The organism is Subsaximicrobium wynnwilliamsii (genome assembly GCF_007997225.1).
GTDB lineage: Bacteria > Bacteroidota > Bacteroidia > Flavobacteriales > Flavobacteriaceae > Psychroserpens > Psychroserpens wynnwilliamsii.
Genome location: NZ_VORM01000033.1, coordinates 1 through 48,897, shown reverse-complemented (window position 1 = coordinate 48,897; position 48,897 = coordinate 1). Strand labels below are relative to the sequence as shown.

Annotated in this window: 28 protein-coding genes and 3 pseudogenes; 10 read left to right on the top strand and 21 right to left on the bottom strand. The window is 40.7% G+C overall.

Annotation, left to right across the window (positions count from 1 at the left end; all coding sequences use genetic code 11):
* A partial coding sequence (locus ESY88_RS18780; protein ID WP_147089840.1) for a transposase occupies positions 1-160 on the top strand: 160 nt, incomplete at its 5' end.
* 234 nt (positions 161-394) lie between these two features.
* Here ESY88_RS18780 and ESY88_RS18775 read toward each other — a convergent pair.
* The 8 genes from ESY88_RS18775 to ESY88_RS18740 all read right to left on the bottom strand — a co-directional run bounded on the left by ESY88_RS18775 (position 395) and on the right by ESY88_RS18740 (position 25,168).
* The gene (locus tag ESY88_RS18775) at positions 395-3,094 is read right to left on the bottom strand and encodes a helix-turn-helix and ligand-binding sensor domain-containing protein (protein WP_223270893.1); all 2,700 of its coding nucleotides are present in this window, start codon (positions 3,092-3,094) and stop codon (positions 395-397) included.
* A gap of 259 nt (positions 3,095-3,353) precedes the next feature.
* Entirely contained in the window at positions 3,354-4,328 is a 975-nt protein-coding gene (locus ESY88_RS18770) for a PorP/SprF family type IX secretion system membrane protein (protein ID WP_147088137.1), read from the bottom strand.
* Between the two features lie 36 nt (positions 4,329-4,364).
* Positions 4,365-14,282: a T9SS type B sorting domain-containing protein gene (locus tag ESY88_RS18765; protein ID WP_147088136.1), complete on the bottom strand. Its 9,918-nt coding sequence runs from the start codon at positions 14,280-14,282 to the stop codon at positions 4,365-4,367.
* An 87-nt stretch (positions 14,283-14,369) separates the two neighbouring features.
* Positions 14,370-17,678 carry a PorP/SprF family type IX secretion system membrane protein gene (locus ESY88_RS18760; RefSeq protein ID WP_147129054.1) on the bottom strand — a complete coding sequence of 1,103 codons (3,309 nt, stop codon included), beginning with the start codon at positions 17,676-17,678 and terminating at the stop codon, positions 14,370-14,372.
* Between the two features lies 1 nt (position 17,679).
* Positions 17,680-19,143 (bottom strand): T9SS type B sorting domain-containing protein, encoded by a 1,464-nt coding sequence (locus ESY88_RS18755; RefSeq protein ID WP_147088134.1) that lies wholly within the window; start codon positions 19,141-19,143, stop codon positions 17,680-17,682.
* A gap of 147 nt (positions 19,144-19,290) precedes the next feature.
* On the bottom strand, positions 19,291-20,601 hold the full coding sequence (locus ESY88_RS18750) for a hypothetical protein (protein WP_147088133.1): 1,311 nt from the start codon (positions 20,599-20,601) through the stop codon (positions 19,291-19,293).
* Positions 20,602-20,971: 370 nt separating this feature from the next.
* The gene (locus ESY88_RS18745) at positions 20,972-21,424 is read right to left on the bottom strand and encodes a hypothetical protein (protein ID WP_147088132.1); all 453 of its coding nucleotides are present in this window, start codon (positions 21,422-21,424) and stop codon (positions 20,972-20,974) included.
* A gap of 555 nt (positions 21,425-21,979) precedes the next feature.
* Positions 21,980-25,168, bottom strand: coding sequence for a T9SS type A sorting domain-containing protein (locus tag ESY88_RS18740; protein ID WP_189702655.1), 3,189 nt, complete (start codon positions 25,166-25,168; stop codon positions 21,980-21,982).
* Positions 25,169-25,378: 210 nt separating this feature from the next.
* On the opposite strand from ESY88_RS18740, the gene ESY88_RS21200 reads away from it, so the two are divergent.
* Positions 25,379-25,612: a hypothetical protein gene (locus ESY88_RS21200; RefSeq protein WP_189702654.1), complete on the top strand. Its 234-nt coding sequence runs from the start codon at positions 25,379-25,381 to the stop codon at positions 25,610-25,612.
* Between the two features lie 56 nt (positions 25,613-25,668).
* Here ESY88_RS21200 and ESY88_RS18730 read toward each other — a convergent pair whose 3' ends face one another.
* Positions 25,669-26,520: a fructosamine kinase family protein gene (locus tag ESY88_RS18730; RefSeq protein WP_147088130.1), complete on the bottom strand. Its 852-nt coding sequence runs from the start codon at positions 26,518-26,520 to the stop codon at positions 25,669-25,671.
* A gap of 373 nt (positions 26,521-26,893) precedes the next feature.
* Here ESY88_RS18730 and ESY88_RS18725 point away from each other — a divergent pair, with 373 nt between their 5' ends.
* On the top strand, positions 26,894-28,150 hold the full coding sequence (locus ESY88_RS18725; protein WP_223270892.1) for an MFS transporter: 1,257 nt from the start codon (positions 26,894-26,896) through the stop codon (positions 28,148-28,150).
* 658 nt (positions 28,151-28,808) lie between these two features.
* Here ESY88_RS18725 and ESY88_RS18720 read toward each other — a convergent pair.
* The 3 genes from ESY88_RS18720 to ESY88_RS18710 all read right to left on the bottom strand — a co-directional run bounded on the left by ESY88_RS18720 (position 28,809) and on the right by ESY88_RS18710 (position 34,036).
* Entirely contained in the window at positions 28,809-30,272 is a 1,464-nt protein-coding gene (locus tag ESY88_RS18720; RefSeq protein WP_147088129.1) for a sodium:solute symporter family protein, read from the bottom strand.
* A 417-nt stretch (positions 30,273-30,689) separates the two neighbouring features.
* Positions 30,690-31,673 (bottom strand): NAD(P)H-quinone oxidoreductase, encoded by a 984-nt coding sequence (locus tag ESY88_RS18715; RefSeq protein WP_147088128.1) that lies wholly within the window; start codon positions 31,671-31,673, stop codon positions 30,690-30,692.
* 290 nt (positions 31,674-31,963) lie between these two features.
* On the bottom strand, positions 31,964-34,036 hold the full coding sequence (locus ESY88_RS18710; RefSeq protein WP_147088127.1) for a lipocalin-like domain-containing protein: 2,073 nt from the start codon (positions 34,034-34,036) through the stop codon (positions 31,964-31,966).
* Positions 34,037-34,923: 887 nt separating this feature from the next.
* Here ESY88_RS18710 and ESY88_RS18705 point away from each other — a divergent pair.
* Positions 34,924-36,513 carry a hypothetical protein gene (locus tag ESY88_RS18705; RefSeq protein WP_147088126.1) on the top strand — a complete coding sequence of 530 codons (1,590 nt, stop codon included), beginning with the start codon at positions 34,924-34,926 and terminating at the stop codon, positions 36,511-36,513.
* 28 nt (positions 36,514-36,541) lie between these two features.
* Here the strand turns inward: ESY88_RS18705 and ESY88_RS18700 are convergent, their stop codons facing one another.
* From ESY88_RS18700 to ESY88_RS18690, 3 genes are all read right to left on the bottom strand, one after another.
* On the bottom strand, positions 36,542-38,512 hold the full coding sequence (locus tag ESY88_RS18700; protein WP_147088125.1) for an ATP-binding protein: 1,971 nt from the start codon (positions 38,510-38,512) through the stop codon (positions 36,542-36,544).
* Positions 38,513-38,538: 26 nt separating this feature from the next.
* Positions 38,539-40,245 (bottom strand): DUF4062 domain-containing protein, encoded by a 1,707-nt coding sequence (locus ESY88_RS18695; RefSeq protein WP_147088124.1) that lies wholly within the window; start codon positions 40,243-40,245, stop codon positions 38,539-38,541.
* A 943-nt stretch (positions 40,246-41,188) separates the two neighbouring features.
* Entirely contained in the window at positions 41,189-41,533 is a 345-nt protein-coding gene (locus ESY88_RS18690; RefSeq protein WP_147088123.1) for a VacJ, read from the bottom strand.
* Positions 41,534-42,259: 726 nt separating this feature from the next.
* Between ESY88_RS18690 and ESY88_RS18685 the strand changes: the two genes are divergently transcribed.
* From ESY88_RS18685 to ESY88_RS18675, 3 genes are read left to right on the top strand one after another with little or no spacing between them, the layout of a single operon-like run.
* On the top strand, positions 42,260-42,469 hold the full coding sequence (locus ESY88_RS18685; RefSeq protein WP_147088122.1) for a helix-turn-helix transcriptional regulator: 210 nt from the start codon (positions 42,260-42,262) through the stop codon (positions 42,467-42,469).
* Positions 42,470-42,471: 2 nt separating this feature from the next.
* On the top strand, positions 42,472-42,786 hold the full coding sequence (locus ESY88_RS18680; protein ID WP_147088121.1) for a HipA N-terminal domain-containing protein: 315 nt from the start codon (positions 42,472-42,474) through the stop codon (positions 42,784-42,786).
* Positions 42,787-42,844: 58 nt separating this feature from the next.
* Entirely contained in the window at positions 42,845-43,720 is an 876-nt protein-coding gene (locus ESY88_RS18675; RefSeq protein WP_223270891.1) for a HipA domain-containing protein, read from the top strand.
* Between the two features lie 259 nt (positions 43,721-43,979).
* Here the strand turns inward: ESY88_RS18675 and ESY88_RS18670 are convergent, their stop codons facing one another.
* The gene (locus tag ESY88_RS18670) at positions 43,980-44,369 is read right to left on the bottom strand and encodes a hypothetical protein (protein WP_147088119.1); all 390 of its coding nucleotides are present in this window, start codon (positions 44,367-44,369) and stop codon (positions 43,980-43,982) included.
* Positions 44,370-44,573: 204 nt separating this feature from the next.
* Between ESY88_RS18670 and ESY88_RS21935 the strand changes: the two are divergent.
* Both ESY88_RS21935 and ESY88_RS21760 read left to right on the top strand, forming a co-directional pair.
* Positions 44,574-44,717 (top strand): annotated as a pseudogene (locus ESY88_RS21935) (HRDC domain-containing protein); the annotation flags it as partial.
* A gap of 54 nt (positions 44,718-44,771) precedes the next feature.
* Positions 44,772-44,846: pseudogene (locus tag ESY88_RS21760) on the top strand (transposase); the annotation flags it as partial.
* Here the strand turns inward: ESY88_RS21760 and ESY88_RS18655 are convergent.
* From ESY88_RS18655 to ESY88_RS18640, 4 genes are all read right to left on the bottom strand, one after another.
* The gene (locus ESY88_RS18655; RefSeq protein ID WP_262713133.1) at positions 44,823-45,806 is read right to left on the bottom strand and encodes a type I restriction endonuclease; all 984 of its coding nucleotides are present in this window, start codon (positions 45,804-45,806) and stop codon (positions 44,823-44,825) included. The pseudogene ESY88_RS21760 and the gene ESY88_RS18655 sit on opposite strands and share 24 nt — an antisense overlap.
* 65 nt (positions 45,807-45,871) lie before the next feature.
* Positions 45,872-46,072, bottom strand: a complete 201-nt coding sequence (locus ESY88_RS21560) for a hypothetical protein (RefSeq protein ID WP_147088116.1) — start codon at positions 46,070-46,072, stop codon at positions 45,872-45,874.
* A 7-nt stretch (positions 46,073-46,079) separates the two neighbouring features.
* Entirely contained in the window at positions 46,080-46,802 is a 723-nt protein-coding gene (locus tag ESY88_RS18645) for a PDDEXK nuclease domain-containing protein (RefSeq protein ID WP_223270894.1), read from the bottom strand.
* 161 nt (positions 46,803-46,963) lie between these two features.
* The gene (locus tag ESY88_RS18640; protein WP_147088114.1) at positions 46,964-47,353 is read right to left on the bottom strand and encodes a hypothetical protein; all 390 of its coding nucleotides are present in this window, start codon (positions 47,351-47,353) and stop codon (positions 46,964-46,966) included.
* A 204-nt stretch (positions 47,354-47,557) separates the two neighbouring features.
* Between ESY88_RS18640 and ESY88_RS21930 the strand changes: the two are divergent.
* Positions 47,558-47,746, top strand: a pseudogene (locus ESY88_RS21930) (HRDC domain-containing protein); the annotation flags it as partial.
* A gap of 191 nt (positions 47,747-47,937) precedes the next feature.
* Here the strand turns inward: ESY88_RS21930 and ESY88_RS18630 are convergent.
* Positions 47,938-48,693 carry a hypothetical protein gene (locus ESY88_RS18630; protein WP_147088112.1) on the bottom strand — a complete coding sequence of 252 codons (756 nt, stop codon included), beginning with the start codon at positions 48,691-48,693 and terminating at the stop codon, positions 47,938-47,940.
* Positions 48,694-48,897 lie beyond the last annotated feature (204 nt).

Below are 48,897 nucleotides of genomic sequence, written 5' to 3'. Positions count from 1 at the left end.
TAATGCTAAACGGAATTTTACAGGAACGTACCATAAAATCAAGAAAAAATATCTGCAACTTTATCTAAACGAGTTTGTTTACAAGTTAAATCGAAGATATTTTGGTGAGCGAATCTTTGATAGACTAGTAATAGCAAGCATTACAGCTAATGGACACTAAACGGATATACAAGATTTTATTTATCATGATTAGTTGACAGCAAGATAAAATGAAAATTAAGCTTAATTAACAGTCTATTCACATTTTAATTACGTCACTGTAACAAAAAACTTAAAAAGTCACGAATGACGTAGCTTGAAGTTAGAAAAAAACGAACGAAATCGATAGCGTAAACTGGGTTTGGCGTAGTATTGGCGTATAAAAAAGCGCAAAATATGTATTTTAGCGTAGTCTTTATTTAAAATTCAACAGGTAATCGGTCAAAGAAATCTCAGATTCCAATTGTAATTTCTGTTTCAAACGGTAACGTTGTGTTTCTACGCCTCTTACAGAGATATTTAAAAGTGGTGCAATTTCCTTAGTGCTCAAATCCATTTTGATGTAGGCACAAACCTTTAAATCTTTGGGCGTTAAATCTGGATGTTTTTCTACTAACTGCTTAAAAAAGGCTTCGTGTACCTGATTGGAATTGTGTTCGAAAATGGCCCATTCATCTTCATGACCAATAGAGGTATCGATTTTTTTAATCAATTTTTTGTAGGCGTAATAATTATCGAATGCACTTTTGTGATCCAATAATTCATCTTTCAATTCCAATAAGGTTTCATTCTTTTTAACAATCGCCATGGCGGTATTTGCCAATTGCTTGGATTTGAGCTCCAATTCATTTTCAAGCGATTCATTTTTCAACTCTACGATTCGCTTGTCGTTTTCAATGGTCTTGTCCTTCAAGAGTATTTCTTGGTCTTTTTCGAATTGGTGTTTTAGGATCAATTGTTCTTTTAAAATTTTTCTTTTATGAAGTACGTAGAATAACAAAATCAGCAGGAAGGCCAATAGTGTAAATCCCAAGAGCCCCAAATTGGAGCGGTACCAAGCTGGCAGGATGGTAATATACAAACGTGTGGATTCTGAAGTAGTTCCAGATTCATTGACGGTACGAAAGGCCAATGCATACTCCCCCTGCCCCAAGTTTGAAAGTTCGAGAGCGCCATTTTCTATTTTATACCAGTGGTTTGGATCTACATTGGTCAGGGCATATTGAAACGCATGTGCGTGCGACTTTGGGGAGGAGAGTTCAATTAAGAGACTTTGGTTCTTATTAGGTATTTCTATCGGGGTATCGTTAGGAATGGCAATAGGCGCACCGTTAACACTAATACCATCAATTGAAGGTTTATACACCTGATAGACTGATCGTGGCAGGTTTTTATCAATACGCATAAAACCATCGTTCAAATTTAAGCCAAAATGGGTATTGTCAAGCTGGGAGACATTTTCATAGCCCACTATGAGCCTGTCCTTGATATGGCTGCTTTCCAGAGTAGTACTGGAATTTTCAGTATCAAAAGGCTTTAGATGGATTAAGTCACCACGTTTTAAGGCCAACACATTGACCTCATCATCTGAAATGATGTAAGAATTCTTTCCGAAGTTTTTATTTAAAAGATCATGTGGCACAATACTATCCAAGATAGGCTCGTAGCGTTGCCAGCCAGTATTGGTCTTGATGCAAATCGTGTTCTTGATTTTATGGACTCTTACATTATAGGTCGAAGACAAGCCTTTATTTTCATAATTCTGAATACTTGTAATCGTATCATAGGTATTGGAGAATTTCACTTTAAAGAGTCCTTTATAGGCGTGGGCAGCCCAAGCTGTTGAGGCATCTTCAAACACCAAAAACCGAATGGGGATGGTAGTTTTACCCAAATGTTTAGCTTCCCATTCGCCCTTAACTTTCTTAAGCCTTACCAAGCCCGAATAGGTGCCTTGAATGTAAGTGTCGTTGATCTCAGGCACTTTTTTAATGACCCAACCTCCAGTAAAAGCAGAGATCAATTCTATTTGGTCACCCTCCACCAGATAGGTGCCATTATTATGACCACATAACAAGTCGCCATCAACGATTTTCAAGCTCCACACCTGCCCTTGGGAATTTTCAATAAAGATCAATTTCCCATCTGAGCTCAAATAATATAGCCCTGTATTACTCCCAATGTAAATGCGACCCTTATAATCAATAACATCGTAAACCGCACCCAATTTCCCCGTGACATCATTAAAGAAGGCCGATTTACTCTTGAGGTCTACATGTGCCAAACCATTGTCCAATCCCACCCAGAGTTGATTGTCTTCGTCTATGTATTGGGATAAGATGGTGTTGTTGATCAAGCCATTCTCGTGGTTGATATGAAATACAATGCTACCGTCACTATTGGTGATATAGATGCCGTTTTGTATGGTCCCGAAGACTAGGTTTCCCGATTTTTGGGTGCTTAAGGCATTCAATTGGTATTTTTTAAGGATTGCATTAATAGGAGCATTCCATGCCTTTAGGCTGCTACCGTTATAAAGGAAATTTCCGCTAAGATCGGTCGCAATAAGCAAGCCCTCAGCATACTTTATAATAGAAACCACTTTTGCCCCATCTAAAACTGCATTGTCAAGAAAGGGTACCAATGCTGAGCCCTCTAATTTATAAATACCATCCTTGAGCGTGGCAACATACACTTCTCCATCTACAACCTCACAGGAAATAACGGTCGAGCTTGGCCTGATTTTAGTGATTTTGCCAGCTTTATATACATAGATATTCCGAAAGGATCTAAAGATAATCGTGTCCTCAAAGGCAAGGATTTGCCAGAATTCCTCATTTAAAAATTGCTCGCCATCCAGCATTTGGCTTAGTGAGGTATAGTTCAATTTTCCTTTGGCATCGGTTTCAAAATAACCGAACTCTTCATAAGAGCCTATATAGATTTTGTTGTCTTTTGCCAGTACAGATCGCAATGTGGTTTTATTCGGAATGGTAAACAACTTCCAATTGAGGCCATCGTATTCTAACAGGCCCTTATTATTGGCCACATATAATTTGCCGTCTTTTGCTTTGGAAACACCCCAATTCTGATTTCCTGCATTGTATTCTGACAAATCGAAATTCTGGAAATATGGCGTGTATTGTGCGTATGCTTTAGTTGAAAGCAATAAGGCGCATAAACAAAAAATTAAAGCGGAAAGATACCGAATGGATTTAGGTTTCGAACTAATTAAAATGTGAGTGGACTTAATATACAAAGCAAAAAATCTTTCTCTAAATATAGAAAAAGATCTTATGCTTTAAACAATTGTAGCTTTATTTCTTTACTTCCGAAGCCATTCTCATTTGCTCCAATCGGTAAATTATAAGTACCTAGCGACGTAGCGTCGTAGTGCAAGGGCAGTTGCTCATGCCCTGGAGAAAATCCAAGCCAATGGTTATCATGTGGGTTCCTGAGTTATAGCCCATCAAGTCGTTTGTGGTGAGCTGGTAGGAATAGGCAAAATAGAATTTTGACTTCATGATGCCTGCCATTGGACCAATATTCAAAGGTTTCATGAACTGATCGTTCAAAAAACGGTACGAGACACCTGCCCAATAATAATCGCCCTGGGTATTGTATTTCTTGTATTTGAAGTTCACATCGGTGCTCGACCTCCCGTCACTGGAAAACAGCTGATAAAACACAGAGGGCTCAAACTCCACCAGGTTGTTGGACGCGCTCTTGATCTTGATGCCCGAGTAGATTTGGAAATTCAGCAGCAAGTTGGGCTCGATGCCCGTGAAATTATCAATGTCCTTTTCCAAGAGGTTATTGGCATTGGCACTCAAAAAGAAGCCTTTGTTGCGGTACAGCATCCCGAAATCAAAGTTGTTGTTCGAGGTTGACCTATCGTCGGTGATGCTGGGGTCCACGATGGGCTGCTCAAATGTGCCCTCAAAATTGTTGATGTCGATCCTAAAGCTGTTCAGGTTGTAGGATATCCCAAAACTCAGGTATTGCCTGGACCGGTAATCCAGGATCAAGTGATGGGCATAGGATAGTTTCACTCCCTTTTGCAAGGTGTTCCCGTTTTTGTCATTGTAAAGTGATATCCCAACACCAGAGCGATCGGCGATCCTGAAATCCACGTACAGCGATTGGTTGTCTGGAGCATCCTTAATGCCCACCCATTGGGTCAAGCCGTTGGCCCTGATCCTAAAGTTATCGCCAATCCCCGCATAAGTAGGGGATATCACAAAATCATTATCGGCTAAATACTGTGTGAATACGGGCAGATTCAATTCTTGACTGTAACCGTTCATCACGACAAAAAGAAAGACGATATAGCGTGTTATATTTTTCATTCGAATACGTTTTTATATTATGGTCTTCTCTATCTGTTATCTGTATAGCGTGAAATGCCCGACAAAGTCGCGATCCATATCTGGGCTGTTGAGTCTCACGACGTACCAGTAATCACCGGTTGGCAGTTCCGCGCCTTTATATTTGCCATCCCAAAGCTGACCCTGTCTGAGTGTGGCCACTTTACGGCCGTATCTGTCAAAGATGTCGAACTCCAGGTTCGTGTACTGACTGCTGCACCCAGGTGCCCAACCGTCACTCACACCGTCACTGTTGGGTGTGAAGTAATTGGGGATGCAGATGTCCACGAATTCCATCTGTATGCTGGCCACGAGTTCGCAACCGCTTCCATCGGAAACCACCATGGTGTATGTGCCGGATTCTGAAACCGTAAAGGTGTTGACGTTGCCAAGCGACTCCCCGTTGAGCGTGAACTCATATTGACCAGTGCCGCCAGTGACCACTGCCACGATCTGGTTGAGCTCGCCTTCTTCCAAGATCATCGTCATGGCATCAAAGGCCTCGATCACAAAAAGTTCGGTAATTTGAATGCAACCATTGGTGTGTCTCACTTCAATGTAGTGATCGGTTCCCGGCACCAAGTTGGTAAATACATTGCTCGCTTGGTAAGGACCGCCGTTCAAGGCGTAATCCAGATCCTCCAGGTTGTCAATGCTTTCATCGACACTGACCGTGACCACGTTGCCCGTGACATTGTCAAAGCACTCGTAAGTCACTGCCACCGTTGATTCAATGCGCACGGCCTCAGGGAAGGTGATGTTCCACTCCGACTCACAGCCCTGGGCATCGCGCACAAATACAGAATGGTCGCCACCACTTAAATCTGTGAAATCAAATTGGGCCTGTGTGGCTGCTCCTGTGGCATAAGTCCCATCGTAATCATCGAGACTCACACTGTAAGGCAAGGTGCCACCAGAGATCTCAACACTGAATTCACCGTTGGCGTCTCCCTCACAGACTTCTGGGTATATAGAATTGCCAACGATACTCAAAATGACCGGTACTGGCTCTGTGATCTCAAAACTGAAATTCACATAGCAGCCCAACACATCCTGAACGATCACATCATAAGTGCCCGCCGCAAGGTTACTGAACACATTGGTGTCAAAAAACTGGTTCAATTGCGGCGAGATCGCATATTTGATTTGGCCTGTACCTCCAGTGGCATTGATCTCAATGGCCCCGTCATCACTTCCCGCACAGGAGATGTTTGAGATGTCAAAGGTCACTTCCAATGGCGCAGTAGGCTCAGTGATGCTCACTGGTGTTGATGTGGCGGCACAATCGCCACTTTCAACCATCACGATGTAATTACCAGCAAGCAATCCAGTGAACGTGCCAGGGGTGTTTTGGGTGGCAGGAATGGTGGTTCCTCCAGCATCCTGCAAGGTATAGACGTAATTGCCCAAACCGCCTTGGGCACTGGCCACGATGAAACCGCTGTTATCACCTGCACAGTTGATGGTGGCGTTGGTAAGCTCCAGGTTCAAGATCAATGTTGGTAAAACTTCAATGGTTATTTCGTTTGAAACCGTTGCCAAACAGCCATTCGCATCTTTGACATAGTACATGTAAGTCCCTGGCGCCACATCAAATGTTGTGGAGGTCGTAAATGTGCCTAAAGTGGTTGCAAATCCTTCCGTGGCACTATAGGTGTAGGGCGGCGTACCACCGGTAGCACTTAAAGTGAGCGAAGGGTCTATCAAACAGCTCTGTGTTGTCGCAGTGACCAGGCTTGCCTCAACTTCTGTGGGTTCAGTAATAACGATATCTGCGGAAGTGTCCACACAATTTAAACCATCGGTAATGCTGACCGAGTAGGTACCAGCAGCCAAATTGCTGAAGGTATTTGAGCCTTGTGGCCCGGAAACACTTGCCGTTGGCAGAATGGTGTTTAAGGTATAGGTGAAGTTTTCGCCCTGTCCTCCTGTGACATTCGTGACCGTGATGGAAGCGTCTTGGTCTCCGAAACAACTCAACAAGGTAGTGCTTGGCGTAAAGGTCGCATCGATAGGTGTAGGAAGGGTTAGCGTGACAGGAACTGAGGCCTCACAGCCTTCCGCATCCCTTACGGTTACGGTATAGGCACCGGCCGAGAGTCCGCTAAAGCTTCCGTTGGAAGAATAAGCGACGCTTGCCGCACCACTGAGTTCGTATTCCAAAGTTCCCCAACCCCCTGTGGCTTCCGCAGTGATCGTTCCTTGGTCATCGGTACAGGTCACGTTAGAGGTTTCTGAGGCATCGAGTGTTAAAGCTGCCGATGGAGAAGTTATTGTTACCACATTGGAAGTTGCTGAACAAAATGGACTCGCAGTTTCTGTAATTACAGTGGTATAGTTACCTGCTGTCAATCCTGAAACAGTTTGTGGATCGGTCGAAGTATTTGCTGTCACCGTACCAATTATCGATGTACCCGCAGCATCCAAGACTTCATAGCTGTACTCACCCGTGTATCCAGTTAAATTAATTTCAAATCCACCATTAGCATCACCAAAACAAGTCACATCCGATATGGCAACTGCATTCACATCAACCTCATCATAAGGAGCGACAGTGATAGCTGCTGTGGCTACGTTACAACCAGTATCAATATCATTCACTTGGAAATAGTAATCTCCAGGAACAATTATACTGAACGTATTCGAAGCTTGAGGAGTTCCACTTGGTAACATTTGATAGGTCACATTACCTGAACCGCCTGTCACTGCTATTGAAACAGTACCTGTATTATTACAATCAATTGGTGTGGCAATAGCAACTGCAGCCAAGGTCAATGTTGGCAATGGGTTGAGCGTAACCGTATTTGAAGCTAAACATCCATTTGCATCTTTGACAAAAAATGTGATGGTTTGGATACTTCCTGTATCGATAATATCAAATGTATTTGATGTGAAATAATTTGTTCCATTGATGCTATAGGTATATGGGGCCATACCTCCTACTTCAGTAATAGCAAGTGTTGAAGTATTGACTGAATTATCAATGGCACATGCAAAATCGGTTGCTGTTCCCGAAACCTGTAAAAGTTCTGGTTCTCCTACAACAACATCTTGTGTTGCAGCACATCCTCTACCTGAGGTTACTTGAACCGTGTACGTTCCTGCCGACAATCCTGAAAATACATTGGAGTTTTGAGCAGGCACTACCATTGGGGCAATAATTTCATAGGTGTAAACAGGGTTATCATTGCTTGAAGGCAAATTAACGCTTATGACACCATTTGTGCCAGCATTACAGCTTACATCGTTTACCGTTGTTGTAAAAGTCACTGGAGTTGCAGCGTCTAAAGTCACCGAGACATCTTCAGTACAAGAAGTAACCGTATCTGTTATGGTCACTGTGTAGGTTCCTGATGGTACGCCAGAGAACACATTCCCTGTCAATGTTATTGAGGCTGGATTTGGACTTATACCATAGGTGTAAGTGCCTGTTCCGCCGGTTCCTGTGACCGTTAGGATGCCATCGTTGTTGGTACAGCTCGGTAAAGCAGTCACTGCCGGTGTCAACCCTATTGGTGCTTCGATGTTGACAGTCACTAAATTACCACAACCATTAGCGTCCTGCAGTTCTACAGTGTGGCTTCCAGATGATAAATTTGATAGGGTGAATGGTGCTGTTTGTGTTTGGAATGCACCACCATCAATACTAAAGCTGTACGGTGCTATTCCTGGTGTATCTAAGTTTACCTCAATTTCATAAGCACCTTCTACGGTATCACATTGGTTGGTGATCACTGCGGAAATTGCTGGGGTGGGATCCATAGGTAACACTACAACCGGACTAGATACGATGCACCCATATTTATCTTTGGCGTGCACATAATAATCACCGGCATCTAAGTTGAAGGTGCTTGCTGAAGCCCAAGCTGGATCAGTAGCCAATGGTATTGGCGTTGCAGTTGTTGTAACTTGATAGGTATAGGGTGGCGTACCGTTTTGAGCGACTGCACTGATAACTCCAGAGCTCGCATTACAATTTGCATTTTGATCAACTGAAGTCGATAGTGATAAAAGAAGGGGCGACTCGGTGATTTCAAAAATAACTGAAGACGATTCGCATCCGCTATAAGCTCCTGTTCCATTTTCAGTAAATAGAATATAATACTGTCCCACTTCTAAAGAAGTAGGTGTTGTCACAGTTTCAGGAACCCCAAAAGTAACTGGTAAATTTGTTGGGCCATCTACTAATATATTGGTATATGCTCTATAAATACTATACTCAATAGAAGATGTTGTGTTATCAAAATTATCAACAGTAAACGTTACACTACCATTATCATTTCCTGTACAGCTCACATTGTTTGGAGTAACAGTTGATGTTAAAGGCGAAAATGCTGGAATAGCTATATCTGCAGATTTGACAAAATAACAATCAGTTGTGGTATCATGTACCACAAATGTGTAAACAACTCCTGGTATTAAATTATTAAAAGTTCTTATGGCTCCACCGGGAACATCTGGACCTAGATAATTCAATGTGTAAGGAACTGTATTAAATTCTAAAATACCAAACTCATAACTTCCACTTCCTACAGCAGATATTGCTTCAACTGTTACAGTTCCGCCACTTACACAATCAGGAACTGATGGAGTGACATCTATCACTAAATCTGAAGGCGGAGAAGCTATAGTAATCTGTTTAGATAAATTGCAGCCATTTGAATCAACCACATTTACCGTATAAATACCAAAGTTGATAATATCAAATTGGTAATCTTCACCTGTTAATGCCGTATATGGATTGTTTGGTATACTATCTCCGAAATTATTTGTGATAAAATAAGTGAAAGGCCCTGTCCCACCGGAAGTATTCTCTACAGTAATAGACCCTAAACTAGATCCACCTGGATTATTACAAGTAATATCAATTTTTGACAAATCGAAATCAATCGCATCTGGCTCTCCAATAGTTACTGTATCAGTCGCTGTACAGAATCTTGCATCGGTTACCGTTATAGTATAAGTCCCTGCAGGCAATCCTGAGGTTTGAGTTCCATAATCAACGCCTGTTGTGTCATTATTCACATTAGTTAAGAAAGGCGGTGTGCCAACTGTTGTGTCGATGTTAATTTGAATAGCAGCATTCGTATCCCCATTACATAAGATCGGTTGGGTTTGGGTAACCAAACTCAAGGCCGGTGGTGAAATTGGGTTTATGGTAATGATCCCTGATTGCGCGGTACATCCTTGTGCATCAGAAATTTGAAATTGATAAGTTCCAGGCGTTCCTGTTGAATAGGTAAATGGTGAGCCTGTGGATCCTAAAGAGGTATAAGCTCCTCCATCAATGGACACTGAATAGGTAAATGGAGCAGTACCTCCAGCAATGGTTCCTGTGATAACAGCATCAGGAGAGGCAGTACAGTCTAAATCTTTAGTTAACGCCGTATTTACTGATGGCTGTTGGGCAATTGTCTGCGTCGATAAAGTGACTGTACATCCATAAGCATCCCTTACAGTAACAGTATAAGACCCTGGCACCAAATCAGCAAAGATGTTGCTAGTCTGATACGCTCCACCATTGAGACTATATTCATATGGTGCCTGACCAGAAGTTACTGAGACTTCAATGGTCGCAGCATTGGTTCCATCGTAACATAAATCTGATGCCACATCAATTGAGGCAATAGGCGCTTCTGTTGGGTTTAGAACAAGTGTGTCGGTTATAGTACAATTGTTGGCATCTACAACGGTTACAGTGTAAGTCCCATCTTGTGATAAATTTGCAAAGGTATTATTCGATTGACCTGGCAATACAGACCCATCTGGCAATGTAAGGCTATAAGAGTTTCCTCCCCAACCTCCAGTGGCATTGATGACCACACTGCCGTTTTGCAAACATGTAATAGGTGCAACAGTGGTTGTCATTGCCAATGCAGATGTTGGGCCATTGACTGTTAATGTTTCGGTGGCATTACAATTGGTTGCAGTATCTGTGACAATTAGTGTATAAGATCCAGCACTCAATCCAGTTAAAACAACTGGAGATGTCCCTGCAGTTGATGCGCCTCCATTGATGGTATAATTAAAGTTTGCAGTACCCGAGATGGTAAATTGAACGGAAGCATCTGCAGCTCCAAAACAAGAAATATCATTTACATTTTGTCCTACGACGGTTATTGCTGCTAAAGGTGCAATGGTATAAGACTCACTATAGGTACAATCGTTGGCATCCTTCACTTGAAAGGTATAGGTGCCAGGTGCTAAATCCTGAAATTCATTGGAGGTTTGATAAGCGGTCTGTGCCGAAGCTGGAGCAATGATTTGATATTCCAAAGTTCCTGTTCCGCCAACAACATTGATGATGCTAACGGTTGAAACATTTAATGGACAGGTCAATGGGGTGTTGTCAAAGCTGATGTCTGTGACTGGGTCCAAAGGCGCCACTGTGATATCATTTGCCGCAGAGGTACACACATTGGCATCTTTGATGGTCACGGTATAGGTTCCAGCGGTCAAGCCTGTGAAATCAGGACTGGTTTGGAAATTCACGCCGTCGATGCTATAGGTGTAAGGGGCATCTCCTCCCACCACATCAATCACTGTGATGGTTGCGCTATTGGCACAGGTAAGGTTGGCACTCAATTCCGCAGTGCCAGAGATGGCAGTTGCCGATGTAATAGTCACGGTTTGGGCATCTGTAAAACAGACTGAATTTCCGCTGGTATATTGCACCACAACTTCGTAGTCGCCCACATCTAGACCATTGAACACAGAGGAATTTGTGAATGTGATCCCGTTATCGATGCTGTATTGGATGCTGTTGCCATTGGCAGCAGTCACATTGATGTCTATGCCACCGGTATTGCCAGCGCTCGCACAGGTGATATCTGTGGTGTTGACCGTGAAATCTGGCGGCGGGATGGTATCGATGACCAAGTTAGTAGTGGCACTACAGTTGTTGGCATCCACTACGGTAATATCAAATGTCCCTGGAGCCGTGACAGTGAAAACAGGCTCTGTCTGGAACTCTGTGGTACTGTTCACAAAATAGAAATAAGGTGGCGTTCCCCCGGAAGGATACATGGTGATCTCGCCGTCGTTACAGGTCAGAGGACTGGTAATGGCCGCGGTCACTGTCAGTATTGGCGGATTGATGATGGTAATGTCCTCAGAGAAGGTACAGCCATCCTCGGTGGTCAGGCTGGCGGTATAGGTGCCAGGGTTAAGGTTTTCAAACGTGTGATTGTTGGCCATGGCCGGTCCAACGGTATTCACAAGCGTCGCACCTTGATAGAGTGTAAAGGTGTATTGCGGGTTGGCATCATTGGCTGCAATCTGGATACTGCCTTTATCGCCATTGCAATAAGGTTGTATCACAAGTGTCGACCCTGAGAAATTGCGACTCCTGATCTGGATGTCTGGCACGGTGAAGACACATGGGTTTGAAGCCACGCCCACCTGTCTTACATAAACGGTGTAAAAACCGGGCGTATTCACAGAAAAGATATTACTCGATTGGTAGGATGCGCCATCCAGGCTGTACTCGTATCCGTTTGGCACGCCTCCAACTGTAATACTTCCTGGTGTAGTACAAACGATATCCTGGGTCGCCACGGTGGGATCCAATAAGTTTTGGTACACATTGAAGTAGAATTGCGTGAAACACCCACCTTCGTAATTGATGGTCAAACGAAACTGGCCTGCGGCATCGGCTATGAAATCCGGACCTGTTTGCACTTCATTCCAGGTACAGGCTGAATTCTCATTGGCACAGTCTGTATTGGAGACTGCCCCGCAGCTGGATTCGTCCAGCTGTTCCCAGATGATGGAAGTTGCTCCAGAAATATTGGTTTGGATATCACGCTGGTCATTGGCGCCACATAGAAAAATGTTAGGCAAGAGCTTGCCGTCATTGGGGCAGGTCGCCACTTCATCGGCATAGGGGATCACAGGATTGGTAATGGTGCCCCCATAAAGTTCTACATTAAAAATCTGATCAATGGACTGGCAAGGGGCAATGGCAGTGTTTCTAACATAATAGATCCCTGTGTTGGAAACCGTGATGGTTTGAGTGGTTCCAATTACCGGTGTTCCTGTTGGGCTGGATGACCAGGCATAGGAATCGTAGCCATTGGCAGCGGTAATATCAACGGTATCACCGCAGAGGATGATCTCTTCAGTGAAGATGCAGTCGTTCAAGTCGGCCAAGAAATTGGTGGCCTGTGGGGCTAGTAAACAACCCGTGTTAGAACTATAGCTAGGATCATCGGTAATCAAGAATGACGGATTCAACGAACTTCTATAAGTGGCAAAAGCCTGATTGTTTATCAAATCAGAACACACGTCCACTAGCAAACTACAGGATTCCACAACTGTTACTTTAAATCTGATTTCCAGAACAGGATCAAATTCCTCCACAACAGAATCATCAATACGAAACACAATTTCTCGCGTTGCAGGATTATAGCTCTCAACAGAAACACCTGGTGGTAAATAGGTCATATCTGAAGGATAGTCAAAAACGATATTGATAGGTAGGATATCACGGATAGTAAAATCGGTCGCATCATCATTGCCTGAGTTTCTAAAACCAAGCACATAATTTAATTCCTGGCCGAGATTGACAATTTGTCCACCAATATTGTTACCAAATTCATCCTCGACAATTTTGGTAAGTACAATTTTTGGCTCAATAATCTCTACAGCAAACGAGGTCACAAAAGCACCATAACCATCACCATTGGTGGTAAGTTTTAAAGCTCCGCCAGTTTCATCGTTAGGAATAACGATATTCCCAGGGTTCGGGATTTTTACGTTATTAATGTCCAATCCCAAAGTATTTAAACTTGCAGGATTCCTGTTGATATTGTGAACACCATTAATGGTTATGGTCGAGTTGAAAAAATTGTTTGCCTGATTAATGGCATCACTTAGTACGGTAAAATTAGCAACACTATTCGCCTTAAATCGAAATGAATCGCCTTGAATGCCAATATCCCCCTCTAAGGCGCCTACGCTAATGTTTGCATTTACCGGGTAAGGCGCAGGTAAGGTTTGAAAACCCGAGACAGGAATATCTAGAGTGGTATTATTTTGAACACCCGCATAGCCATCAAATACCGTGATGTATTTACTTGGTAAGATTGGACTTTCATAAATCACAACCAAGGTCCATCCTGCAGAGCATCCACCTCTTCTAAAGCCACGGGTCGCTCGCAGGTTCGCAACCGCGTAAGTGCCATCTGCTTCCGCTAAACCTTGAACGAGATTGGTAACGTTCTTATAACAAATGATTGGAGAATCCTTGAAAGAATCCTCCACATTGGGACCATAGTATTTGTACCCATCAAATATGATGTCATCCTCTTCCCCTACCATGTCGGGATCACTATCTGCCTCAAGATCTATAAAATCCCCCCCTGGCAATTTGAATTTGACTTGGTTCCAATCCTCAAAGCGCTGGGTACCCTCAAAACCAACATTACTGTTGGTTCCAATTTCATTTGGATATACAGATGCCCAATATAAGCCTGCATATAAGATTTTCTTACAGTCCGTATCGATTGTTAAATCGGCACTGCTAGAACTGAAAATAGCAGGATCACCACCACTGGCTGTATTGATATAGACGCCCTCATTGTTATTGTTAATGCCGTTGCCATTGTATGGAGATGGCAAACCCGCACCAGTGACCGTGCTGTTCCCAATAAAAAGTATGTCTCCCTTCACCTTTATGCTCCCACCATCAAGTCTTGGCGTGAATGGCACCGGAAGCTGTGCAAAAGCCTTGACACTAAATAATAGCATCATAACCATTACCATAGGTAATACCGATATGGCTTTGGAATTTGAAACACTTCCCAGAAACTCTGAATTTTGTGGTGTTGCTTTGAGCTTTGCGAAACGCTCAGCACCAAATTTTACTGAATGAACAGCATTGACAACAAATGACCTGAGCCATTGTTTGCATTGTAGGTTAGTAGGATTTTTCATGATTTTAAAAATTTGTTATTTTCTTCTTTCAGCAAGGGGCATTGCTAAAAAAAAGGGATTTGGGACTCAACTAATTTTTTTTAATTTTTAATTTTCAATTTTAACTATTGACAATCTACCTTTGTATGGTTCACTGCCTTTCGACTTTAAGGCGTCGTTGGCCAATTCTACATTATTGATTTTTTCGTTATAGATATAGTATTTACTCGTATTGACATCATAAAAGAAGTTCACATCTGTATTTCCAGAAGCCACTGTATTTTTCAAGAACGCATCTCTTTTAGACACATCGGTATGCACTGCCAAGATGACGTAGAACCCATTTTCTACATTTTTGACGTTTTTGAGGATTTGGATGTTAGCGCTCTGCGCTTCCCCAAAGTCAAAATCGGCTGCAGTAAGCGGCACCGCACTCAAATTGGTGTTTTGTTTGATCCGATCTAAAGTAGCCTTGTCTTGTATAAAGCGATCCTGTTCGTTATCGAAAGCTGCACGTTTGATTCTACGTTTTCTTTCAAATTCAGTGGCAATTTTAATGGATTTCAAGGATGCCGTAAGTCGTTCTCTGGTACTTAGGGCGGTTAATTGTTCCGCTTTCAACCTGTCGAGATTCTTCTTGTAAAACAAGGTGACCTCATCATTTCGCATGGTGGCGATTTTCACTCTTTGATCATAAAGCGTTTGTAACTCATCGATTTCATTACTTCGCGCCTGAATGGAATTATCAAGATTCACTTTTAAGGCCTCAATGGCATTGTTCTCTGCAGTGATGCTCTTAAATGGTTTAGGTGCTAAGAAAATGCCTTGTTCACTTAGATCGTTTTCCTTTTTGAGATCCTGCAAATCTTTGTCCTTACTGGCCACGGCTGCTGCCAACTCTGCTATAAGCGCTTGCTGGGACTGACCAGAACTCGCTGTTGATTCTGCCAAGGCATTCATGGTTTTGGCCATTTCGTCTGATGCGTTTGGTAAAGAGTTGTTTTCGCTGTCTGTTTTCTGTTGTTCTGCAATTGCCAATACAGCTTGCGCTGCGGCTTCTTGTCGGGCTGCTGCTTCCGCTTGGGCAACACGTTGGGTTTCGGCTTTGGCTTCCGCTTCTGCTTTGAGTCTTGCGGTTTCGGCTGCTGCCAATACAGCTTGATCTGCGGCTTCTTGCCGGGCTGCTGCTTCCGCCTGGGCAACACGTTGGGTTTCGGCTTCGGCTTCCGCTTCTGCTTCTGCTTTGAGTCTTGCGGTTTCGGCCGCTGCCAATTCAGCTTGCGCTGCGGCTTCTTGTGCTGCTTCCGCTTGGGCTATACGTTGGGTTTCGGCTTCGGCTTCCGCTTCTGCTTTGAGTCTTGCCGTTTCGGCTGCTGCCAATACAGCTTGCGCTGCGGCTTCTTGTCGGGCTGCTGCTTCCGCTTGGGCAACACGTTGGGTTTCGGCTTTGGCTTCCGCTTCTGCTTTGAGTCTTGCGGCTTCGGTTGCTGCCAATTCAGCTTGCGCTGCGGCTTCTTGTCGGGCTGCTGCTTCCGCTTGGGCAACACGTTGGGTTTCGGCTTTGGCTTCCGCTTCTGCTTTGAGTCTTGCGGTTTCGGTTGCTGCCAATTCAGCTTGCGCTGCGGCTTCTTGTCGGGCTGCTGCTTCCGCTTGGGCAACACGTTGGGTTTCGGCTTTGGCTTCCGCTTCTGCTTTGAGTCTTGCGGTTTCGGTTGCTGCCAATTCAGCTTGCGCTGCGGCTTCTTGTCGGGCTGCAGCTTCCGCTTGGGCAACACGTTGGGTTTCGGCTTTGGCTTCCGCTTCCGCTTCTGCTTTGAGTCTTGCGGTTTCGGCCGCTGCCAATTCAGCTTGAGCTGCGGCTTCTTGTCGGGCTGCTGCTTCCGCTTGGGCAACACGTTGGGTTTCGGCTTCGGCTTCCGCTTCGGCTTTGAGTCTTGCGGTTTCGGCGGCGGCTAATTTAACTCGTGCTGCTGCTTCTTGTCGGGCTATTGCTTCCGTTTGGGCGATACGTTGGGTTTCGGCTTTTGCTTCCGCTTCTGCTTTGAGTCTTGCGGTTTCGGCCGCTGCCAATACAGCTTGAGCTGCGGCTTCTTGTCGGGCTGCTGCTTCCGCTTGGGCAACACGTTGGGTTTCGGCTTCGGCTTCCGCTTCTGCTTTGAGTCTTGCGGCTTCGGCTGCTGCCAATTGCGCTTCTGCCGATGCCTGTGCCTCTACTTCCGCAGCGCTTTTTAGTTCAGCTACTTGTTCTGCTTTGGCTTCGGCTTCAGCTTTGGCTTCTGTAACCAATATCGCTTCTGCCGCAGCAGTTTCCTTGGCTTTTGCATTTGCTGCTTCGTCTGCCTTAAGTTTGGCTTCTTGATCCAATTTGGCTTGTGCTCTATCTGCTATGGCTTGTTGCCTGTTGGCTTCAGCCTGTGCCTTATCTATTTTTGATACTGGTCTTTTTACTCTTTTTTCGCTTGAAATCAAACTGCCCACCTCATCGTTGCCACTGTAATCATAACGTCGATCTGTATTGAATCTGTAGGCTAAAGTAACTTCATGCGACGGACCAAAATTGGTTAAATCACCGAGCGCTTTTTCGAAATTATATTCGATGGCTATGGATTTGGTGATGTTTAAACCCAAGCCGCCAGAAACGCCATATAATGTATTGTAGCCCACTTGTGCCCAAATGCCCTTAGGCACGGTTAGCATGGCAATTGCCGAAATGATGCTATTGTCTTTCCCCAGTTCCCCTCGCAATAGGCCTGAGAATTTACTTTCGTCAAAAAAACCATTGCTCCTCACATAGCCCGTATGCATCATGTGCGCTTGAATGCTTTGCTCTGGATTGTCTTCAATCAAGGTTGAAGTGCTCATGTTGTAAAGTGCCAAATTCTTGATGGAAACGCCAAAGTCCAAGAACGCCAATCCGTAATTAATACCAGGGTTAACGCTAATCAACGTGTTTGACGGAATCGTATTTAAAGATGGATCCTCAAAATTGGTAACCACCCGACCCGCGTCAATGCCGCTGCTATAAATACCCAAGTTTAGACCGAAAGTAAGATTGCTGTCTCTTTGTAATTGTGCATTATAAGCGAAGTTCAAGGTACCACCAAAAGTGGTCAATACGCCATAATTTTGCTGAAATACGGCGATACCGATACCCATATTCTCTCTGAATCGTCCAGAATAACTGGCCAAATACGTTGTTGGGGCATCGTCAAACTGAACCCACTCCCGCTTATTGGTCATGCTCACATAGCGATGCTGTTCTCTTACAAAGCTGAAGGTTGGGTTGATAAGAAAACGATTGAAGGTCAAGGAGTTTCTTGTAGGTAATGCTAGCGAAACCACCCCATCCTCTTCTTGAGAATAGAACATCTGTATGGCACAGAAAAGGAACACTATGGTTAAAACTCCGTTTTTCATTTTATTTCACTAGCGTGATCGAGCCCTTTTTGGTTTTATTATCGGGCGTGGTTAATATGTAATAATACACTTGATTTATACTATTCAAATCCAATTGATCCTCGGGCCAATTATTGAGATATGCTTTGGTTTGCAGAACGATTTTTCCGCGGTTGTCCATGATCATGACTTCAGTATCTGTGCCATCCACGTATTGCAGGGGGATGACCCAAGTATCATTGATGCCGTCGCCATTGGGACTTATAAGATTTGGTATGTTGGCCACTTCTGGGAAGGGGTCCATGGCCTCTGTGATTTCAAAAGGAAATGTATTGGTGGCCACGCAACCTGCAGACTGGCTTACCAAAACGCTGTAGGCTCCAAATGCTGAAGCTGTGTACGTATCACTTGTTGCACCGGGAATAAGTGTATCGTTGAAATACCATACATAGGTGGGGTTTTGAGCAGTAGTGCTTACCGTCACTTCCAAGCTTTCTCCTTCTTCGATTTCATTTACTTCGGAAACATTCAAACTGCCCTCAAAACTTTCGCTTACCAAATCTATGGCGCCTGAAGCTTGACAGCTCCCTAAATCGACCTGAACGGCAAAAAGTCCGGAAGCATCCGTTTGATAGGTCTGCTCTATAGCATCTGGGATGGCAACACCATCTTTAAACCATTGATAGCCAAGACCACTTATGGTGCTTAGCGTAGTCATGCCCTGATCGGGACAAAATGGGCTCCCCAAGCTAGAGGTAATGGATGCACTGGCTTCACCTGAAACTGCTTCAGAAATGCTAACGCGGTTTGAAAATGAACTTGAGGTACAGGTGCCGTAATTGGTTTTTACAAAATAAGTGCCTTCTTGGGTCACATTCAAGGTATTGCCTTCGGCTACAAAAACAGAAGTCGTTGGTCCAGTTTCCTTAAACCAATTATACGTCAAGGACGGATAGTTGAGCGGCGAGTCATTTTCTCCAGATCCAGGATTGTCAATGGTCAACAAATAGCTCCCACCACTGCAAAAAGCACCGGTTTCAACCAAATTGTTGATCGAGAACGGACTGTCTTGAATTTTGTAATAAGCGGCAAAGGCAGCAGATCTTGAGCTCGTGGCTGCAGGAGCAGTACTTTTGACGCGAATTTTGTAAGCCTCACCCGAGGTGGTTGATGGCAATGAGAAATTTATGGTGGCTGGTGATGTAGTAAAAACGTTGGGTTGTGATGTGAATACAATGGTAGGGTCTGTAAAATCGCCCTCTTCATTGGACATTTCAATAATAAACTGATTGGTATCGCCCAATGCCGAGGCTGGGGAAAATACAAAAGTTGCGCTATAAGAATTGAATGTTGAACTCGCACAAGCTTGGCTAAAACCCAAATTGGGCGCGCCAATGACAATCTGTGCGTTTAATTGCGCTGTTATAGAAACGGCAATTAAACAAAGTACACATAACAGTCTGTTTAAGTTAGTAGTTTTTTGCATTCAATTTCGATTAGCATAGTTCTATCGTTCGATGACATTCAATTCATCACTTAATTTTTAATGCCATGAACAAATTGATCTAAAAGTGTTCAGGCCAGATCCAAGACCCAACCATGCAAAAGCTAACAATGGATTGGGTCAATGGGATTAGTCGTCTAATTCTAAATCGTTAGAGGCTATGATTTTGTTGATTCGCAATCTGTAATCTGGGCTCGTGGTGCTTTGGAGATCGATAAACGTTTCAGCATCGTCGCCTTTAGAGTACACATTGGAAAATGCTCTGTTACCATACCAGTTTTCAAGATCTTCGTTATTGGAGTTGTTTTCGATGAAAATGTTTCCTTTACAATTATTGAAGTACATTTCTGTGAATTTCAAGCGGTCTAGATTTTCGCTGTTTACCACGATGGCATTGTCAAAAACTACGGCTGGATTAAATCCGGAGATCACGCTTTTACTAATATCCATAGCAGCATCTTTTGAAATGTAAAGGGCGGCCTTTACCAATCCCACCTTAATATCTGAAGCGAGATTGTCACTCACATTAACCAAGGTTAGGTTTCTTGCCGTAACAGAGGTGCCTTTTTTTGAAAAGTCAACATCCTGTTTATTATCATAAGAGGACACATACATGCATCTCGCCGTTTCAACACCAGAAACATACGGGGAGCGTATGGCCAAGGAATTGGATATGTTGGACTGGGCGCCATAATTGAACTTATAATCGTTGGAGCTCGATCTAAAGGAGACCATTTTAGAGAGGTTGGTCACACCGCCAATAACGTTGAAGGAGTTACCAGCGCAATAGCTAACCATAACATTTTCTATTTGCGTTTCACTGCCAACACCTGCCAAGGTAAGGGCATCGAAAAAACCGAAATCCTTGGTGCGTTTTCCAGCGAACTCAATGCGAACGTAGTTTAAGATCCCTGAATTGGCTTTGACATTCTGCCCACCATAAGTGATGCTTTCTGGGTTTGCTGGGCGCATGCCGTAAGTAATGGCAGCACCATTGCCGTATTTATTGATAGGCGCATCACCCAAAATGAAGAGTCCGCCCCAGTCGCCTTCTTTCTTAACGTTCCTGTTTGAAGTAAAGATGATGGGATCTGTTTCGGTACCATCGGCAATGATTTTGCAACCTTTGGAAATGGTAAGCGTGCCATTGGTTTTGTAATCGCCAAGAATGACGGTTCCTGGTTCAATGGTAAGTTGCGTGCTATCTGTCACAAACACGTTACCCAATAATAGGTAAACGTCTTTTTTGTTCAATTTGGTGTCTGTTGAAATGTTCCCCGTGAGAATCTGTGTAGGTTCTCCATACTGGGTTTTATTGGGGCTAAATTCTGTCCAGTTTCTTAACCAATTGCTTGAGCCGATTATTCCTTTTTCCTGTTGTGCGCTTACGCTAACAAACGCGAAAAGCAACAGGAAGGAAAGTTGTGTAATTTTTTTCATTGTAGACTAATTAATGAATGGATTAGGGTTTTAGATAATAAATTCAAACATAAGAACAAATTCCATGAAATACAAATTTTATCGATTAAATACCTGTATAAATCATAAAAGTAATATTATTACTACAAATTTAACTCTTTAGTCGGTAATTATAACATAATTTTTATTTCAATTTCTGGTTTGAGAGCCAGATTGAGCCTATTAAGCTTTTCTAAATGTGCGTATTGGTTCCATCTGTAAATGAAAATAACCGATGGGTTCATCGGTTATTTAAGCAAATTAGTCCATCTCCAAAACAGTTTCATTTCGAACTTTACCGGTTAAAAATTAGTTGATTTTTCGAAAGGCTCAATTCCTATTCAAGTGCGTATTAAAAACGATTGAACTCGTTATAAGTATGCAGGGATTTTAAAGTCTGCTCATAAAATAATATGGCAGCGATTAAATTGGACTTATCAGAATAGGGTAAGATCTTCTTTTGATATTCTATGGTACTATCAAAGTAGTCGTTTGAGGCCTTAATATTATCCTCCAAAGCATTTCTGTGATCCTTGGTATCTGGAATCCCCAAAGATGTCATGGTAACACCGGGCTTGGTGGCAAAAGCAATATTAGGTAGGATTTTTACAATTACCTCAATACGCTCCATATACAATTTGAGCAATTCACCTTTGTTCATACGATCCAAATCATTACGATCGTGGTATTTGGAGATGGACACATTCCCACTGATGATGTTTAAAGCGTCGTCCTTGTTTTGAGCAAAACTGAAGCTTGTCATCATCAAAAGAACAAGGCTACATAGAATAAGTTTAGTTTTCATAGTTAAGATATTAGGGTTCTATATCGCAAATTTATGTAATTAAACGAAAAAAACAAGCGTTTTGTCGATTTTTTTAAAATTATTAGCCCAGATTGTGTTAAAGATTATGAAACCTAATTCATTTTATTTCTGCACTATGGATTTTTTTTAACGCAAGACCCAAGGTCGAGACATTCCATCTGCATTTGAACGCTATCAAAGGCTATGCTAGAAGAAATGCGATCCTTTCTGGAATTTTAAACCTGACTTCTTAAGTGTCGATTGTAAATCATAGCAGCAGTTCTTGATGTTTACAGTCTTTGGGAAGCTTATGCCCATAGCTTCATTGCAATAGCAAGCCCCAATGGATGGATAGGCCGTATTGGCCTACACCACTCAAATCAATAAGCTCTGGGCAAGCCCGCAAGGCATGAATTGAAAGTTGTTCTTTGTATTTCGAGCTAAGCCTCGGAGAATATAACCCTCTGGAGGGATTTGCTTCTCGCCTCTATTCAAAAAAAAAGCCCCTTCTTTAAACAGAAGAGGCTTTAATATCAAGTTGCAGAGCACTTACTCTTAATTGATCAGTTTTTTGGTCAGCTTCACCTCATTATCCAATGTGATGACCGCAAGATAAACTCCTTTTGAAAATTGGAACTCGTCTTTAAAATGGGTCGTGTTTCTTTCAGGAGCATAACTTTTAAGATTCTTACCCGAGATATCATAAATTTGAACCGCTTTGATACTTACGGCAGACTTTATTTGTAGCTCATTATGAATTACAAAAGCAAAGGTATCTGCATACGTATTGTCATTTACAGAAAGTGGCGCTGCGACATACTTCAAAGCAAAGCGATTTGAAATGGTTCCTGCTTCAGCGGTAAAAGAATACGGAGAAGCTCTCAAATCATGTTCTAAATCCAACAAGCTGTCTTCAAGATAAATGCCCTGCTCCTGACCTACAAAAGTAGCGCCCTGCAGCATATCAATCCCAATGGAATAGGTTCCATCTTGTGGAATATTAGCACCTAAAGGAACAGTATCTTCAGCTGAAAACGGAAGCGAACGCCCCTGTATGTTCATCTTTGAACTGCCTATCAATGAAAACAAACTGAAAGCTGCATCTTCAGAATAGGTATCATACAGCCTGTCTTTTCCTTCAGTTGCGCCATTGACGTATCCCACTAAAGCACTTGAAGAGACATTGCTGGCATCAACCAAGCTTAACCAAATCAACTCCTTATCGGTATCATCCATTGCAGCGGCAGAAGCATCTGTATTTCTGAAAAAAGTAGAATTATCATAGGCTTCTTCATTGGCATCGTAACGCAAGGCGTTTGAGAATGTAACGTTTGATGTTGCCGCAGCGCTTTCTAAAACCTGTACGTAAAAGCCTTGTCCGGAAGCGATATTCCCTTCAAATGTATTTGGAGGTGTGGCACCAGTAGCATTATACGTCACGTAATCGTTATCATAATTATAAACAACTCCGGTATAAAATGGATTGGAGCTGTTTGAAATCTCTGTGTCATGCGACCATAGTCTTACATGGCCTTCAAGATTGCCGTTTTCATCAAGAAGTTGATCCGCATTTATTGCAGATGGATACGGATTTCCCAAGAGGTTCCAATGACGTGTTTCTAACGAAGGTTGAGTATTTCCAACAGACTTAGACACTTCAACAGCTATAGTTCCATTTCGAGGGACGCCTAGAAAAGTTGCTGTAAAACCAGAAGCCACATATTCGGTTGGCACTTGCACAACATAACCTTCAGCCGCGGTCATGACTCCAGAAGTAGGTACCCAATCTCCAACAGTGCCTTCCGTATTGGCAGCATTAACATCCCATTGAAATGCAGTGCTTGCATACGGACTTGTAATCCCAGACACATCGAAACCGTTTACTGGCGAAGACCAGAACACAAAATCATTTTCATGCAAATCAGTAGCTTCACGCTCCACACGAATATTACCTGTATTGGCATTCGTGGATACCTCTTTTGTCTGGATTAGATTGGCATTGTCTTTAATGGTCAAACTTGCACCATTCGCTACTTTAACCGTGTTGTAGAGTTTAAGCGTAGAACCAGAAGGAATGATGACTTGATTCCCAGCAGGAACCGTACAATCACAGCCTTCCAAATCTCCGGCTTGGTTATAATTCTCAGTAAAAACCAAACCTCTTTCTTCATCGGCTACAGTGGTTATCCCTGCTGCAGTATAGGCTGGGGGAAGTTCCCAATCAGTGCCATTCCAGAATACAGGTGTTCCACCCTGAGTGATAGTTGCTGGTACTATAAGTGCTCCAAAATCGTTGGTTACTTTCAATCTATAAAGCGCAAGATCTTCTAAATTAACAGCTCCGCTTATGGTATAGCTATTTGAAGTTGCACCGGGAATTGGATCGTTGTACTTAAACCACTGGTAGGATAGGTCTTCTTCAGGATTTCCCGTTGCGCCACCTGAAACAGCTGCAGTGGCAACCAAAGTAATATCGGCTGCACTTGGAATTTTGCATACATTTCTCGATACCGGAAATTGAGTGACCACAGGCGTTTTGATATCAAAAGAACCTCTATTATAAGCTAGAAAAGCCAAATCTGCAGTTCCTCCAGCGACCATGTTTATGTTATTGATGGCCTCGATATTAGCTGGGGTTATTTCAAAATTCTCAAATGTAAATGCCGCCATACGCAAAGGGCGCTCTTCACTATTGGAAAATGCCAAACTCTGTGGTGTGGCGACACCGTAGTTTGTACCTGAAGTTAGATTATATAAATCCAATCGCCATTCGGCCAATAGAGCATCACCATCACTTTCGTTTTCTTGAAGAATGGTTAATTTGATAGGTCTTCCAACTACATTCTCTTGGGAATCTGCATAATAATAAATATCTGTGCTTCCTGCACTTGCAATTTGTGAGATCAAAAAATCTGGGATATCGTCATTGATAGCACCCAATTGACCACCACTACTATAAAATTGAACATCAGACGTTTGGTTGAAATTGGTAACACCTGTACCTATATCTAAACCATTCACACCATCTATCAACACATCATAAATGGTAGCACCTAAAATTTCTGGTGAAGTAATAGTGTTTCCTTCATTTTCCTGACCATCAATCAAATCGGCCATGGCGATATAGTTTTGGGATTGGGTAATGCCATCAACACCATTGGTGGTATAGGCATAAAATAACTGCGTGCTAAAAGCAACTCCATTTGTTGTAAGCAAGGCATCGTCAACTCCAGTGGAATACGTGACGCCATCATAAGTAAAAGCTAAAAGGTCATGTCTTGTGTTTGGTTTCAGATCTTGGTTGTTAGGGTCTGCTTTCCATTGTGAAGATCTCCAAAATCCGTTGTAAGTAGTAAAGATCTCTGTTACTTTTGTAACGTTACTAGTTGGGCCATTTCTAAGCGTCTTAGGGGTTGGAGCCACATATTCAATATCAATATTGGAGTCTGTTCCTCCAACAATGAGATTCGCAACCACATCGGCACTTCCAGTAAAACTGACCTCAAATTTTATTTCATTGGCATTTACAACACTAAAGTTGTTTATGGCGATGCCAGTGAGATTTACGGTAGTTCCAGACGTAAAGCCAGCTCCTGAAACAATTATTGTCGATTTTGTGGTTACCCGTGTTGGGAATACATTGGTCACCGTTTGTGCTATCAAGCCCGTAGTGGATAATAACAGCAGGATTATGGTTAATCCCTTAAATTTTAAAAATGTTTGATAAGTAATTTTTGAATTCATAATCATAAGATGTGTTAAGTTAATTTAAAAGGGTATTTATAAAAGCATAAAATGTAATATCAGCATATAGGAAAGGAAGTACAATAATGCTAACTATAACTTAGGAAATAAAAAAATTTAGCTGTTCTGTAAATAATTAATGCTGAAGTGCGATTTTATCTAAAGCGCTGATCTTAAAAGCAGGAAAATGCATAGATTCCCGAGAATAAATTGAGACGGGAGACCGAAGACGGAAGCTGGAAGCTGGAGGCTAGAAGCTGGAAATTGGAAGACGGAAGACCGAAGACCGAAGACGGAAGCTGGAGGCTGGAGGCTAGAAGCTGGAAATTGGAAGACGGAAGACCGGAGACCGAAGACCGAAGACGGGAGACGGGAGACGGGAGACGGGAGACAGGCGACAGCAGCTGGAAATTTGAAGTCGGGAGACAGAAGACTGGTAACTGAAGACTGATGACTGATAACTGAAGACTGAAGACTGAAGACTGATAACTGAAAAACAATCAACTATAAAATGCAATGATAGTCTTGGCCTGAGCATAATAATGACCTCCAAATAAATTGACATGTCCCAGGATGTAATAGAGTTGCCACAGTTTAATGCGGTCTTTCCAAGCAGGCTCTAAAGAGAAAGCGGCATCATAAGCTTGAAACAAAAGCGGGTCAAAGCCGCCAAAAAGACGCATCATTGCCAAATCCATCTCTCGCGGGCCATAAGCCACCGCGGGATCGACCAAACAGGGTTCGCCTTTTGAATTGGTTAGATAATTACCAGACCATAGATCGCCGTGCAAAAGGGCTGGTTTCTCATCGGGGATCAGACTTTCCAATTGTTTATAAAAAGCATCCAAATGCTTAAATTCATAGCCATTATCCCTAGCCAATTTGAATTGTGGTTTCAAACGCTGTTCGATGTAAAATGCATGGGCGCTATCGCAATAGTCATTATACTGCGGAAGGCTTCCGTAGTAATTATCTGCCTCAAAGCCAAAACGCGCATTGCTGTGTTGGTGCAAATCTGCCAGTTGCGTTCCAAAACCTTCCCAAAAATCAGGCTGCTTTGCCCCTTCCTTTCTGTACGCCATTATCAAATACGTATGCGCTTCAAAATCGCCATAGCTCAAAACTTCAGGAATGTCAATGGTTTCGGTGTCTCGTAAGGCCTTGAGACCGGCGCTTTCTTTTTCAAACATGTCGGGAAATTTGTTGACTGCATTTAGTTTGACAACAAAATAATCGCTGTTGGTTTTAAGCAGGTAAACCTCGTTGATATCGCCGCCACTAAGCGCTTCTGCGCTGGTGATGCGCAAAGAAAAACGCTCTTCTAAATGATTTTTTAAAGCTGATGGAAACATATGGGTTGTTTTTTTATTGCTTGATTCAAATGTATTAGTATCTGAATTAATAAACTCGGGGCAAGTCCACGAGGTATGAATTGAAGTATGTTCTTTGTTCTCACAGTTCCGATTGCTATCAGGACGGTCTTGATTTTTTTTTGGACAGCAAAGGTTCAATTTATACAATTAATAGCAAATTTTTAGCTCAAAGCACCAAATTGTGATTTGATGCAATACCTGTTAAATTTAAAAAAAGTCTAGATATGATCTTGAAAACACTAGGCGTGATTTTCATTTTAGCACTTATCTGCAAAATTTGGGCGCTGCGATTTTAGTCTTCTTTTAAGAGTTCACCTGTTTTCAAGCGGTGGAAAATACTTAATTTTGCACGGTGACTAATAAACATTCAAAAACCATTTTCGGTACAGATTCTAGGGTCATTATCTTAGGGATTGCCCGAATGGCCGACGCTATAGGCAATTCTTTTCTAATTATTGTATTACCGCTTTACATTGCCAGCGGAAAAGTGGAGGGCGATTTCTTTGGATTCTCAGAATCCCTCATTACCGGAATTGTTCTTGGTCTCTATGGCTTGGTAAGTAGCTTTTTCCAACCTTTATCGGGGAGAATTTCAGATAAATTAGGCAAACGTAAACTATTTGTTCTCGCAGGCTTGTTCATCTTCATGATCGCCAATTTCGCCTATACTTTTGCTAGCAACTATACGCTTTTATTGGTCATTAGAGCCGTACAGGGTTTCGCGGCCGCCTTAACCATTACAGCGACTTTAGCTTTGGTAAGCGAAGTGAGCAGCACAAAAAACCGCGGTGGCAACATGGGTGTTTACAATGCCTTCAGACTCGTTGGCTTCGCTATTGGTCCTTTAGGAAGTGCTGCGTTGGTTGAAAACGGCCCTTATAACTTGCCGTTTATTGGTGAGGCGAGCGGCTTCACAATGGCTTTTATGTTGGCTGCCCTTGCGGCATTGCTCAGTCTTATTCTGGTGGCGGTATTCGTCAAAGATCCTGAAGACACCAAACCCAATAAGGAACGCATGATCATTAGGTTCAGATCCCAAGAACCTGGTCGTTTTTTAGATCCCATATTTACATTGGGCATCGCCACCCTATTTATGAGTATGGGTTTCGCCCTACTCGCACCCATTGAGCTGGTAGTGAATGAACGGCTCTCGCAAGGCGCCTTTCTGTTCTCAATCCAGTTTAGCGCACTCATTGTTTCTATGGCGATTTTACAACCTATTATTGGCAAGGCGAGCGACAAATACGGACGTAAGATCTTTATTGTTGTCGGCCTCGTTTGCCTAATTCCCATTATTGTTTTTGAAGGTTTGGCCACCGAGCCTTGGCACATGATCACAGCCAGAAGCTTGCACGGCCTTAGCGCTGCGATGGTGTTTGCCCCTGCTCTGGCGCTCGCTGGGGATTTAGCAAAAAAAGGCCAGGTGGCGGCACAGCTTTCCATACTTACCGTAGCCTTTGGGTTGGGGATTTCCTTCGGTGCTTTTTTAGCGGGATTCTCGATACGGTTTGGTTTTGTCGTGCCTTTTATCATAGCTGCTTGCTTGGCGGCGATTGGCGCGATTTTAGTCAAGACCCAAGTGCCATCATCCCAAACTGCGGAAAACTAAAAACCACATTTTTCAAAAATTCTTTCGGCCTAGCTTGGGCATATTAAAGCATCATGCAATAAAGTGCCATAGATTTTTTGAAACAAACTGAAAGTCCGTTGAATTCCTGAAAGTCACAGTAAATAATTTATGTACCTATTTTCAGCGAGCAATTGAATCTGCCTACTGGCCAGAGTGGTTCATGAAATTCGTGTCGAAATTTTTAGAAACTAAAGCGAGGTGTGCTAAAGGGCATAGTCTTAAGGCTATTCGAGACTAAATCAAGCTTAATCCTGTTTTTTTCTTCGGAAGGCTTCCGTTTTTGATTCACATCTTCTTAATGTCAAATGTTTCCGAAGCATTCCTTTTTGAAACACTTTTTTTCTGAACGAAAGGCATTCCGCGGAAAAATCCTTCCGAAGTATTTTTTTCAACGCGAATCCTCTGAAACTTCCTGCATCTGCTTCGGATAATTTCGATTGGCTCTAGTTTCATCAAGCGTTGATTCTTTAAATTTAATTTAAAATCCAGATATTTTGAGCTGTCTCAATTCTAGAAAATTCAATTATTCCCTTGAGGGCCAGGGCAAAATTAATTGGATTTTAGGCATCATGTTCTTGCCCCTCCCGATAGATCGGGACTAAAGGGCTACATGATGCCGAAAATTGTAATACCTGTTTTAAACTAGAGCCTTTCGATTAAGAATATTGGCTTTTTTAATGAAACGCTGGTTCTTTTCAAAATCATCTAAAGTGAACAAACTACACATCACGTAGATCAACAAAGAGGCAGAAATCCCAATCAAAGCCTGCGTTGCCGAAGCGATTTCCCAAGCAACGGGTAAATCAACGCCAAGTGCCACCAGTAAATTATAAGAGGAAAAAAGCAAGCCGAAAATCATGGAGTACACCGCAGCCTTTGAGGTGCCTCTTGCCCAAAGGAAGCCCAGCACCAAGGGCACAAACGCACCGCTGGTAAGAAAATCGGAACCAATCCAAGAAATGGTCAACACCGATTGGATTTTGAGCGCAATCAATAAAGCCAAAGCCGCCAAGAGAAAAGTAGAAATCCTGCCTATGCGCACCTCTTGCTTGGGCGTACTGTTAGGATTGATGTAAGGCTTGTAAACGTCTACGGTTAGTGATAGTGCACCGGTATTTATGAGCGAATCCATGGTGCTCATCATGGCAGAACACAGCCCCAGAAAAAGCACGGCGCTCAATATGGGGTTGGCAATACCACTGATTAGGGTTGGCACAATCCCAGCCTCGGGCACGCTGTCGTAAATTACCGAACTGAACATGCCGGTGTAAGTGACCATGAGATACAAAGGAATAAAGGCAAAAAAACTGATGAGCATCATCTTTCTAGCATCTGTCGCTTTCTTGGCTGCCGAAATGCGCTGCCAAATATTCGCTTGAATCATCCATGAGGTGCCAAAGGTGATCACGTAAGCGAGATTATTGGATACATCACTAAAAAAATCGGTAAAGCCTGTTTTGCCCATGGCCAGCGCTTTTGCTTCCACCGCTTCCATCCCACCCGATTGGCTGTAGGTTAGATAACACAAGAACACTCCCGTAAATAGGAAAAATAAAAACTGTAGGAAATCGGTCAACACCACGCCTTTGAATCCGCCGAACAAGGAATAACTCAGCACAATCAAAGTACCAATGAGCGCTCCAACTGAGTAGCTCACATCGAAAAAGGCATTAAAGAAACGGCCAATCACAATAACCTGAACCGATGCGGCAATGACCATGAAAATGATGATGAAAATACTGAGCAACAAGGCCGCGTGGCCGTTGTAGCGCTGTTTCATGAGCTGAGGCTGTGAGATGCTCCCCACATTGCGAATTCCTTTGGCAAACAAATACATCAAGGCGGTGGCAATGAGCACCGGCACGCCGTAAATCCAAAACGAACTCAAGCCATTTTGGTGGGCATGGTTGACCAGATCAATGGCAGAACCGCCGCCCCACCAAGAGGCGATAAACGTAATGGCCAATAACCAAGCGGGCAAGTTTCTAGAGGCTAGAAAATATTCCTCACTACTATCGTTTCTCCTATTCCAAAGCCCGATGCCAATGATCAGCGCCACGTAAAGCACTAAAAAAAGAATGATGATTGCCGATCTTGACATGTATTAAATGCTTGGGCTTAATGGATTATTTTTCATTTCAAATGGAACGCTTCAGCCGCTCATGCAACAGGAGATTTTTATGAAACTGAATTCGCGAAATTAGCTACTTTTATTGAAACCAGAATTCGAAAAAAGCATCTTTATTCTGAAGCGCTTGATTTTTCAGACTAAACCACTATGCACTTAAGTCCCACAGATTTTTTGAAACAGACTAAAAGTCTGTTGAATTCGTGAAATGAACAGTATCTCATTGAGTGCGCTTTGAGGGGAACAACAGATTTCGCGACAACCTGCCTACCGGCCAGGCAGGTTCGTGTAATTCGTGGCTAAACTATTTTTAGAAGCTAAAACGAGATGCACTAAAGCACATAGTTTTAACTTTTTTTGAGACCAATAAACCTGTTTCAAATTTCAAGATCAATCATTCAGCAAAACGATTTTCCCAAAGTGCTCACCTTCATCCAGATATTCATGGGCTTGCTGGGTTTCTGAAAGTTTAAAGCTTTTATCCAATTGGGGTTTCAACTTACCCGATTCGATCAAGGGCCAAACCTGCGTTTGCAGCTCTTTAACCAAGGCCGATTTTTCCTCCAGACTTTGGGAGCGCAGCGTAATGCCCAAATGGGTAAGCCGCTTGCTCAGCATGGGGAAAAGATTGAGTTCCTCCACCTTGCCCTTCATAATGCCCACTTGCAGAATGGTGCCCAACTTGGCGGCCGCAGCATAATTGCGCTGCACATAAGAGCCACCGATGATGTCCAAAATAAAATCGACCCCTTGGTCATTGCTGTGTTTTTTGACTTCCGCCACAAAATCATGGGTTTTATAATTGATGGCAACATCAGCGCCCAAAGCCTCACTGGCTTTTTGATCGGCAGCACTGGAAACCGTGGTGAATATTTTGGTCGCGCCAACGGCCTTGCAAAGCATGGTCGCGGTGGTACCAATACCCGAAGCGCCACCATGGATGAGAATGGATTTTCCAGCTTCAAATTTGGCGAATTTGAAAAGGTGCGACCATACCGTTAGAAAGGTTTCCATAAGGCCGGCGCCTTCAGCAAAAGATAAGCCCTTGGGTAAAACCGCCACCTGAGCTTCATGCACGCTCACAAATTCGGCATAACCGCCACCGCTAAGAATTGCGCAGACTTTATCGCCCACCTTAAAATTCTTGACATTTTCTCCTATAGTTTCAATCTCACCCGCGACTTCCAAACCCGGGATATCGGTAACGCCTTCGGGCGGATTGTATTTGCCTTCGCGCTGCATCACATCGGGCCTATTAACGCCAGCCGCCTTGATCTTAATCAGGACATCATGATCTTTGGCTTTTGGCTTCTCACGTTCAACGAGTTCTATCACTTCTGGCCCACCGGCTGCTTTAAATTGGATTGCTTTCATAAGTATGGATTAAGTTCTGAAAAATGCTCTAACCGCTTTGCTTAGACCATGCTATTTGAAAACGGAATCCATAAAGTTAATCAAATTTAAAATGCATTAGTTGAGGCCCTTAAATTCTTCCGTTGCGAAGTACTGTATTAGATTAAATCCTATTCTTAATCAATGGACTCCATCAAAGATTTCCATAAACCAACTGAGCAGTTCGTATAGATGACATCGGAGATATTACATTTCAGCGCGGAAGCCTAGCGATCCTAACGACAGCTATTCTTTGAACTTGCAACAGAACCTCAAGGCAACTGGATGATCTCTAAGAAAATATCGGCTTTGTTGTTGATGTTTTGTCTTATGTCATCCTTTTTCAAGCCGCTGGAAATCGAAACAAGCTCCCCAAAAGCATTTTCAAAAATGATGTGCGGGTAGCCAATGGTTGAAATTGTGCTGGCTTGCTGGGTCATTCGGTTATAAATAACCGCTTCCTTCGCGTGGATGCTCTCTGGGGTAATTTGCCAATCTGGATCATTGTTGGATCCAAAAATAAGGGTACCATCTTGACTCGTGCCCGATGGGAAATACGGGGATTCAAAGCTTTGCAGTAAAGCAAAGGTATTGGTTGAATAGAGTCTGTTTTCTGAAAAATTGATCAGGTAATTTCCTGCCGCATTATACTGGGACTCATGCTCCCAATTATCCAATATTGGAATGGGGACAATTTGCTCCTGACTCATCAACCCATTGGTTGCCACTGCATAGAGGTAGCTCGTGTCCTCGTTGTTATAGCCCACCAATAGTTTGTTGTTGTTTAGTGCAAAGCCTTGGTAATTGTAACTGCCTTGATGATTTGGGAAATGGGGCTTGGTATCCACCAAATCCAAATTGGCATTATCTCGGGTAAGTGTATAGATATTATCATTATTCACAAAAATCCAATAGCCCAACTCCGAATACAAAAAATCATCCACGCCAGGCACCGAGGTTTCCAGAGTATATTTATATTGTAAAGTGGTGGCATTGTAAACTGCTAAATCAGACGCCTGCTCTACAACAATTTCCGGACCATAACCAGAATCGATATATTTGATTGGAACGCTAGTAGCATATTGAGGTGCCAAATTGGAGATGGCTTCCGTTTGATTGGTGCTGTAATTAAAGCGATGGATATTCATTGTATTCCCTGCCCCACTCTCCCTTCCGTAGAAATAAGCGATGGTATTTTCAGTATCGATGGCATAGGATTCCACCTTCTGAAAATTGATAATCTCCGGCCGTTTAAAAGCCACCTCATGATACGTGGTGACCTGCGAATTGTAAAAAGAGCTCCGGTTTCCGAAGATATTATGCACATACAGCACGTAATACGGATGCTCCAGATAAGGCGGATTCTCATCCAGAAATGTGGTAAGCTCCCGATCATTGATAATTGCCACCGAATATACTTGTTGTCCTGAGGCAGTGCCTCCATCATAATTCGAAAATGCCAGTTCATAATGCGAAAAATAAGGATCGGCGCTGGCTTGCCAATTGAATTGAATGCTGTAATTCAAAACTTCCGGCGTATTGAGAGTCACGGGTTGGGGATTCAAGTTTTCCGTATTTATGGTGTACGCATAACTCTGGCCCAGAAGTCCGAGATTTGTATAGACTTTGAGATGGTAACACAAATAGTCTTCCGTTGGCGGCGATAAATCGGTAAATTCGGTTGCATTTACATCGCTAATGCTCGCGATGAGTTCGGCATTGGAAATGCTGCAATTATCGCCAGCACTTCGATAAATCTCGTAGCGCTCAAAATCGTTAAAGCCTTGGTAAGACTGCCAGGTAAAACTTAGGAGTTGATCAAAAGCGGCATCTGGATGATCTGTAAAAGTTGGGCTTACCATATCAATCTCATTTGGCGTATATGGTTTTAGATATAAGCTTACGATATCTAAATCACCATCTTCATCCACATCGAACAAGGATTTGAACACAAGTTCATTAGCGTTCAATCGGGTAATGACCAGTTCGTCGCTTTGGCCAAATTGGTTGGACAAGTTGATAATGCCATTATTCAATGCCCAGTTCAAGCTATTCAAATGGTACTCGCAGCCACTGTGTTGGTATAGGTATTCCGTATAAATGCCATTCTCAGAAAACACGAGAAAATCCCGTCCGCACGCTTCGTAAACAACGGGCACTTCTGCGATGTTTCCCTGAAAGCCCACATTGAATATGGCCCAAACACCGGTTAAATCGGCAGCGGAAGCAGAAGTCAATGCACCACTGTAAAAATTAGATTCTGAATTTGGGGCATCATCATCGTTGTCGCAAGACAGGGAAAAACAACACAGTGCAAGCAGGAGGAGATAGACTTTTGCCTTCATAAACGACCCAATTATTTTTTTAATAAATGTAGCTTTTTTTACGATGTGCCAACTAAAAAAAAATTATTTTAAAATAGTAATAAGTGGTTTGATAATTTATAGTTGAATTGGGATTCCTCCCTTTGAAGATTCTGAACTGCTTGTTTGGTATTCCCGACCAACCTCGTTCTGAAACATCGCTCCCATCTTCAAAAAGTTTTTAGAGCTTTGCTTATGCTGACTTCAGCGTTTTTTCAAACAACTCAAACGCTTGCTGCATCCAAGCGAAAATTTATGTTGGTAGAACCGTTTTGGTTTTGGGTAATTAGGATGTCGCTATGCATGGTCTTCCCTAGGATCATCATCGGCATTGTCCAAATCATTCAAAAAGTCGTAATTCTACTTTTTTATAAATAATATCTTCTGTCTTTTCAAACCCAAATTTCACTACCTTTAACTTATAACATGTTCAACCTTAATCTCTTGATTGTGTAATTTGTTCAATGAATCAAGCCCTTTTTCCAGTACCTACTTGTAGCTTAACTATTTTTACAAAGCAGTTCCGCCAATTTATAATCACAGCAATTGGGTAGATATCACAATTGATTCAAGTTTTGTGAAACAATTACGAGAATAATCAGTAAAAAATGGAAATCCTTAAATGGAAAAATCATTTATCCAATTTTATAGCATTTTTAAACTGAAACTGGTCCATACAAGATAATCAGGTTTAAATCAATACCCTCGGGGCAAGCCCACAAGCTATGAATTGAAAGATGTACTTTGTGTTTCAAGACCTCGGGGAATAAAACCCTCTGAAGGGATGTAATAACTTAAAGAGGATGAAAACTGCTTTTTCAAAGTTTTACAGATTTTTTTACGTCACTAACAAATTAATGAGATAAAAAATGAAAGTTTACAACCAATTAATCCTGTACTTGTTTTTTTTAATTGCTTCAATTCAATTAAATGCACAAGACGCTTCTCAAGTATTTAAAAATGATTCCATCACACTTGCGCAAGCCTACATAAACTTGTCTTTGACTAAAGATTATTTCGACAAACTAAGTGATGAACGGCTTTCAAAAATTCTTCCTTTTGAAACTGATGAATTGAAATCTATAAAAGACTCCATCTTTATCAGTGAAAATTCCACGCTCTTTAATTTCACGTATTCATTATTATACTTCAACGAGGCAAAATTACTTTTCAGAAGTAAATCAAAAACTCTTGAAAGAGATATTTTAATCCAGTGGCATGATCATTTGAAAAAAGCAATAGCACATTATAACCTCTCTAATTACTTTACAAATGGAGAAAATGTATTTTATCAATTGATAAATTTTGATGAAAAACTGTACGATGAATTACGTTGGAATATCAATGCACTCAAAAAAGAATTCACGCCCTATTTCAACACTGATATTTACCCAGATTTCAAACGACTATTTTATAAAGCAAAACGTTCAAAAACATACGATTTTGACAAACTTACCTATTTTGCCTCACTTTATGATTTATCCTTAGACTTGTCAATTATCGAGACTGAGCCAAGTTATGAAGGTTTTAATTTTAATTCAATCGCTCAAAATTACCAATTGGATTTGAAGTTGGATTTGATTGCGAGATATCTTCAACTTAAATATATGGCATCAAACCAATACACAAAAGAGTTAAGCCCAACAGAGATTCTGCGACTTTATAAGGCATACGATAGTTTTTATTATGATATTGTTGATAATAAGAACCAGTTTGAAGAGGATGCTTTCATTACAAAAGAATTAAATCCTGAAGTTTGTGATGCCTTGTACAAGGAACTCCAAAAGAAATTCGCTTTGGATGACATTACGGATACCGATCTTGATGGCGTCATAGATGCTAGTGTGGGACAAAACATTGCTGCACCAAGGCAATATTTTTTTCCTAACCCAGCTCCTTTGCCTTCTGCTAGTGCAACCTTTAAAAATTTCAAACCAGAATTGGTGACTTTAGGCAAGGTTGACACGTATATAAGCAACCTATTTACAAGTGCAGGCTATAAGAATAGATTACACTATTATTATGACTTAGACGGATTTGCAATGACCACAAGTTTGGAGAAATTTAATAAAGATGGCTCAGCTATTGAAGATTCTAAGCGTTGGGTCAAAAACTTGGGTGGCGACGGCAAATTTTCATATTATGAAATATTCAAATCGCTCTTCTTCGAAATAGAGTCAGAATTTAGAATGTTTGCAATTATAATCGCTTCAGAAGAAGTTAGGATCAGTAGCGTTGCATTAACACCTGGTGGCGCAGAGACCTTGTTGAAAAATAGCCATCCAGCACTTCCTGATGCCCTGAAAAACAAAACGCTGCCTAATAAGAATCTTACTGTATTGGTTTACCATTTTCACCAAAACGATGTTGGTCAGGTTCCCATGCTCGATTTAAGCGGAAACGTTAAAGTGCAAGATCATTTAAAAAAAGCTGGATTAAGCAAGCTCATTAGGAATTAGGCTTCTATAAAATATACAATTCTATTTTTTAAGGCAATGGATTTTCCCTGAAAAAATCTTCAAACGAAAACACTTTCTTTATGGTATCTCCTGTCTGTAGAATTACATCAATATCAATTATCGGACAATACCCATATCCAAGATATCCAATTGAAAACGAAGACGATGGTTCATTTGAAACCCTTAGGCGATCCACAAAGCCACTACAAAGTTTATAATTCACTTGCTTGATTTCATATTTTCTGAAGGATGGCACGTCAACCCATAGCATATAGTTTCGGTTCTCACTCCCTTTATTGGAAGGACTCACCGATGCCCTTGGGACAATCAAACTATCAATGGGGTAGGTCTGCTCAATACGTAGTTGTTCCATAAGTAAGCTATCGTTTTGATTGACGTATTGTTCCCCACGCCCCTGCATCACTAATTTCAATAATTCCTTGGTATTGTTTTCAGCATTTTGGGATTTGACTTTTTCCTGCTCTGCAACAATGCCTTCTTTTCTTGCCTCAATTGCGAAGAAAACGGTTGTGGTAATTAAAAGCAAAAGTGCCACAATAGCAACAGAAAGTATGGTTATTCGTCTCTTCTTTAATATTTCGGCATATTGCCTATCTATATCTTTAAGTTTCTCTTTTGTAACATGAGACCTGCTTTTAGAAATCCATTCGCGCTCTTCATCACTTATAGGGAACTTCTCTAAGTAAGGTTCAATGAACACTAATTGCTTTTCGGTAAAGAATTCTCGACCCTCTTCTTTTACGGCAACCTGACTTTTTATAAGCCGTTTGATCTCCAATTGTGCGGTTTCCTCAACACTACGCTTTTCTGCAATGGGTTTGGCGAGTGCATCATGCGCAATTTCGAACATTTCATTAGTGTCATTATAGCGTAGTATACGGCTATTGATAAAATCTCCCACTACGGCATCAACCAAGGTTCTGTCCAAATTAGGCAAGCGTTCATACAAATCTTGTTTGCTTATTGGGTCTTTAGTTCCTTCAAGTGTTGAAAACGGAGACAATATTCTCCAAATCATATCAGGCACTAAAACCGGGTACCTCTCTTTAAGTTTATTAGAAATTCCAGCCACCTGACCTTCTAAGAAATCGATGAGCACATCACCAATTTCTCCCATATCATTAAGTGTAGCCACGTTAAATTCCGCTTCGGTGCTGCGGCTTTCATCTCCTGTGATTTTCAGATAAAATTTATCTAAAAACACCTGAAGAAATGGCAATTGGATGGTCAAGGACTTTTCTTCTCCTTTTATCTTGTCAAAAATCCCTTCAGCAACCAAATCAGATTCCCCAGACTTGATGCTAATATTGGAATCGTTATACGCTGTTGCACCAATGATGACTTGTTTTACCTTTTCAAGATTCATTGGTTCAATGCGCAATTTTTTTCTCAAAAGTTGAGGCACTTCCCTTTCAAAGTGCGACAAATGCCCTAGATATTCCTCCCGGATAGAAAAAATCAGCTTTACTGGTTGCTGCGATTGGAGTATATCCTGAACCGTTTTGATAAACAAGTCTTGCTCTGCTCTTGTACCAAGTATGAAGAGTTCTTCAAACTGATCGAAAATCAAATAAATAGGTCTGAACGACTTTTGGTAAACCGCATTTATAGATTTTCCAACCGCACTTAACTCCTTATTGCTTTTTTCAGCATCATCAGACCATTCGTTCGACCAATTGACTCCAACTACTGGGTCTAATGAGTTCCCACCGGCATCCTCAAGTGCTTTTTCTAGTGATTTGTTGATGTTGTTTCCTCTGCGTATCATCAATGCGAGCCAATCATGCGGTTGGAATTTACCGGCCAGCCCACAATTGATAAGGCTTGTTTTACCAGTACCAGATGCGCCATAGATAAGAATGACCGATGACTGAAAAACCATCTCGTAGAGTGCACTTATTTCTTCATCACGGCCAAAAAATATGCCCCTATCTTCCCTTTTATAAGAATCCAGAAATTTAAAGGGGTATTTTTTCATAGCATTGATTTTTAATAAAAAACGTCTTAAAATTCATCCATTTCAGTATCTTCTTCTATACCTACGAGCGCTTTTTTTGCTTTGTAGAACAGGTCAAACACATTATCAAAATTCATGTCCTTTCGATTCTCTTTATCTGATAACCAGTTATTGATTGCTCGAACATCAGTATCATCAGGCTTCATATTGCCAGATTTTTTGATGGTTACCTTGCTATTATCCTCAATAAAATTATAGTTCAGATTCATATCATCGAAGGTATTGCAAAATGAGTAAAAGCAAATTTTTGATCCACCAGCATCTGCCAACCCATTATAGTCAATAACGAATGGCACTAAATTTATATTTTTCTGATAATTATCTTTAAAAAGCAAAACTGCATAGGAAGTGACTGGTGTGCTGTCCTTTCTTATTTTTCCGTATTTATTCGTGCTGGCTTGACTATCGCCATCCAATAAGGTATAATGATGTAGATAAAAACCTTCTTTATCGTTTCGTTGAAAACTGTAATCTATGTCCTTTATGGAAATCATTTTATACGCAACCAAAAAATTCAGGCTTTCCAGTAAAATGGCTAGATTTTTTTCGGCATTTGCGCAGTCGACTAATGTATAGGAAGTGCCATCCAACAACTCAGCTACCGTATTTAAATCAGCACAAGCAGTAGACAAATCGTTGCCTGCCTGCAACTTGGGCAAAAAGTCCTTCAGTTCGGCAATGGGGAACTCCAATTGATTATCAAGAAAAACGGTGATCAAAGTTTTTGACAAGGCTGTTAAACCCTTGATACTTTCATCGGTAGCGTTCTTAAAAAACTTAATCAAAACACTATTCTGGTCATTAGAAAGTTTGAGTTTGTTCTTTAAATGGTTATCCCATAAAGATGAGATGAGTGCATAACATATAAGTTGTAAAGCCCTTAGCGCTGTTAGATGGCAATTTTCAAGATATCTTTTCATCTTATAATCTGAAAAGTCTTCTTCGCCAATCGACATCAATTTACGCAGTTGCATCCCCAGGACACCAACATAACCAGAGATAATAATACGCTTTACGGTAGGCACCAAATCTTTATTTTTCTCCCAATCTGCATAGGTTGATAAAAAATCATTCGCTTTACGGTCGTAGGGTTTAATTGCTTGAATCAAGCTTTTGGTAAGGACATCGTTGAAGGTGTTTTCAATTGGTTTTTCTGCAGGTTGTGGGGCGTCAGCATTATGGGGTAGCTCCTTCTGAGCTCCAAAATTCGTTTCGAATGCAGGCAGGTATTTATCAAGTTGTGATCTGTATTGATTGATCAGGTTATCGATATTGGTGTACTTGGTATAAAAATGGCCAAGGCTTCCTATTTTTTTCTTGAAGGCCAAGAGCGTATTGATTTCATCGGTAATTGAACCTGTATTGATCTGGGCATCTTTAAAATAGGTCCATATTTTTGGCTTCCCCTTATCTTTAAAAACCTGATAGGCCGTATCAAATTCTTCTGAGGAATACTTGCCAACTTTTGTAAAAAACAGGCAAAGCACAATATCACAGTTGCTAATGGCATTATTATATTCATCCTGAAGTCTCGTATCAGATATGGCATCGAGAAAATTTTCCCATTGCACAATTTCCAGATAGACGCCTTTAGTATGTAGCCTATCGTTTTCCATGCTGATAAACTTTCGAAATTGATCTCGATCATCTTTCAATTCAGAAGAGGACGCAATAAAAATTCGGATGGTTTTCATACAGTGATTCTATTGACTAAATATAAACTTTTTTACTGGTATTCAATCGAAAAGAATTCGTTGCTCTTTAATTTTGCTGAAATAATTCAAATTTTTTGTCGAAAATCGATGGCCATAAAGCACTTAATTGAAGCATTTTACAATTAGCCTTCTCAACTTGACTATAAATCTTCATGCAATGAAAGCCTAATAATTTTGCATTACCTAGGCAATAAAACACTTGCAAAATTGAAATTTTATAAGTTGAAAAGGAGCATAATTGTTTAGCGATTCTTGCTCAATTAAAGGGATATCATTTTAAACATGGATTGTGCAAAATTGACAAAATACAGACACCAATTGAACATTTAAAATTAAATATTTTAGCTTAATTTTGATAAGCTAACTACAAAAAGCGTGAACTTGGCAAGCATTATCGTTATTTACCACACAGTTAAAATGGCAAGTTTTGAACCGAAATAGTTGGCACAATGAAACCGAAATCACTGGCACAAATCGAAGCGAATTACCTGAGCATTGGCCGGGTTGATAGCTTCGTCGCGGTGGGATACTCAAGTGCTGGTGCCAACATCAAGCAAGACACCAATTTTATGGGGACTCCGAGGATGCTATATTGAGGTGGGTTTTTGGCGGCTTATGGTTTCTGTGGGCAATTATTAATCTTACACTTTTACCAAGTAGAATTTTTTTAGTATAGAAAAAAGCGATGATATCTGGAGGCTCATTGATAGAGGTCATATTCAGTGTGCTCTGATTATTTGGGGGTTGCGTATAGCCCGTTACCAATTTTAGAGCTAAGCTTTTTTATGGGTTTCAGTTCACAAGCCTTAGGAGTCCAGTCTAGCTTCGTTCATTTAAATTCTGGATTTTCTGATAGGACTTCGGAAGGCAAGCCGCACATCGTCGAAAGTTACTTTCCAACTATATAACATGTATATTACTCCTATTCATCGGTATAAAGTGGGTCGCTAGTCAAATCGCTCACGACGGCAGATCTGTGAAAATCGAACCATTGGGTAAATAGCTTCCAACTTAAAGCAGGAAACGTCGTTTCGTCCATACATTGCTCATAGAGTTCGTTGAGAAAAATCTTTTTCCAGTAAGATTTCAATTCGCCTTTGGGATCATCTATAAAGAGTTCGTCTTCTAACAAGTAGCTGTTGTACTCATCGATATCTGCCATATTGGTTGGTTCTAAATCTGGAAATAGCTTATTGCTCCAATCGTAAAAAGGTTGTTTTGGGATGACAAGCAATACGCTTCTGTTAATGGTGGGAAGTAATATCATTTAGTTTTGTTTTTAATTAGTTTTGAATTTAATAAGCTTAGCCAGCTTTTTTAGACGCTCTAGCTCTTAACGGGCTGTTTCTACAGCAGTTTATTTTGTGTAAAAATAGCATAAACCTCATAATGCGCAAATGTTCGGAATGAGCAATGCTAGCATGTGAAAAAGCAACTGGCCAAATCACTCACTTCCCGATGCAGTATTTTAAAACCTAGGGTTTATAGGGATTCGCAAAGGTTATGTGGTGCATATGTTGCACAAAGTGGGGATTTAATGAGAAACTAAGAGATACTATAAAAAATGAAATTAAATTTTTTGACTATTTATTGCAAAAATAAGACAATTGAAATAATGAACTTTTAGTGTTTCAGATAACATGACTCTTTTAAATTATAGGATTATGATACTTAGAGAACAATTGAGGAGTCTGAGTTCATTCAGTATTTATATTTTTAGTAGATAAAACTTAATATCAGGTAGCATTCTGCAATTTCATTATTTTTAGAAATAGGTTATGGCTTACGAATCAAATTGAAACTGATGCCATCTATTCAACAACCCCACTATTTACTGCCATGACAGTAATCAACCCTTTTACTCTTTAAATATGTGATTTTTCATATTAATAGCCCATTAATTACTGCTATGACAGTCATATTCAATTGTTTTAAATATTTTATTATAATTCCATCAATGAATTTCATATTTTTACTGCTAAAACAGTATATAATGAATGATCTTGATTTAGGTGCTTTTATTAAAGACCACCGAAAAAATGCTGGACTAACGCAGCTTGAGTTAGCCGACTTAGCAGGAATAGGTAAGACCACTGTTTTTGATATTGAAAAAAATAAAGAAACAGTGCGTTTCAATAATCTTTTGGCAGTACTTCATGTACTGAATATTAACGTAGAATTTAAAAGTCCTTTAACTAAGTAATCATGAGAAGAGCAATTGTATTTGTCCACGGAAAAAGAGCAGGGATTTTAACAGAACTATCTGCTAACGATTATAGTTTTAACTATGATGAACATTATGAAAGTGCGGCAGTTTCATTGACTATGCCTACAAGTCATAAAAAATATAGTTATAAATCCTTTCCTCCTTTTTTTGAAGGTCTATTGCCTGAAGGTGTCATGTTAGAAGGATTATTACGTATCGGTAAAATTGATAAAAAAGATTATTTCTCTCAACTGATTGCTACAGGAAATGATTTAGTAGGCTCAGTAACGGTTAAATTGAGCGATAATGAATAGATGCCCTATTACTTACGAATTATGTGGTACCGATAGATACAGTGCAAAAGGACTTCGAATGATAGCTCCTAAGCTGACTTATTTAAATGATTTACCATATACTGCGGCCGAACTTCGCCAGGAAGCTGCAAATAGAGCTAAAAAGCTCTCCATTCAAGGCGTACAGCCAAAGCTTAGTGCGGCTATTTCAATAGTTGATCAAGAATTTAAAATTGTGGATCAATTTGGAACCTACATTATAAAACCACAAAATGATTTATTTCCAGAATTACCAGAAAATGAAGATGTCACTATGCGAATGGCTAAAGTGTTTGGTTTAGAAGTGCCATTTCATGGTATGCTATATGGCAAAGATGACAGTTTATCCTATTTCATTAAGCGTTTTGATCGTTATGGCAAAGGAAAAAAATTGGCAACCGAAGATTTTGCCCAGTTAACAGGCAACACAAGAGATACTAAATATCGTTTTACGATGGAAAAACTTATTCCTGTACTTGATGACTATTGTTCGTTTCCCGCCATTGAAAAAGCAGATTTTTTTAAAAGAGTACTTTTTTGTTATGTTACAGGAAATGAAGATATGCATTTGAAAAACTTTTCACTAATTACCAAAAATGGCACAATTACGCTCACTCCTGTATATGATTACTTAAACTCTACCATAGCAATTAAAAATCCAGAAGAAGAAATTGCACTCACATTGAAAGGGAAGAAAAGTAATTTGAAAGCATCTGACTTCATCAACTATTATGCTAAAGAAAGACTCCAACTTAACGAAAAAACAATTGCTACTATATTAGAACAACTAAATAAAGCAACTCCAAAATGGAAAGAACTGCTTGAAATTTCTTTTCTCTCAAATGAGATGAAAGAAAAGTATTTGATTCTATTGGAAACTAGAATAGAGATGATTGGGTCGTTCGATAAAAAATAAAATCCAATCTTCCTGCTCACCAATGTTATTACCTCATACAATCAATCTTTAGTCAGGCTATAGCCCGATTAATTTACATAAATAGTCAGGCTATACCCTGATAATAACTTATGATATGTCACGTGCACAATTTAAACTACGCATTCAAATACAATCAAGTCATACCTATCGTGTCAGACTATAAAAAGACTTTTACAAAGAAGCCATCGACATATCCAAACGCACGCATCATCGCAGCTTAATACTGGCGCCTAAATTATTAAAAATCAGTCTTAGCTTGGGTAACGTCGCGAAATGTCGGCACATTCTCAGTAATTGTGCCCGCACCTTTCTTATTGATTTTGAAGGTCACATCTTTTGTGGTGGTAAATAAAAGCACTGTTGAAAAAGGTGCTTTAAGATGCGATTTTAAAAACTCAAAAGCATCTTCCAGGGTAAGTTCCTTTTCCTCGTCTTCGGTTTCTTTAGAAGCATAGCGCAATTTCACTAACACCTTAAAGCCGTCTTCTGAGTAAATTGGCCGGACAAAAATGTTTTTCAAATTAGGTTTACCGATGGTTTTTGCCATGGTTAATTTAGCAAAGCGTCGGTCATGGATGCTTTCCCTTACTTGATCCCAAAAAAGGACAAACTCATCTTGATACGGCATACACTAAAATTTGAGGATAACAGCTGTTAGGTTTCAAAAATAACATTTATAAATTAGAACTTCGTGATCCGTTTAATAAGAAATATTCCCTGGTGGTTATGCTTTAAAAAACAGTATGCACTATTGTGATGACAACTTCTTTATAATTATTTAAAGTATCAGATGTTAAGCGGTCATTCCCTTCAATAATAACTTAGAGAAGCTAGGGTTGATTATGTTTTGGAGAGAGGATTAAAGACTTTTCATGTTTTTGGTAATACCACACTCCATGAAATGGTAAATTCCAAGCCAAAAACTAAAGCAGAATTAATTGATGTAAAAGGGATTGGCGAGAGAAAACTACTTTAGCCCCCAATAAGTTCGGAGTGATATTTTAGATTTCAAAATTAATATATTTGAGATATGAAATACAAGAAATGGACTTTAGAGCAGAAGTTGGAAATACTATCGACTTCAGACGAGATAGGGATCGTTGAGAGCTGCCGTAAACACGGTGTGAGTACCGGTACATTCTACAGCTGGAAAAAGAAGTTTGAACTCATTGGTTAAACGGGCGGTTGCAGAGAGTTGTTTTTCTAAATCTTTACGGTCTACCATCATAATAACCTTATAATCTTTCAGGTCGTCTTGCGAGCGTAACTTACGCACAAAAAACACCATGGTCAAAGATTTACCAGAACCTTGGGTATGCCACACCACCCCAGAGCGTGTTTTACCAGTAGTCTCATTTCTTAATCTGTCTATTATTTTGCCAACCGCTCTATACTGTTGATAACGACACACAATTTTGAATTCAACACCTTCTTTTATTTCCATAAATAAAGTAAAGTGCTGTAGGACATCTAATAGAATCTCTTTGTTTAATAAGCCTTGTATTAATACTTCTTGCCGTACTCTCGGATCACTTTGTAGTCCGTTATTTTGATACCTCGCAGTTTCTTCTGCTGCATACCTCTCTACATCTATATTTTTATATACTTCTGGGAAAATATCTTTCCAGTTTAAGTAATATTCAAAATCTCCAGAGATTGAACCTGCTCGGGCTTCCTCACCATGTGTAGCAACACTGAACAGGTTATAATGAAATAAACGCTCCTCGCCATCCGTAAATCCAAAATCATCTCCTCTGGTATTGGCATAGCGCATTAATTGCTCCACACTACTGGAAATAGGATCTGCGACATCCACATCTTTACATTCAACTACAGAAAACGGCAGACCATTTACGAACAACACAATGTCGGGAATGATCCCTTCTCTTGGGCCACCTGGTGTTACAATTCTAAATTGGTTGATGGCTACAAATTCATTGTTATCCCAATGTTTAAAATCGATCAATTTTACTAAAGGATTTTCTTCTCCTGTAACTTCATTTTTTGCAACCGTTGTTTTTGTAACGCCAATGAGTTTTTCAAAAACCTGTTTATTGGCTTCCAAAAGTGACAAATTCGCTTTTTCGGCAGCTATCGTTTCGTTGTATAAGTCGTCTAATTGTTTATCGGTTAGCCATGCAATGCCATTAACGCTATTTTTTTTTTAACCGCTTTTTTAAATTCTTTTTTAAGCGTAACTTCTTTAAAACTCGTACGCAAACTTTTAGCAGGATCTTGTGGAATACCAAAACTGCCTTGGTCTATGATGCGCCAATTGAGTGCTCTTAATTTCTCTAAAAAAGGTTTTTCTACGTTGGTGTATTCTGCCATATCCTTATTATTTTTCTAATTCTTTTTCTAATTCTTCTACGGTTGGCAAACTACTTTTTAAGTGGTCTGGCAGTACTTCTGTTAAGTTAAACTCGCTTACTCCCATGGGTTGGCTCATCCCTCTTAAAGCAAATTCTACTTCTACATTATTTTTATCTCTGCATAATAATATACCTATGGATGGCTTGTCACTTTCTTGTTTTAAGGTGTCATCTAAAGCCGATAGATAGAAGTTTAATTTCCCTGCATACTCAGGTATAAACTTGGTGTTTTTTAACTCAATAACAACGTAACATTTTAGTATGGTATGATAGAACAATAAATCTAAATAATAATCTTGGTCTGCAATTAAAATGTGGTATTGCTTGCCTAAAAACGCAAAGCCTTTACCTAATTCTAATAAAAATTTAGACACGTGTTCTATCAATTGGTTTTCAAGGTCTTTTTCTTTGAAATTCTCTTTTAGAGTTAAAAAATCAAATACATAAGGGTCTTTTATAGTTTGCTTTGCTAAATCTGATTGTGGTACTGGTAGGGTTTGTTGAAAATTGGTAACCGCTTTGCCTTGCCTTTTATAAAGATTGGACTTTACTTGCAACAACATGGTATCTCTGCTCCAACCATTTATTGCTGTTTCTTGCACGTAAAACAGCCTTTCTGCTATGGATTTTACTTTGGCAAGTAAGCTGATGTGATGATACCAAGGTATTTGTGCAAGTGACACTTGCACTTTTTCATTTTGTGCAAGCGACACTTGCACAATTTAAACTACGCATTCAAATACAATCAAGTCATACCTATCGTGTCAGACTATAAAAAGACTTTTACAAAGAAGCCATCGACATATCCAAACGCACGCATCATCGCAGCTTAATACTGGCGCCTAAATTATTAAAAATCAGTCTTAGCTTGGGTAACGTCACGAAATGTTGGCACATTCTCAGTAATTGTGCCCGCACCTTTCTTATTAATTTTGAAGGTCACATCTTTTGTGGTGGTAAATAAAAGCACTGTTGAAAAAGGTGTTTTGAGATGCGATTTTAAAAACTCAAAAGCATCTTCCAGGGTAAGTTCCTTTTCCTCATCTTCGGTTTCTTTAGAAGCATAGCGCAATTTCACTAACACCTTAAAGCCGTCTTCTGAGTAAATTGGCCGGACAAAAATGTTCTTCAAGTCAGGTTTACCGATGGTTTTTGCCATGGTTAATTTAGCAAAGCGTCGGTCATGGATGCTTTCCCTTACTTGATCCCAAAAAAGCACAAACTCATCTTGATACGGCATACACTAAAATTTGAGGATAACAGCTGTTAGGTTTCAAAAATAACATTTATAAATTAGAACTTAATGATCCGTTTAATAAGAAATATTCCCTGGTGGTTATGCTTTAAAAAACAGTATGCACTATTGTGATGACAACTTCTTTATGATTATTTAAAGTATCAGATGTTAAGCGGTCATTCCCTTCAATAATGACTTAGAGAAGCTAGGGTTGTTAATGCTTTGGAGAAAGGATTAAAGACTTTTCATGTTTTTGGTAATACCACACTCCATGAAATGGTAAATTCTAAGCCAAAAACTAAAGCGGAATTACTTGATGTAAAAGGGATTGGTGAGAGAAAGCTAGAACAAATTAGTGATAGGGTTTTGGAAATAATCAGAAAACATGCGTCTTAAAATTATTCATATAATTAGAAACAGAAGATTAAAACAAAATCAACATAGTCTTTCTTATAATAAATTGTCGTTTTATTCATGCTGCGACATTTTTAAAAAAAAAGAAGCTAGATCTAAGCGCTGAATACGTTTAAAAGAACAAGGAAGTTCTCACCAAACTACCAAATCTTAAATTCCTTTAAATAAAGCCACTAGCCATTTTGACCGTAGCTTTCAACAAGGTCCAAATGCACCTTGTGAAGCGTTAAATAGCTTTCTAAGGAATAGCCGATCCTATGCTGTTTCGAGTTTTCAAAATGCGCTGGAAGTGGCTTATACTTTTCCATCATGGCCTCATAAAAATCGTCAAGTTTCTTAAAATAATCAAATACATATTCATAACCAGTAATATCTATGATCAGCTGTAGCTGATCAGATTCATAAGTCACACAAGAATCAACGCTCAAATCCTCAGGAATCGAAAAGTTAATGTTCGCATAACGATCCATTTGATTTTCGAATAACCAAATGAGTTTGTCGCGTTCGGTTGTAGCCACTTGAAAATCGATTAAGGCCTCTAGGGCATTTTCAGTTATGGTCTTAATGGAAACGATACGATCCAATTTCCCTAATAAACGCGATGCATCATCAAAGAGCTTGTAGTCTAAACTAGAAAAGGGATCCAGCCCATCGAAAAAGTTTCGCAAATAACGAAACCCATCGTACCAGTTGAAGAGTTTGTCAAACTTAATTGGAGTTTTGAAATGTTCTAATTCAAAACCTAAAAGTTCATATTGCGCCTTGACCATGAGATATTCAGTACTGGGTCTAAACGCCAACTCCTCATCCAAGCAAATACTAAAGCCCAGATCGTGAAGCTTTTCGAGATCAATAACATTGGTCAGTTGATAGCACACATAAATATCCTCGACCAAAATACCATCTTTGCTTTCGATATAAAGATCCAAATAAAATCCAGTATTCAGAAAGACTTGTTCGATTTGACACTATCATTAGCTTAAATTATCAAGACAACCCATCGATATGGAGTGTCTACATTTGCTGTGACGAATTTATCTAGTCCGAAAACTATAACTTTGTATTATGAGAAGAAATTTCGACAATGAATTTAAAACAACTGTGGTAGAATTGCTGCAGGCAGGTAAAAGTGT

Bases quoted from the DNA above. Each gene is read 5' to 3' on its own strand.
- ESY88_RS18760 (WP_147129054.1), bottom strand. From the start codon at position 17,678: ATGAAAAACGGAGTTTTAACCATAGTGTTCCTTTTCTGTGCCATACAG.
- ESY88_RS18675 (WP_223270891.1), top strand. From the start codon at position 42,845: ATGATAGCTCCTAAGCTGACTTATTTAAATGATTTACCATATACTGCG.
- ESY88_RS18705 (WP_147088126.1), top strand. From the start codon at position 34,924: ATGAAAGTTTACAACCAATTAATCCTGTACTTGTTTTTTTTAATTGCT.
- ESY88_RS18710 (WP_147088127.1), bottom strand. From the start codon at position 34,036: ATGAAGGCAAAAGTCTATCTCCTCCTGCTTGCACTGTGTTGTTTTTCC.
- ESY88_RS18770 (WP_147088137.1), bottom strand. From the start codon at position 4,328: ATGAAAAATATAACACGCTATATCGTCTTTCTTTTTGTCGTGATGAAC.
- ESY88_RS18740 (WP_189702655.1), bottom strand. From the start codon at position 25,168: ATGAATTCAAAAATTACTTATCAAACATTTTTAAAATTTAAGGGATTA.
- ESY88_RS18755 (WP_147088134.1), bottom strand. From the start codon at position 19,143: ATGCAAAAAACTACTAACTTAAACAGACTGTTATGTGTACTTTGTTTA.
- ESY88_RS18685 (WP_147088122.1), top strand. From the start codon at position 42,260: ATGAATGATCTTGATTTAGGTGCTTTTATTAAAGACCACCGAAAAAAT.
- ESY88_RS18750 (WP_147088133.1), bottom strand. From the start codon at position 20,601: ATGAAAAAAATTACACAACTTTCCTTCCTGTTGCTTTTCGCGTTTGTT.
- ESY88_RS18680 (WP_147088121.1), top strand. From the start codon at position 42,472: ATGAGAAGAGCAATTGTATTTGTCCACGGAAAAAGAGCAGGGATTTTA.
- ESY88_RS18765 (WP_147088136.1), bottom strand. From the start codon at position 14,282: ATGAAAAATCCTACTAACCTACAATGCAAACAATGGCTCAGGTCATTT.
- ESY88_RS18695 (WP_147088124.1), bottom strand. From the start codon at position 40,245: ATGAAAACCATCCGAATTTTTATTGCGTCCTCTTCTGAATTGAAAGAT.
- ESY88_RS18690 (WP_147088123.1), bottom strand. From the start codon at position 41,533: ATGATATTACTTCCCACCATTAACAGAAGCGTATTGCTTGTCATCCCA.
- ESY88_RS18715 (WP_147088128.1), bottom strand. From the start codon at position 31,673: ATGAAAGCAATCCAATTTAAAGCAGCCGGTGGGCCAGAAGTGATAGAA.
- ESY88_RS18720 (WP_147088129.1), bottom strand. From the start codon at position 30,272: ATGTCAAGATCGGCAATCATCATTCTTTTTTTAGTGCTTTACGTGGCG.
- ESY88_RS18700 (WP_147088125.1), bottom strand. From the start codon at position 38,512: ATGAAAAAATACCCCTTTAAATTTCTGGATTCTTATAAAAGGGAAGAT.
- ESY88_RS18730 (WP_147088130.1), bottom strand. From the start codon at position 26,520: ATGTTTCCATCAGCTTTAAAAAATCATTTAGAAGAGCGTTTTTCTTTG.
- ESY88_RS18640 (WP_147088114.1), bottom strand. From the start codon at position 47,353: ATGCCGTATCAAGATGAGTTTGTGCTTTTTTGGGATCAAGTAAGGGAA.
- ESY88_RS18745 (WP_147088132.1), bottom strand. From the start codon at position 21,424: ATGAAAACTAAACTTATTCTATGTAGCCTTGTTCTTTTGATGATGACA.
- ESY88_RS18670 (WP_147088119.1), bottom strand. From the start codon at position 44,369: ATGCCGTATCAAGATGAGTTTGTCCTTTTTTGGGATCAAGTAAGGGAA.
- ESY88_RS21560 (WP_147088116.1), bottom strand. From the start codon at position 46,072: ATGGCAGAATACACCAACGTAGAAAAACCTTTTTTAGAGAAATTAAGA.